This is a genomic window from Natronoflexus pectinivorans, assembly GCF_004345615.1.
GTDB classification, from domain to species: Bacteria; Bacteroidota; Bacteroidia; order Bacteroidales; family Marinilabiliaceae; genus Natronoflexus; species Natronoflexus pectinivorans.
The window spans coordinates 57,672-115,342 of the sequence record NZ_SLWK01000002.1; the positions used below are offsets into that span (position 1 = coordinate 57,672).

The 57,671-nt window shown below is 40.3% G+C and carries 53 protein-coding genes and 4 tRNA genes (1 of these 57 only partly in view); 28 read left to right on the forward strand and 29 right to left on the reverse strand.

Annotation, left to right across the window (positions count from 1 at the left end; translation table 11 throughout):
• A protein-coding gene (locus tag EV194_RS03735; RefSeq protein ID WP_132432291.1) for a type IX secretion system plug protein crosses the window boundary here: on the reverse strand, positions 1–517 show its start. The gene continues 857 nt to the left of window position 1, outside the view; only the first 517 of its 1,374 coding nucleotides appear in the window; its start codon is at positions 515–517; the stop codon falls past the left edge of the window.
• A gap of 90 nt (positions 518–607) precedes the next feature.
• On the opposite strand from EV194_RS03735, the gene EV194_RS03740 reads away from it, so the two are divergent.
• The 7 genes from EV194_RS03740 (at position 608) to EV194_RS03770 (ending at position 7,648) form a co-directional block, all read left to right on the forward strand.
• The gene (locus EV194_RS03740) at positions 608–1,957 is read left to right on the forward strand and encodes a Na(+)-translocating NADH-quinone reductase subunit A (RefSeq protein WP_132432293.1); all 1,350 of its coding nucleotides are present in this window, start codon (positions 608–610) and stop codon (positions 1,955–1,957) included.
• A 49-nt stretch (positions 1,958–2,006) separates the two neighbouring features.
• Positions 2,007–3,164, forward strand: a complete 1,158-nt coding sequence (locus EV194_RS03745) for an NADH:ubiquinone reductase (Na(+)-transporting) subunit B (protein ID WP_132432295.1) — start codon at positions 2,007–2,009, stop codon at positions 3,162–3,164.
• A gap of 13 nt (positions 3,165–3,177) precedes the next feature.
• On the forward strand, positions 3,178–3,897 hold the full coding sequence (gene nqrC / locus EV194_RS03750) for an NADH:ubiquinone reductase (Na(+)-transporting) subunit C (protein ID WP_132432297.1): 720 nt from the start codon (positions 3,178–3,180) through the stop codon (positions 3,895–3,897).
• Positions 3,890–4,552: an NADH:ubiquinone reductase (Na(+)-transporting) subunit D gene (locus tag EV194_RS03755; RefSeq protein WP_079556373.1), complete on the forward strand. Its 663-nt coding sequence runs from the start codon at positions 3,890–3,892 to the stop codon at positions 4,550–4,552. The genes nqrC and EV194_RS03755 overlap by 8 nt, the downstream gene beginning before the upstream one ends.
• 26 nt (positions 4,553–4,578) lie before the next feature.
• Positions 4,579–5,193: an NADH:ubiquinone reductase (Na(+)-transporting) subunit E gene (gene nqrE / locus EV194_RS03760; protein WP_132432299.1), complete on the forward strand. Its 615-nt coding sequence runs from the start codon at positions 4,579–4,581 to the stop codon at positions 5,191–5,193.
• A 26-nt stretch (positions 5,194–5,219) separates the two neighbouring features.
• A complete protein-coding gene (nqrF, locus tag EV194_RS03765; protein ID WP_132432301.1) occupies positions 5,220–6,482 on the forward strand; it encodes an NADH:ubiquinone reductase (Na(+)-transporting) subunit F in 1,263 nt (420 codons plus the stop codon).
• A gap of 182 nt (positions 6,483–6,664) precedes the next feature.
• Positions 6,665–7,648, forward strand: coding sequence for an FAD:protein FMN transferase (locus EV194_RS03770; protein ID WP_132432303.1), 984 nt, complete (start codon positions 6,665–6,667; stop codon positions 7,646–7,648).
• A gap of 99 nt (positions 7,649–7,747) precedes the next feature.
• Here the strand turns inward: EV194_RS03770 and EV194_RS03775 are convergent, their stop codons facing one another.
• Positions 7,748–7,927: a hypothetical protein gene (locus EV194_RS03775; protein WP_132432305.1), complete on the reverse strand. Its 180-nt coding sequence runs from the start codon at positions 7,925–7,927 to the stop codon at positions 7,748–7,750.
• A 137-nt stretch (positions 7,928–8,064) separates the two neighbouring features.
• Positions 8,065–10,698, reverse strand: a complete 2,634-nt coding sequence (gene alaS, locus EV194_RS03780) for an alanine--tRNA ligase (RefSeq protein WP_132432307.1) — start codon at positions 10,696–10,698, stop codon at positions 8,065–8,067.
• A gap of 367 nt (positions 10,699–11,065) precedes the next feature.
• Here alaS and EV194_RS03785 point away from each other — a divergent pair, with 367 nt between their 5' ends.
• Positions 11,066–12,037 carry a M23 family metallopeptidase gene (locus tag EV194_RS03785; RefSeq protein WP_132432309.1) on the forward strand — a complete coding sequence of 324 codons (972 nt, stop codon included), beginning with the start codon at positions 11,066–11,068 and terminating at the stop codon, positions 12,035–12,037.
• Between the two features lie 55 nt (positions 12,038–12,092).
• Here EV194_RS03785 and EV194_RS03790 read toward each other — a convergent pair whose 3' ends face one another.
• On the reverse strand, positions 12,093–13,550 hold the full coding sequence (locus EV194_RS03790) for a sodium:solute symporter (protein ID WP_132432311.1): 1,458 nt from the start codon (positions 13,548–13,550) through the stop codon (positions 12,093–12,095).
• Between the two features lie 122 nt (positions 13,551–13,672).
• On the opposite strand from EV194_RS03790, the gene recR reads away from it, so the two are divergent.
• The 6 genes from recR (at position 13,673) to EV194_RS03820 (ending at position 17,446) form a co-directional block, all read left to right on the forward strand.
• Entirely contained in the window at positions 13,673–14,293 is a 621-nt protein-coding gene (gene recR / locus EV194_RS03795; RefSeq protein WP_132432313.1) for a recombination mediator RecR, read from the forward strand.
• A 239-nt stretch (positions 14,294–14,532) separates the two neighbouring features.
• On the forward strand, positions 14,533–14,991 hold the full coding sequence (locus tag EV194_RS03800) for a hypothetical protein (protein ID WP_132432315.1): 459 nt from the start codon (positions 14,533–14,535) through the stop codon (positions 14,989–14,991).
• Complete coding sequence (locus EV194_RS03805) at positions 14,988–15,422, forward strand: BT0820 family HAD-type phosphatase (RefSeq protein ID WP_132432317.1); 435 nt, start codon at positions 14,988–14,990, stop codon at positions 15,420–15,422. Before EV194_RS03800 ends, EV194_RS03805 begins: the two co-directional genes overlap by 4 nt.
• A 176-nt stretch (positions 15,423–15,598) precedes the next feature.
• Positions 15,599–16,177: a LemA family protein gene (locus tag EV194_RS03810; protein WP_132432319.1), complete on the forward strand. Its 579-nt coding sequence runs from the start codon at positions 15,599–15,601 to the stop codon at positions 16,175–16,177.
• Positions 16,178–16,186: 9 nt separating this feature from the next.
• Positions 16,187–16,621 (forward strand): TPM domain-containing protein, encoded by a 435-nt coding sequence (locus tag EV194_RS03815; RefSeq protein ID WP_079556362.1) that lies wholly within the window; start codon positions 16,187–16,189, stop codon positions 16,619–16,621.
• Positions 16,622–16,633: 12 nt separating this feature from the next.
• Positions 16,634–17,446 carry a TPM domain-containing protein gene (locus EV194_RS03820; RefSeq protein WP_132432321.1) on the forward strand — a complete coding sequence of 271 codons (813 nt, stop codon included), beginning with the start codon at positions 16,634–16,636 and terminating at the stop codon, positions 17,444–17,446.
• Between the two features lie 81 nt (positions 17,447–17,527).
• On the opposite strand, the gene EV194_RS03825 is transcribed toward EV194_RS03820, so the two are convergent.
• The 4 genes from EV194_RS03825 to EV194_RS03840 all read right to left on the reverse strand — a co-directional run bounded on the left by EV194_RS03825 (position 17,528) and on the right by EV194_RS03840 (position 20,929).
• Positions 17,528–18,280 carry a zinc ribbon domain-containing protein gene (locus EV194_RS03825; RefSeq protein WP_132432323.1) on the reverse strand — a complete coding sequence of 251 codons (753 nt, stop codon included), beginning with the start codon at positions 18,278–18,280 and terminating at the stop codon, positions 17,528–17,530.
• A 4-nt stretch (positions 18,281–18,284) separates the two neighbouring features.
• Positions 18,285–19,379, reverse strand: a complete 1,095-nt coding sequence (locus EV194_RS03830; RefSeq protein ID WP_132432325.1) for a Nif3-like dinuclear metal center hexameric protein — start codon at positions 19,377–19,379, stop codon at positions 18,285–18,287.
• Positions 19,380–19,421: 42 nt separating this feature from the next.
• The gene (locus EV194_RS03835) at positions 19,422–19,757 is read right to left on the reverse strand and encodes a MerR family transcriptional regulator (RefSeq protein ID WP_132432327.1); all 336 of its coding nucleotides are present in this window, start codon (positions 19,755–19,757) and stop codon (positions 19,422–19,424) included.
• Positions 19,758–19,834: 77 nt separating this feature from the next.
• The gene (locus EV194_RS03840) at positions 19,835–20,929 is read right to left on the reverse strand and encodes a CapA family protein (RefSeq protein ID WP_132432329.1); all 1,095 of its coding nucleotides are present in this window, start codon (positions 20,927–20,929) and stop codon (positions 19,835–19,837) included.
• A 105-nt stretch (positions 20,930–21,034) separates the two neighbouring features.
• Between EV194_RS03840 and EV194_RS03845 the strand changes: the two genes are divergently transcribed.
• Complete coding sequence (locus EV194_RS03845; protein ID WP_132432331.1) at positions 21,035–21,535, forward strand: flavodoxin; 501 nt, start codon at positions 21,035–21,037, stop codon at positions 21,533–21,535.
• Here the strand turns inward: EV194_RS03845 and EV194_RS03850 are convergent.
• From EV194_RS03850 to EV194_RS03870, 5 genes are all read right to left on the reverse strand, one after another.
• A complete protein-coding gene (locus EV194_RS03850; RefSeq protein WP_132432333.1) occupies positions 21,530–21,814 on the reverse strand; it encodes a hypothetical protein in 285 nt (94 codons plus the stop codon). The genes EV194_RS03845 and EV194_RS03850 overlap by 6 nt on opposite strands.
• A gap of 168 nt (positions 21,815–21,982) precedes the next feature.
• Positions 21,983–22,714, reverse strand: a complete 732-nt coding sequence (locus EV194_RS03855) for a porin family protein (protein WP_132432335.1) — start codon at positions 22,712–22,714, stop codon at positions 21,983–21,985.
• Between the two features lie 171 nt (positions 22,715–22,885).
• Positions 22,886–23,524, reverse strand: a complete 639-nt coding sequence (locus EV194_RS03860; RefSeq protein WP_132432337.1) for a hypothetical protein — start codon at positions 23,522–23,524, stop codon at positions 22,886–22,888.
• A gap of 290 nt (positions 23,525–23,814) precedes the next feature.
• Positions 23,815–23,899, reverse strand: a tRNA-Leu gene (locus EV194_RS03865).
• 51 nt (positions 23,900–23,950) lie between these two features.
• Positions 23,951–24,023: transfer RNA gene (locus EV194_RS03870), tRNA-Gly, on the reverse strand.
• Between the two features lie 217 nt (positions 24,024–24,240).
• Between EV194_RS03870 and EV194_RS03875 the strand changes: the two genes are divergently transcribed.
• The gene (locus EV194_RS03875) at positions 24,241–24,453 is read left to right on the forward strand and encodes a hypothetical protein (RefSeq protein ID WP_132432339.1); all 213 of its coding nucleotides are present in this window, start codon (positions 24,241–24,243) and stop codon (positions 24,451–24,453) included.
• A 53-nt stretch (positions 24,454–24,506) separates the two neighbouring features.
• Positions 24,507–24,653: a lmo0937 family membrane protein gene (locus tag EV194_RS03880; protein ID WP_132432341.1), complete on the forward strand. Its 147-nt coding sequence runs from the start codon at positions 24,507–24,509 to the stop codon at positions 24,651–24,653.
• A gap of 81 nt (positions 24,654–24,734) precedes the next feature.
• On the opposite strand, the gene mutS is transcribed toward EV194_RS03880, so the two are convergent.
• Positions 24,735–27,347 (reverse strand): DNA mismatch repair protein MutS, encoded by a 2,613-nt coding sequence (gene mutS, locus EV194_RS03885; RefSeq protein WP_132432343.1) that lies wholly within the window; start codon positions 27,345–27,347, stop codon positions 24,735–24,737.
• A 503-nt stretch (positions 27,348–27,850) separates the two neighbouring features.
• Between mutS and EV194_RS16860 the strand changes: the two genes are divergently transcribed.
• A complete protein-coding gene (locus tag EV194_RS16860; RefSeq protein ID WP_165921796.1) occupies positions 27,851–28,021 on the forward strand; it encodes a hypothetical protein in 171 nt (56 codons plus the stop codon).
• A gap of 83 nt (positions 28,022–28,104) precedes the next feature.
• Here the strand turns inward: EV194_RS16860 and EV194_RS03890 are convergent, their stop codons facing one another.
• The 8 genes from EV194_RS03890 to EV194_RS03925 all read right to left on the reverse strand — a co-directional run bounded on the left by EV194_RS03890 (position 28,105) and on the right by EV194_RS03925 (position 38,504).
• A complete protein-coding gene (locus tag EV194_RS03890) occupies positions 28,105–28,815 on the reverse strand; it encodes a tRNA1(Val) (adenine(37)-N6)-methyltransferase (protein WP_132432345.1) in 711 nt (236 codons plus the stop codon).
• 9 nt (positions 28,816–28,824) lie between these two features.
• On the reverse strand, positions 28,825–29,601 hold the full coding sequence (locus tag EV194_RS03895; RefSeq protein WP_132432347.1) for a TIGR02757 family protein: 777 nt from the start codon (positions 29,599–29,601) through the stop codon (positions 28,825–28,827).
• On the reverse strand, positions 29,585–30,235 hold the full coding sequence (locus EV194_RS03900) for an ABC transporter ATP-binding protein (RefSeq protein WP_132432349.1): 651 nt from the start codon (positions 30,233–30,235) through the stop codon (positions 29,585–29,587). The genes EV194_RS03895 and EV194_RS03900 overlap by 17 nt, the downstream gene beginning before the upstream one ends.
• 110 nt (positions 30,236–30,345) lie before the next feature.
• A complete protein-coding gene (locus EV194_RS03905; RefSeq protein ID WP_132432351.1) occupies positions 30,346–31,278 on the reverse strand; it encodes a calcium/sodium antiporter in 933 nt (310 codons plus the stop codon).
• A 146-nt stretch (positions 31,279–31,424) separates the two neighbouring features.
• Positions 31,425–31,901: a twin-arginine translocase TatA/TatE family subunit gene (locus EV194_RS03910; RefSeq protein ID WP_132432353.1), complete on the reverse strand. Its 477-nt coding sequence runs from the start codon at positions 31,899–31,901 to the stop codon at positions 31,425–31,427.
• 90 nt (positions 31,902–31,991) lie between these two features.
• Positions 31,992–35,030 (reverse strand): protein translocase subunit SecDF, encoded by a 3,039-nt coding sequence (gene secDF, locus EV194_RS03915; RefSeq protein WP_132432355.1) that lies wholly within the window; start codon positions 35,028–35,030, stop codon positions 31,992–31,994.
• Between the two features lie 343 nt (positions 35,031–35,373).
• Positions 35,374–37,809, reverse strand: coding sequence for an ABC transporter permease (locus EV194_RS03920; RefSeq protein ID WP_132432357.1), 2,436 nt, complete (start codon positions 37,807–37,809; stop codon positions 35,374–35,376).
• An 11-nt stretch (positions 37,810–37,820) separates the two neighbouring features.
• Positions 37,821–38,504, reverse strand: a complete 684-nt coding sequence (locus EV194_RS03925) for an ABC transporter ATP-binding protein (protein ID WP_132432359.1) — start codon at positions 38,502–38,504, stop codon at positions 37,821–37,823.
• Positions 38,505–38,849: 345 nt separating this feature from the next.
• Here EV194_RS03925 and EV194_RS03930 point away from each other — a divergent pair, with 345 nt between their 5' ends.
• On the forward strand, positions 38,850–40,226 hold the full coding sequence (locus EV194_RS03930; RefSeq protein WP_132432361.1) for a sigma-54-dependent transcriptional regulator: 1,377 nt from the start codon (positions 38,850–38,852) through the stop codon (positions 40,224–40,226).
• Positions 40,216–41,577 (forward strand): sensor histidine kinase, encoded by a 1,362-nt coding sequence (locus EV194_RS03935; RefSeq protein WP_132432363.1) that lies wholly within the window; start codon positions 40,216–40,218, stop codon positions 41,575–41,577. The genes EV194_RS03930 and EV194_RS03935 overlap by 11 nt, the downstream gene beginning before the upstream one ends.
• A 12-nt stretch (positions 41,578–41,589) precedes the next feature.
• Here the strand turns inward: EV194_RS03935 and EV194_RS03940 are convergent, their stop codons facing one another.
• From EV194_RS03940 to EV194_RS03955, 4 genes are all read right to left on the reverse strand, one after another.
• The gene (locus EV194_RS03940) at positions 41,590–42,240 is read right to left on the reverse strand and encodes a redox-sensing transcriptional repressor Rex (RefSeq protein ID WP_132432365.1); all 651 of its coding nucleotides are present in this window, start codon (positions 42,238–42,240) and stop codon (positions 41,590–41,592) included.
• Positions 42,241–42,388: 148 nt separating this feature from the next.
• A tRNA-Val gene (locus tag EV194_RS03945) sits at positions 42,389–42,463 on the reverse strand.
• A 17-nt stretch (positions 42,464–42,480) separates the two neighbouring features.
• Positions 42,481–42,555 (reverse strand) — tRNA-Val (locus EV194_RS03950).
• Positions 42,556–42,625: 70 nt separating this feature from the next.
• The gene (locus tag EV194_RS03955) at positions 42,626–43,912 is read right to left on the reverse strand and encodes a bifunctional folylpolyglutamate synthase/dihydrofolate synthase (protein ID WP_132432367.1); all 1,287 of its coding nucleotides are present in this window, start codon (positions 43,910–43,912) and stop codon (positions 42,626–42,628) included.
• Between the two features lie 99 nt (positions 43,913–44,011).
• On the opposite strand from EV194_RS03955, the gene EV194_RS03960 reads away from it, so the two are divergent.
• The 4 genes from EV194_RS03960 to EV194_RS03975 are packed head-to-tail and all read left to right on the forward strand — an operon-like array spanning position 44,012 to position 48,096.
• A complete protein-coding gene (locus EV194_RS03960) occupies positions 44,012–45,352 on the forward strand; it encodes a PhoH family protein (RefSeq protein WP_132432369.1) in 1,341 nt (446 codons plus the stop codon).
• Complete coding sequence (locus tag EV194_RS03965; RefSeq protein WP_243699321.1) at positions 45,352–46,140, forward strand: inositol monophosphatase family protein; 789 nt, start codon at positions 45,352–45,354, stop codon at positions 46,138–46,140. Before EV194_RS03960 ends, EV194_RS03965 begins: the two co-directional genes overlap by 1 nt.
• A gap of 4 nt (positions 46,141–46,144) precedes the next feature.
• The gene (locus tag EV194_RS03970) at positions 46,145–47,035 is read left to right on the forward strand and encodes a lysophospholipid acyltransferase family protein (RefSeq protein ID WP_243699322.1); all 891 of its coding nucleotides are present in this window, start codon (positions 46,145–46,147) and stop codon (positions 47,033–47,035) included.
• Positions 47,036–47,058: 23 nt separating this feature from the next.
• Positions 47,059–48,096 (forward strand): glycosyltransferase family 2 protein, encoded by a 1,038-nt coding sequence (locus tag EV194_RS03975; RefSeq protein WP_132432373.1) that lies wholly within the window; start codon positions 47,059–47,061, stop codon positions 48,094–48,096.
• Here EV194_RS03975 and EV194_RS03980 read toward each other — a convergent pair.
• A complete protein-coding gene (locus tag EV194_RS03980) occupies positions 48,093–49,394 on the reverse strand; it encodes a UDP-N-acetylmuramoyl-tripeptide--D-alanyl-D-alanine ligase (protein ID WP_132432375.1) in 1,302 nt (433 codons plus the stop codon). The genes EV194_RS03975 and EV194_RS03980 overlap by 4 nt on opposite strands.
• A gap of 80 nt (positions 49,395–49,474) precedes the next feature.
• Positions 49,475–50,968 (reverse strand): gliding motility lipoprotein GldJ, encoded by a 1,494-nt coding sequence (gldJ, locus tag EV194_RS03985; RefSeq protein WP_132432376.1) that lies wholly within the window; start codon positions 50,966–50,968, stop codon positions 49,475–49,477.
• A gap of 562 nt (positions 50,969–51,530) precedes the next feature.
• On the opposite strand from gldJ, the gene porU reads away from it, so the two are divergent.
• From porU to EV194_RS04005, 4 genes are all read left to right on the forward strand, one after another.
• The gene (gene porU, locus EV194_RS03990) at positions 51,531–55,316 is read left to right on the forward strand and encodes a type IX secretion system sortase PorU (protein WP_132432377.1); all 3,786 of its coding nucleotides are present in this window, start codon (positions 51,531–51,533) and stop codon (positions 55,314–55,316) included.
• A 63-nt stretch (positions 55,317–55,379) separates the two neighbouring features.
• A complete protein-coding gene (porV, locus tag EV194_RS03995) occupies positions 55,380–56,552 on the forward strand; it encodes a type IX secretion system outer membrane channel protein PorV (protein ID WP_132432378.1) in 1,173 nt (390 codons plus the stop codon).
• 8 nt (positions 56,553–56,560) lie between these two features.
• The gene (ispF, locus tag EV194_RS04000; RefSeq protein WP_317128696.1) at positions 56,561–57,046 is read left to right on the forward strand and encodes a 2-C-methyl-D-erythritol 2,4-cyclodiphosphate synthase; all 486 of its coding nucleotides are present in this window, start codon (positions 56,561–56,563) and stop codon (positions 57,044–57,046) included.
• A 13-nt stretch (positions 57,047–57,059) separates the two neighbouring features.
• On the forward strand, positions 57,060–57,377 hold the full coding sequence (locus EV194_RS04005; RefSeq protein ID WP_132432379.1) for a thioredoxin family protein: 318 nt from the start codon (positions 57,060–57,062) through the stop codon (positions 57,375–57,377).
• Between the two features lie 61 nt (positions 57,378–57,438).
• Here EV194_RS04005 and EV194_RS04010 read toward each other — a convergent pair whose 3' ends face one another.
• Positions 57,439–57,630 carry a cold-shock protein gene (locus EV194_RS04010; protein ID WP_079556320.1) on the reverse strand — a complete coding sequence of 64 codons (192 nt, stop codon included), beginning with the start codon at positions 57,628–57,630 and terminating at the stop codon, positions 57,439–57,441.
• Positions 57,631–57,671: the final 41 nt, after the last annotated feature.

The window sequence follows — 57,671 nt, forward strand, 5'->3', positions numbered from 1 at the left end:
GATCGTAGTCCTCAAAAACCATCAGCATGTAATTACCCGATCGAAGTGGCCGTATGTCTTCATTGGGAAATTTTAATCGGTAATGTATGTAATCAATGGTGGTATTAAACGAGAATGAATAATCGATGATGGGATTTATGGGCGATCCTGAAATGTATTCTGTAACCATCAGGTCAGAAATATTCCAATCGGCATCGCATAAAACAATGGTGTACTGAAAGTTTTTTGTGCTGCTCCCTAATTCATCGAAAGATAGTAACAGTTGTTGTTCACTGTTTAGCCTGATGATTGGGTAGGATAGAGGCCATTCGTTTCGATGAAATTGTACTGTTTTTATTGAAGAGGAAATGTATTCTTTAAGGGGTTCAGAGCAGATGTTTGACAGGATGAAAATGTTAAAAATACCAAAAAGAAAAATCGTTTTTCGATTTTTCTTTAAAGAAAAAAATCTGTAATAGTTCAGCCTGAAACAATTATAGCGATTTAGGACTTTTTTGTATGTTTTTTTTGTGCTCATAATGAAATGGTTTCTATGTTGCAATATACTATGTATTACTTATTATTTTATGTAATTTTGCCATCAAATTAAAAAAAATACATTTCAAATATGTCTGAGGTGATAAAAATAAAAAAAGGGCTTGATATTCCTTTAAAAGGGAAATCCGAAAAGGTTTTCGGACAAGCACAATTGCCCGGTTTATTTGCTGTAAAGCCCACCGACTTTCACGGGATAGTTCCCAAAATGGTAGTAAAGGAGGGAGATGCGGTAAAAATTGGTTCAGTTCTTTTTTACGATAAGTATCATCCTGAAGTTAAGTTCGTTTCTCCCGTTAGCGGGCGTTTAAAAAGCGTCAACAGGGGAGAGCGCAGGAGGATTCTCGAAGTTATTGTAGAGAATGACGGGCAGGATGACTTTATTGATTTTGGTGCAGCCGATCCATCAAAATCCGAACGAGCGTCCATCGTTGAAAAGCTTCTTGAGAGCGGAGCCTGGCCGTATCTGCGTCAGCGTCCTTACGATGTGATTGCCAATCCGGCAGATACTCCAAAAGCCATTTTTGTATCAGGCTTTGATTCAGCTCCATTAGCTCCCGATATGGATTTTGTTCTTACCGGGCAGGAAGATGAATTGACCACTGGTTTTGAAGTTCTGAAAAAGCTGGCGCCTGAAGTCCATGTAGGAATCAGCAGCTCATCGGCATCAAAAGTATTTACTAACTTAAAGGGTGTTCAGATACACAGTTTTGACGGGCCACATCCGGCAGGTAATGTTGGTGTTCAGATACACCATACAATTCCTATTAATAAAGGAGAAAAAGTATGGGTGATTCAACCACAAGCCATTGTCTCCATTGGACGCCTGTTTCTTAAAGGCAAGCATGATTTTTCCAGAGTAATAGCACTTACCGGATCAGAGGTTGTAAAACCTTCTTATTACCGCTATCGCATGGGGGCATCAGTTTCCGGACTCATCAAGGATAATTTGATAAATGATGAGAAGTTGAGAATTATCAGCGGAAACGTTCTTACCGGCGATCACATTGAAGAAGATGGTTATATAGGTTTTAATCATTCCCAGGTTACTGTCATTCCTGAAGGCGATAAGCATGAATTTTTGGGATGGATTCTTCCCGGTTTAGAAAAGTTTAGTACTTCTCGTACATTTTTCAGCTGGTTGCGTCCTAACAAAGAGTATCGAATTGACGCCAATACGAAGGGTGGAGAGCGTGCCATTGTTATTTCAGGACAATATGATTCGGTTTTGCCTATGGACATTCTCGCAGAGTTCCTTATTAAGGCCATCATGATTGAAGACATTGATAAAATGGAGCAATTGGGGATTTATGAGGTGGTAGAAGAAGATTTAGCTCTTAGCGAATTTGTTGATACCTCTAAAATTGAGATTCAGTCCATATTGCGCAAAGGCATTGATCTAATGATAAAGGAACTTGGTTGATATTTTCAATGATTATGTTACAGGACAAAGAAAATCAAAATAATTTCTAATGAAGGCATTAAGAAAACTATTAGATAATATCAAACCCCATGTTTCGAAGGGGGGACGATTTGAAATGCTTCATTCAACTTATGACGCATTTGAGACATTGCTTTTTGTCCCCGATAGGACCAATAAAAACGGGGTTCATGTACGTGATGCCATAGATCTTAAACGCACCATGATGATGGTGGTTTTCGCTATGGTTCCGGCTTTGGTATTTGGGATTTGGAATACAGGCTATCAGCATCATCTTGCATTGGGTGAATCAGCATCATTTTTAGATAACATCCTTCATGGAGTGTTACGAGTGGTACCAATTTTGGTGGTTTCGTATGCAACAGCCTTAGGACTTGAGTTTGGCTTTGCTCAGATGCGCAAACACGAAGTGAATGAAGGTGTTTTGGTGTCGGGGATGTTAATTCCGCTGATTATTCCAATTGACACACCGCTTTGGATGGTAGCCATCGCTACTGCCTTTGCCATTATTATTGGAAAGGAAGTTTTTGGAGGTACCGGAATGAACATCTGGAACCCTGCTTTGCTGGCTCGGGCATTCTTGTTTTTTGCCTATCCGGCACAAATGTCGGGCGATATTGTATGGATATCAGGATTGGGCAGCATGGAAAACCTTCCTGATGGATTTTCAGGAGCTACTGCTTTGGCAGCAGCCGTTGAGGGGAATATCTCTAATTTCTCCTTTATGGACAGTTTCCTCGGCTTTATTCCAGGTTCTATCGGAGAAACATCTACACTTGCCATTCTTTTAGGAGCGATGTTTCTAATTATAACGGGAGTGGGAAGCTGGAAGGTGATGTTGTCGGTTTTTGTCGGTGGTTACCTGATGGCTTTGGTTTTTAACCTGATTGGATTAAATCCTTTAATGCAGGTTGAAGCTCATCACCACCTTGTATTGGGAGGTTTTGCATTTGGTGCAGTATTTATGGCCACCGACCCAGTTTCTGCAACACGTACCGAACAAGGCAAATGGATTTACGGATTTTTGATTGGTGTATTTGCGATAATGATCAGAGTGTTCAACCCTGCATACCCTGAAGGTATGATGCTGGCCATTCTGCTGATGAATACATTTGCTCCGTTAATTGACCACTTTGTTGTTCAGGCCAATATCAAACGGAGATTAAAAAGGGCAGTAGTTAAAGCATAAAAATAGAGAGAAAATGGATAAACAGGGAAATACATATACATTTTTGTATGCTGCTGCAATGGTAATCATTGTAGCAACCATTCTGGCTCTTGTTTCCCAGGGGCTCAGACCCCGGCAGGTTAGAAATGAGCTGGTGGCAAAGAAAATAGATATTCTCCAGTCTGTGAATATTTCAAGCACCAATCGCGATGCAGTGGACGTTTTCAATCGTTACATCGGTGAAAACACATATGTTGTCGATTTTCAGGGAAATCGTGTTTCCGGAGAAGAAGCCATAGATATAGATATGGCAAGGGAGATGCGCAAGCCATTGGAAGAGAGATTTTTTCCGGTGTATGAAGTTCGTCTGGACAACGGAGAATTGAAATATGTCCTTCAGATGAGGGGCAACGGTTTATGGGGTCCAATTTGGGGCTATGTTTCCATTGAGGATGACGGAACGACCATTTTTGGAGCCACTTTCAGTCACCAATCTGAAACACCGGGATTGGGTGCAGAAATAGACAGTGATTCTTTTCAAAATCAGTTTAGGGGAAAGAGAGTTTTTAATGAGGCCGGAGAACTTGTGAGTGTAGATGTGGTAAAAGGTGGGGCTCGTCCTGGTGATCCCCATGCTGTTGATGCAGTTTCAGGTGGTACCATTACAAGTGATGGGCTGGCAAATATGTTGAGAAATTACTTTTCTGGATACGAGCAATTCTTAAAAAATATAGAAAGGGAGAGTTATGAGTAGCGATAAAGAACCTTTATTCTCAGCTAAAAATCTTAAGCTGATTACGACCCCAATCGGACCACAAAACCCTATCACCATTCAGGTATTAGGGATATGTTCAGCACTGGCTGTAACGGCCAAGCTGGAACCATCCATAGTGATGTCTCTTTCGGTTGTCTTTGTAATGGTATTTGCCAATTTGATTATTTCGTTGTTGAGAAATACCATTCCTTCCAGAATCCGGATCATTGTTCAGCTGGTAGTTGTGGCCTCCCTGGTAATTCTGGTTGATCAGATTCTTAAAGCATATGCTTACGATGTGAGTCGTCAGCTCTCTGTTTTTGTTGGACTGATTATTACCAACTGTATCATCATGGGACGGCTCGAAGCATTTGCCCTTGGTAATAAAGCATGGCCGTCCATTCTTGATGGTGCAGGAAATGCCGCCGGATACGGAATCATATTGATCATTGTTGGTTTTGTACGCGAACTGTTTGGATCGGGAACGTTATCGTTCCCCGGGTTTGGAACTTTTCAGGTAATTCCCCAGGCATTTTATGATCTTGGCTATGTAAACAACGGATTTATGATACTTCCTCCAATGGCATTGGTGGTAGTGGGAATCATTATCTGGATTCAGCGCAGCCGTGATAAATCATTGATTGAGTCGCATTAATCTGGTAACATTTTAAGTCTAAAAAAATGGAATTACTGAATATATTTGTCAAAGCTATTTTTATTGAGAACATGGTTTTTGCCTACTTCCTTGGCATGTGTTCTTATCTGGCGGTGTCAAAAACCGTAAAAACCTCCTTCGGCTTAGGTGTTGCCGTGATATTTGTTCTGGGAATAACTGTTCCTGTGAACTACCTGTTGGAAAACTATGTTTTGCAAGAAGGCGCATTGAGCTGGCTCGGTTCAGGTTTTGAAACCGTTGATCTGCGATTCCTCAGTTTTATCATGTTTATTGCTGTCATTGCATCCATGGTTCAACTTGTGGAAATGATCATCGAAAAGTTTTCACCAACTCTTTATACATCTTTGGGGATTTTTCTTCCCTTGATCGCGGTTAACTGTGCCATTCTGGGAGGTTCACTATTCATGCAAGAGCGCGCTTATGCAAATATTGGAGAAGCCACAGTCTTTGGGTTGGGCTCTGGTGTAGGCTGGTTGTTGGCCATTGTTGGTATCGCCGCTATACGTGAAAAGATTCGTTACTCGAATGTTCCCGCACCTTTAAGGGGCCTTGGTATTACTTTTATTGTGACCGGGTTAATGGGCATCGCGTTTATGAGTTTCATGGGAATTAAACTGTAACAAGTATCAGATAAAAATTTAAAATAATGAGCGTTTTACTTGCTATTCAAGGATCAGTCATTATAGCCAGTGTGGTTATTTTCCTTCTGCTGGTGTTGCTTCTGGTTTCAGTACTGCTGTATGCCAAAAAGAAGTTGACGCCCTCAGGAACAGTAACCATTGATATCAATGACGGGGAAAAAGCCCTCACTGTAGAGCCGGGGCAAACGTTGCTTACCGCCTTAGGAAACAATAAAATCTTTTTGCCTTCAGCATGTGGTGGTGGCGGAACATGTGCCATGTGCCGTTGCCAGGTTGGTGATGGAGCAGGAGGTATTTTGCCTACCGAGACGGGTTTCTTTACCCGTAAAGAGCAGATGAACAACTGGAGATTGGCGTGTCAGATTAAGGTTCGGGAAGATATAAAGATGGAGATTCCTCATGAAATTCTTGGGATTAAGAAGTGGGATTGTGAAGTGGTGTCCAACGACAGTGTTGCAACATACATCAAGGAGTTTGTAGTAAAACTTCCTGAAGGAGAAAATCTCGATTTTAAATCGGGTGGATACATTCAGATTGATGTACCTAAGATTGAGGTCGATTTTAAGGATATTGAAGTTGGTGAGAAATTTAGGGAAGAGTGGGAGAAGTTTAAAATGTTTGACCTTAAAATGAAAAATCCGGAACCAACGTTCCGTGCTTATTCAATGGCTAATCATCCGGCCGAGGGCAACATTGTAATGCTCAATATTCGGATTGCAACTCCTCCATTCGACCGTGTAAATGGTGGATTTATGAAAGTAAATCCTGGTATATGTTCATCTTACATATTCTCCCGAAAACCAGGTGATAAAGTAACTATTTCCGGCCCTTACGGAGAGTTTTTTATAAAAGAGACTGACAGGGAAATGATGTTTATTGGTGGTGGAGCCGGAATGGCTCCCATGCGATCGCATATTTTCCACCTGTTCCATACTCTGAAATCAGGTCGTAAAGTAACGTTTTGGTATGGAGCCCGTTCCAAAAAGGAGATTTTCTACGAGGAACATTTCAGAGCAATCGAAAAGGAGTTTCCAAATTTCAAATTTACCATAGCTCTTTCAGAGCCAATGCCTGAAGATAATTGGGAAGGATCAGTAGGGTTTATTCATCAGGTAATACAGGATAATTATTTGATGAACCATGAAGAACCCGAAGATATAGAATTTTATATTTGCGGACCCCCGATGATGAATGCGGCGGTTACAAAAATGTTATATGATCTTGGTGTTCCCGATGAAATGGTTGCATTTGACGATTTCGGATCGTAACCAAAATATTAAAATGCAGATGTGAAAACATCTGCATTTTTTATCAGACTAAAATCTGTTTTTTAATTGATTCTGAAGTTTCGTGCTTGAGACAATCCTTTCAATGCTTGTCTTGCATCTCGCATTCTATGATCTTATGTCTAAAAGTCTATTATTTAAATTATATCATCTATCAATTGAATATGAGAATACTCTTCTTTGTTATCACCTCTGTTCTCTTTTTCGCTTGTGAGCCTGAGAAAGAATATCATGTTAACGGAGGTCGTATTTTTGGAACTTCTTATCGGATCGTATACGAAAGTTCCGAAGATCATCATAATGAAATCCGTTCTTTGCTGGATTCATTTAACCGTTCTCTATCAACTTATGACAGTACTTCCATTATTAGCCGCATCAATCGATGTGAAGAAGGAGTTGTTCCCGATCCTTTCTTTAAAAAGGTATTTAGAACAGCCCAAATGGTCACTGACCAAACCAACGGAGCATTTGATATGACTGTTGCCCCGCTTGTAAATGCCTGGGGTTTCGGGTTTCAGAAAATGGCCGATGTAACCTCTGAATTGATCGATTCCCTTTTGCAATTTGTTGGCATGCATCATATAGACATCATAGATGGAAAAGTGGTTAAAAAGATTCCCGGGGTTATGCTAGACGGGGGAGCCATTGCCAAAGGATATGGAGTAGATGTAGTAGCTTCTCATCTGACTTCGCTGGGAGTAAAAAATTATATGGTTGAGATAGGAGGGGAGGTTGCCACAAGAGGCCATAATCCTCAGGGAAACTTTTGGCGGATAGGTATAGATAGACCAATCGACGATCCGTTAGTTTTGGAGCGTAAAACCGAGCTGATTGTGCATCTTTCTGGAGAGGCTCTTGCTACAAGTGGGAATTATCGGAATTTCTATATTCGCGATGGCAAAAAGTACGCACACACCATTGATCCCAGAACCGGTTATCCAGTATCACATAATTTGTTGAGCGCAACCATCATTGCTCCAAGTAGCATGCTGGCAGATGCTTACGCTACGGCCTGTATGGTCATTGGTTTGGAGGAGAGCATAGAGCTTGTAGAGGGAATTACTGATGTTGAAGCTTGTTTTATCATCGATTCGGATGGAGAATATGAGGTGATATACAGCTCAGGGTTTCATCAGTTTCTTAGATAATTAAGATTTAAAGCAGGAGAATCTGCCACAGGGACGTAAATTAAAAAAGGTTGTTTCGATTCATCGAAACAACCTTTTTTAATTCATAGCGGATTTTCTTCAGGCCTCACTAACGCAGGAGTTTTGTGTTCCACAACCACAGGAATTTCCTGCGCCTGATCCGCTACAGGTTGACAATTGGTGTTCGCCTTTTTTCAAAAGCGTTTTTAGTGCCAACCCTGCTAGCGCCAGACATATGAAAAAGATGGATAAAGCGAGAATAACTAAAAACTGTGTCATAACGCGAATTTTCGTGAGTATCAACAAACAATCAAATCACCTTGATGACACAAATGTAAGAAAGGTTTATTTCGGATACAATAGTCCGAAATAAATTTATGCTTTTTTCACATTTGAAATAGGGAGAGGTTGCAGGGTTACTGCAACTTCTCTTTTATTAGTTTGATGGCTTTTGCAAGTGCAGAGTCTATTCCATCAGGATTTTTGCCGCCTGCGGTGGCAAAGAATGGTTGTCCGCCACCGCCGCCTTTTATCTCCTGAGAGACACTTTTAATGATTTCAACGGCATTGAGACTTTTTTCTTTTGATAATTCCTCTGACATGATAACAGTGAGTTGAGCCTTATCTTCAGCAGCTACTCCTAAAACTGCAATCATGTTTCCATCGCATGCTGTTCTAAGACTAAAAGCGATGTCTTTCAGGTTTCCTGCCAGCATGGGCTTAACTCTGGCTCCAATCAATTTTACCTCTCCAATGGTTTCAGCATGGCTGATGAATTGGGATATCTCATTTTGAATGATGCTCTGTTTTAAGGCATTTAATTCTTTGTTAAGCGCAGCATTCTCACTGATCAGGTTTTCCACATTTTTTTGAATGTGGAATTGATTCTTAAACAGCGATCCCAGATCTTTGAGTGTGTCTGCCTGTTGATTGATCAACTCCTCAGCTTTGTCGGCTACCACTGCTTCAATACGTCGTATTCCTGCTGCAATGGAAGACTCACTAATGATGCGAAAAAATCCAATACGACCTGTGGCATCAACGTGGGTGCCGCCGCAAAGTTCAAGAGAATCGCCAAAGCCAATGGTTCGCACCACATCACCATATTTTTCTCCAAAAAGTGCCATGGCACCCATCTCTTTGGCCTTGGAAACCGGAAGTTCCCTGTGCTCTTCAAGGGGGAGGTTTTTTCTGATTTCGCGATTGACAAACTTTTCAATGGCATTGATCTCTTCATCGCTCAATTTCTGAAAATGAGAAAAGTCAAATCGCAGATAGTCGGGATTTACCAACGATCCTTTTTGCTCAACATGCGCGCCCAGGATCTCTCTGAGTGCTTTGTGCAGAAGGTGAGTTGCGGAGTGATGACTGGCAGTCATACGCCGTTTATCCAAATCAACCTGCGCTTTAAATGTGGCATTTAAATCTTTTGGGAGTTTGGGCGCGATGTGGATAATCAGATTGTTTTCACGTTTTGTATCAATAATGGGAATGCGTTCTTCACTGTTTTCAATAAATCCGCAGTCGCCAACCTGACCGCCACTTTCAGCATAAAAAGGCGTGATGTTGAATACAAGTTGGTATAGTTCCTTGTTTTTTGATTTAACTTTGCGGTACTTTACCAGTTGGATGTCCGATTCAAGAAAATCGTAACCAATGAACTCTTCCTTATCGTCGTCGGTTAAAACAACCCAATCGTCAGTTTCCACAGCTGCTGCATTTCTGGCTCTGGTTTTTTGCGCCTCCATTTCAGTTTCAAACTCTTTCCTGTTCACCACGAGCCCATTTTCCTTAAGAATAAGCTCCGTTAGGTCAAGGGGGAATCCGAAGGTATCATAAAGTTCAAAAGCCACTTTGCCATCCACCACTTTATATTCATTGTTCAGGGTGTCCTTAATAATTTTATCCAACAGTGTGATTCCGGTTGAAAGTGTTCTGAGAAATGAGTCTTCCTCTTCTTTAATCACTTTTTGAATCAGATCTTTCCGGTTTTCCAATTCGGGGTAAGCTGTTCCCATGGTTGCGATCAACTCCGGCAGCAACTCTCCCATAAAAGGTTTTTTCAAATCCAGGAAAGTATATGCATACCGTACAGCTCTTCTTAAAATCCTGCGGATCACATATCCGGCTTTGTTGTTCGATGGTAGTTGTCCATCGGTGATCGCAAAAGTGATGGTACGAATGTGATCGGCAATTACGCGCATGGCGATATCCGATTCCGGAGAACTGCCATATTTAATGCCTGAGATGGATGATATCTTTTGAATGACAGGCTGAAAAACGTCGGTATCATAGTTTGACATTTTCCCTTGTATCACACGGCACAGTCTTTCAAATCCCATGCCTGTATCCACATGCTTTTGTGGTAGTGCAACCAGAGAACCATCGGCTTTGCGGTTATACTGAATAAATACAAGGTTCCATACTTCAATCACTTCAGGATGATCTTTATTCACCAGATTTTCTCCCGGCACCTGCTCTTTTGCATCGCTGCTTCTTAGGTCCACATGGATTTCCGAGCATGGTCCGCAAGGACCAGTATCGCCCATTTCCCAAAAGTTATCCTTTTTATTTCCATTGATGATCCGGTTCTCAGGCACATGTTTCTTCCAGTACTCCAATGCTTCCTCATCTCTCTCTATGCCATCTTTTGCATCTCCTTCAAAAATAGAAACATATAAACAGTTTTTATCAATTTTGAGTACTTCTGTCAGGTACTCCCATGCCCAGTCAATGGCCTCTTTTTTAAAATAGTCTCCAAACGACCAGTTGCCCAACATTTCAAACATGGTATGATGATAGGTGTCGTGACCTACCTCTTCCAGATCGTTATGTTTACCCGATACACGCAGACACTTTTGCGAATTGGCAACTCTGGGGAATTTGGCAGGCGCATTTCCCAGAAAAATATCTTTGAACTGGTTCATGCCTGCGTTGGTAAACATAAGAGTCGGGTCATCTTTCACCACCATAGGTGCTGAATCAACGATTTTATGCTGTTTTGTTTCAAAGAAAGTTAGAAAGCTACTCCTGATTTCCGATGCTGTCATAGGATTATTGTAATGTTTTTTAAATTTTGTTTATCAAAAAAAAGCAACCTTTTTTTTTTGTGTGTGTATAAACCAGAGATGCCGATGGTTTTTTGTTTTGTGAGATTGCGGTTATGTAAAGCAAGTGGGTGCAGAATTAATGAAAACTATAATAAACCTCAGTTCTGCTTCGTCAGAAGCCAAACAGCAAAAACAAATCAATTGATTTTAGCTAAACACCTCACACTCTTCCATCACCGCAAAATTGCAAAAAAGTAATCGGAAAACATTCTGTTTTTTAAAAAGTAATGCACAAAAATAGATTATTCAACCAATTTTGGTTGAATATTAACAAATTTTTCTATTTTAGCAGCAAAATAATCTACGTATGTCAAAAGTTAAGTACAGATATAATCCGGAAACATTAAGTTACGATAAGATTGAAACCGGATTCAGATATTATCTTTCCAGAGTATTTACATTTTCGTTCTTTGGTGCCCTGATGGGTCTGGTTTATTTCTTTGCCTATGTCTATCTGATTGATAGTCCCAGAGAAATAAGGCTCGAGAGGGAGAACTCCAGAATGTTGGCTCAGTACGAAATCATGAGGGATAAGTTGTCGCAGGTTCAGGTGGTGCTTGACGACATACAACAGCGTGATGAAAATGTTTACCGGGTGATTTTTCAGGCCGATTCCATACCAAATTCAGTACGGAGAGCAGGATTTGGTGGTGTAAATCGTTATCGCTACCTGGAAGATCTTGACAATGCCAGTCTGGTTGTGAATACTGCTCAGAAACTGGATGTTATCATGAAGCAATTATACGTACAATCCAAATCTTTTGACGAAATAATCGACCTTACGGAGAGAAAAGAGGAGATGTTGCGATGTATCCCAGCTATCCAACCAGTTTCTAACCGGGATTTACGTCGTACAGCGTCAGGTTTTGGATGGAGGATTGACCCCATTTATAAAACACGTCGTTTTCATGAAGGGATTGACTTCTCAGCGCCTACCGGAACTGAGATTTATGCAACGGGTGATGGCGTAATCACTATGGTAAGAAACTCTGCTATTGGCTACGGAAAGCATATTGAAATCGACCATGGATTTGGTTATTCTACACTTTATGCCCACCTCGATGAATTCAACGTGAGGGTAGGACAAAGGGTTAACCGCGGAGATGTGATTGGTTTTGTTGGGAATACAGGGAAATCAACAGCGCCACACCTTCACTATGAAGTAAGGATTAAAGGACGTGCAGTAGATCCTACTCATTACTTCTTTCAGGATTTAACGCCAGAACAATATGAAGAGATGATCCGAATTGCATCTAACAGTAACAGAACTTTTGACTAGAAAGTAAATGAATAGATTCTCTATCAAACCATCTTGCGGATGCAAGATGGTTTTTTTATGCGTTGGTTTTTCCTGTTTCAACAATTCTGATCAACCATAAAATAACGAAGGTCAGAAAACCATTCAAAATCAATTTTTCATACCCCAGTGAAAAGCCAAACCACTTTTCAGCATTAAAATCGATTATTCCGGTGATTACCGGAGGCAATATTGCAGCAAATACTACAAGTTTGTCTTTTATTCGGTATTTTGTAAATAGGCCGAAAGCATATAATCCAAGCAATGGGCCATAAGTGTATCCGGCCAGCACGTAAACCAGATTGATGATGCTGTCTTGATTGAGAGCACGGAAAATCAGGATGATGAGCGCTGTTATAATCGTAAAACCAAAATGAACCAAAACCCGGTAAGTTTTGGCTTTTTTTGGCTGCATCGCATCAATTTTCAGGATGTCGAGGGAGAATACAGTGGTTAAAGATGCCAGTGCCGAATCGGCACTGGAGTATGCTGCAGCCACTAAGCCTAATATAAAGAATAATCCGGCAGCCATTGGCAAATATCCACCCATGGCAAGCATGGGATATAGATCATCGGCTCTGTCTGGTAAAGGAATTCCCGCTTCGTTGATATAGATGTACAGCAAAGCTCCCAGGCTTAAAAAAAGTAGGTTTACAGGCAAAAATGCAATGCCATACCAATACATGTTTTTCTTGGCATCTCTGATGTTTTTACATGAAAGGTTCTTCTGCATCATATCCTGATCCAACCCGGTCATCACAATGGTGATAAATGCACCTGAGAAAAATTGTTTAAGAAAATGACGTGATGAGGCCCAATCTGTATTCAGAATAGTAGAGTATTCACTTTTGGAAATGGTATAAACCATTTCCCGAAAACCGAGCCCAAGCTCACTGCCAATATAATAAATGGTTATGCCTACAGCAGATAGCATTAACAGAGTTTGCAAGGCATCAGTCCAAATAATGGTTTTTATGCCCCCTTTAAATGTATAAAGCCAGATTAATCCAATGGTAACCATCACCGTTTGGTAAAACGGGATGTTCAAAGGGTCTGAGATGGCCAGTTGAAGTACTCCGGCCATAAGGTATAACCTGGCAGAGGCGCCTGTGAGCTTTGAAATTATAAAAAGAATGGAGCCCGATTTGTACGAATGAGTCCCAAACCTGTTGTTCAGATAGGTGTAAATGGATGTGAGGTTCAACCGGTAATAAAGTGGTAGCAGTATGTTGGCTATAAAAATATAACCTGCAACAAATCCGGTAACCATTTGAAGATAGTTGAACTGCTGTGTGGCTACCCATCCCGGAACAGAGACAAATGTAACACCTGAAAGAGACGCTCCAACCATCCCAATGGCCACAATAAACCATGGCGACTGCCGGTTTCCGAGAAAAAAAGTGGCATTGTCGGCTTTTCTGCCCGTAATCCACGAAACAAAAAGGAGAATGAGAAGATATCCTCCAATAAGCGAGCCTGTAAGTATCGGGTTCATTTTTTTATAGCAAAGAAAAGCTTTTTGCCGGTTCCGGCAAAAAACTTCAGCATGTTACCTCTAATTTTTATTACCTTTGGACTTCGAAAAATTGATGTGAGAACAATTTAATATTATCTTTAATGAACAACTCCCGATATCCGTCAAGGTTGCTGGAGAGTGCTGTTAATGAGTTTGCCCGTTTACCGGGAATAGGAAGAAAAACAGCGCTCAGATTGGCGCTGTTTGTGCTTAAGCAGGAGGTTGATGATGTAACTCGTTTCACCTCAGCCATCAGGGAGCTCAGGGAAGAGATTCAGCATTGTAAGGTTTGTTACAATATATCAGATTCCGAAATTTGTGAAATATGTGCTTCTCCCAAACGCGACCGTTCGTTGGTTTGTGTGGTGGAAAGTATTCGTGATGTAATGGCCATTGAAAATACCCAGCAGTATACCGGTATTTATCACGTGTTGGGTGGGGTTATCTCGCCTATGGATGGCATTGGTCCGGATGATTTGACCATTGAGCCGCTTGTGGAGAAAGTTAAATCAGGTGAAGTAAAGGAGGTTATTTTTGCTCTGAGCACCACCATGGAGGGAGATACAACAAACTTTTTTATTTATAGAAAGCTGGCTCCCCACAGTATTGAGATGACCACCATTGCACGTGGCGTTTCTATTGGGGATGAGCTGGAATATGCAGACGAGGTAACTCTGGGACGATCCTTGATTAATCGAATGCCATTTGAAAAAACTCTTTAGCCTGCTTTATTCATGAATTGTCGTAATGAGATGATCAAATACCAATAAATATGGACAACCGCAAAGAAAATTGATGAAGGGAATAATATATTATTTTCAAAGCAATTTTATTGAGGACGTCCAGATTTAGCAGGTAGTTGAGCATCGTAATGGATAATTTGTGAATAATGCAGGTTAGGTAGGTCAAAATAAAATTCTTTAAAGTCATCTAATATAGATTATTATTAAAAGCACAAAGCATGGAAAAACCAAATTACCTTAAACAGATATTATTATTCTATTGGTTTGTTTTTGTAGCACTTTTGGTGTTTGCATTTATTGCCGTATCGGTTGGTTCCATGGTTAGCGGAGCTTTGGACTGGTCGTTACAGGATGTGGAAACTCTTAAGTCGTTGATTATTATTCTGGCATTGGGTGGAATTCCTGCCGGTTTTATATTTCACAATAAAAAGATAAAGAAGTTGCCGGCAGATATGGCTATGAACGATCGTATAAAGCAATATAGAAACAGCTTTTTTATTAAAATAGTGACTTTCGAAGCATTAGGTATTATCTCATTAATTGGATATTTGGTGTCGGGCGATTTTGCATTTATTATGATCTTCGCGTTGCTTTTTGTGGCTTTTTTGCTTAATATTCCTATTAAAGAGCGTATTATTAACGAATTGGAAGTAAAAAACGAAGAGGACTCTTTATGATAATCGCTGTAGATTTTGATGGAACCATTGTCGATCACCGCTATCCCGAAATTGGTAAAAAGAAGTTTTTTGCCTTTGAAACGCTCAAGGCTCTTCAAAGAGATGGACATCATTTAATTCTCTGGACATATCGGGGTGGTAAATTACTGGAAGAAGCAGTAGAGTATTGCAGGAAACACGGGGTTGAGTTTTATGCGGTGAATTGTAGCTATCCGGGAGAGGTCATCGAAGAAGATCAGAGCCGTAAAGTTCATGCCGACTTGTTTATCGACGACAGAAATATTGGGGGGTTCCCGGGTTGGGGGGAGATATATCAGATGATAAACCCAAATGTGAGCACCGATGAACATGCTGAATTCAGGCAGAACTATGAAAAGGCTCGCCGGCGTACTCTGGGTGGGTTTATCCGCTACATTCTGGGGCGAGAATAATTGAGATGAGCATGTGTATAATCGCATCAGGCTGATGCCAAGTCAATTATAAAGTTGGCGAATTTGGTTAGCGTGTGAGCGTGAGATAATTAAGATTTAGTTTGACACTGGTAATTGAAAATATAAAAAGCCAATTCATAACAGAAACTTAATAAGTGAGAATTAAAAACAAGACAATGAAGAATATAAGATTGATTATTGCTGCCATCATTATGATTCCCATATTGAGCAGTTGTGGCTATAATAAGATGGTTGATTACAGCGAAGCTGTGGATGCTCAATGGGCACAAGTGGAGAATGTTTACCAGCGACGTGCCGATTTAATCCCTAATTTGGTTGCTACCGTAAGAGGATACGCTAGTCATGAGCGCGAAACCCTTGAAGCAGTCATCGACGCCAGAAGCAGAGCAACTGGTGTTCATTTATCACCTGAAATGATGAACGATGCTTCAATGCGTCAGTTTCAGGAAGCTCAGGAAAATCTCTCATCGGCTCTGTCGAGGTTGATGGTGGTTGTAGAGCGATATCCTGATCTGAAAGCCAATGAGAATTTCAGAGATTTGCAGGCTCAGCTAGAGGGTACAGAGAACCGTATCGCTGTGGAGAGAAACAGATTCAATGAAGCTACCAGGCAATATAATGCATACATCAGGCGTTTTCCGCAACGGATGGTTGCATCGATTTTTTCATTCGAGCGCAAACCCTATTTTGAGGCCGACAGAGGTGCACATCAGGCTCCACAAGTGGAATTTTAGAGTTTAGATATGGCAGAGAAACTATTTAGTAGTGAGGATAAAGAGAGGATTGTTGCTGCTGTTAAGCAGGCTGAATTAAATACCTCGGGAGAAATTCGTGTACATATTGAGAATCATTGTCCGGAAGAGTTGATGGACAGGGCAGCTTACCTTTTCGAAAAGCTCAAAATGCATAAGACCGAACTTCGCAACGGAGTGTTGTTTTATTTAGCTGTTAAGGATCACCAATTTGCTATTTTGGGTGATGCGGGTATAAATGCCGTTGTGGAGGATGATTTTTGGGAGTGCATCAAAGAAAAGATGACAGAGTATTTTAAACAAAGTGACTTTGCCGGGGGATTGGAGTGCGGTATTCTTAGGGCAGGTGAGAAGCTAAAGTCGCATTTTCCATACCAGAGCGATGATGTGAACGAACTTCCTGATGAAATTTCTTTTGGTAAATGATATTTGATGAATATGAATAAAAGTTTAAGGTGTATTTTAATTGTTCTGTGTTTTATTGGATTTACTGATCTTTTGGCGAATCCCATACCGGAAAGGCCGGTTCCAGCCCGTTTGGTGAATGATTTTGCAGGTGTTTTGCCGGAAGGTTCCAGAAATAATCTGGAAAATAGTTTGGTTCAGTTTGCCAGAGAGACCAGTACCCAGGTAGCTGTTGTAATCGTATCTGATCTGGGTGGTTATGATGCAGGAGATTATGCCTTTCGGGTGGCAGATCAATGGGGGATAGGGCAGGCAGGTTCAGATAATGGTCTTTTGATATTGGTAAAGCCTCGCATCGGAAATGAGAGAGGCCGTGCCTATATCGCCGTTGGTTATGGTTTGGAAGGAGTCATTCCTGATGCAGTGGCTCGAAGGGTGGTTGATAATGAAATGATTCCTCATTTTAGAAACGAAGACTATTACACCGGGTTAATTGCCGGATTGAATGTAATCATGGATTTAACCAGAGATGAATACACTGCCGATGCCTACATGTCCAGAACCGGAAGCCGAGAAGAGGCTGTTGGTGGCGTGGTTGGGTTGGTTATAATTATTGTGATGTTCATGGTCATATCAAGAGCAAGACGAACAAGACAGTCTTCTTTGGGGCATGATGTGCCATTTTGGGTAATCATGTCGATGCTGGGCTCCGGTTCGCGAAGACACAGCGGGCAGTGGGGCAATTTTAGCTCAGGCCGGGGTAGTTTTAGCCCCGGATCCGGAGGTGGTTTTGGAGGGTTCGGAGGAGGCCGCTTTGGCGGCGGAGGTGCCGGGGGAAGCTGGTGATGTGAAATAATTCTTTTGATATAAAACAAAGAGGTGTAAATCTTAGATTTACACCTCTCTTATTTTTAAGTAATGTATGGATTACAATTGGTCGTCCACAAGGATGCGTCCGCAATATTCACATACAATGATTTTCTTTCTAATCTGAATGTCCAACTGACGCTGAGGTGGAATTTTGTTGAAACAACCACCACAAGCATCCCTCGCTACGGTAACAACGGCCAACCCGTTGCGTGCATTTTTACGAATACGTTTAAATGCAGTTAATAGGCGGTCGTCAATTCGGGTCTCAATTTCTTTCGATTTTGTTCTCAGGCGCTCCTCTTCGTTTTGAGTCTCTGAAACAATCTCATCCAATTCTGCTTTTTTAGCAGTCAAGTCAGATTGGCGCTCTTCCATCTGCTTTTTTGAAGCATCTACCAACTCCGATTTGGCTTTCATTTCAACAGTGAACTCTTTAATGCGCTTTTCGCAAAGCTCAATTTCCAGAGTTTGGAATTCTATCTCTTTAGTAAGAGAATCATATTCGCGGTTATTGCGAACATTTGATTGTTGCGCCTCATATTTTTTAATGAGTAAACCTGCATCCTTAATTTCATTCTTTTTGGTCAGAATACCATCATTAAGGCTCTTTACTTCAGCTTCCAGGTTCTTTATGCGGGTCTCTAAACCCTCTATTTCATCTTCTAAATCCTGAACTTCCAAAGGAAGTTCTCCCCTCAGGGTTCTGATTTTATCAATTTCTGAAACGACTTTTTGTAAATCGTGTAGTGCGCGAAGTCTTTCTTCTACAGGGACTTCATTTGCACTGGTTTTTGAATCCATTGTTGCCATTCTGCTAAAAATATTTTATAGGATTGCTATTTACTTCTGATAAACGGACTGCAAAATTAGGGATTTTTTTTGTAAGTATCTCAAAAAAAAGTTCTTTAGTGAACTGTTCACTTTCATAATGTCCCACATCTGCAATCATAATGCGGTTTTCTGCATCAAAAAACTGATGGTACTTAAAATCGCCGGTTACAAACGCCTGGGCACCCAAGGCAATGGCATTTCTTAAAAAAGAACTGCCGCTTCCTCCGCAAACAGCCACTTTTTGAACCTTTTCATGCATGCATTCGGTGTAACGAATGCATGAGGCATTCGTCACTTCTTTTAGTTTTGAAAGAAATTCTGTTTTGCTCAGCGGTTGTTGATATTCTCCAACAATTCCTAGCCCTGCTTCCGTCCAACTGTTGTTCAGAGGATAAAAATCAAATGCAGGTTCTTCATACGGGTGTGCTTTTATCAAAGCATTTAAAACCCTGGATTGCAAAGTGGCCGGGAGAATGGTTTCTACCCTGATTTCAGACTCGGTATGCAATTCTCCTTTTTTCCCAACATATGGATTGGTTGATTCATCGCCCCGAAATGTACCATCGCCAGCCATGTTGAAACTGCATGAGTTGTAATTGCCGATTTGACCTGCTCCGGCCTCAAATATGGCATTTCGAACTTCACCGGCAGCTTCTTTGGGCACAAATACCACCAGTTTTACCAGGGCATTTTGCTTAGGCGACAGAATTTTGTGATTGATGAGCCCCAGTTTGTTAGCCAAAATGCCGCTGACACCGTTTTTTACATTGTCAATGTTGGTGTGTGCGGTATAGATGGCAATGCTGTTTTTGATGGCTTTGATAAAAACCTGTTCTGACAGGTTTTTTCCGGTAAGGCTTTTTACCCCTGAAATGGTGACCGGATGGTGACTGATGATGAGGTTGCAGTTTTTCTTTATCGATTCATTAACAACCTCCGGTGTAACATCAAGTGTGATGAGAGCTCCGGTAGCATTTTGGTTTACATCGCCGGTTTGCATTCCGCTGTTGTCAAACCCTTCCTGAAGCGATTGCGGAGCAAAGTCTTCAAGATGGCTGATGATCTCTTTTATGGTCATTTTTTCGAAACTAATTCAATTTGTAAAATGGCAGGCTCAAACCTACATTCCTTCTTTGATATCGATTAGCATCTCTTTGATATCTTTCAGCCGTTTTACTACTTCGAAGTTTTCTATGGTGTCTTCTTTGTTCTCTTTCAGTTTTTTTTCGGCACCTTTCAGTGTCATCCCTTTTTCTTTTACCAAATGGTAGATCAGGTGGAAGTTCTCAACGTCCTGAGGCGTAAAAAGGCGATTGCCTTTTTTGTTTTTATGGGGTTTGATGATGTCGAATTCTTTTTCCCAGAAACGAATTAAGGAGGTGTTGACGTTAAACATTTTAGCTACTTCACCTATGGTGTAGTAGAGTTTTTCAATTACAGGCTCTTTATATGGCATGGTACAACTAAATTTAGGAATATCTATCTTACAATTTTACTCTTTTTTTTTAATGATTACAAGTAATTTTGATGCCATTATTTTAATGGCCACTCTTCGGTTGCTTCTCGTATATAGGTGTTTAGTTGCATCACTTCCCTTGCGCTTTTCAGATATTGCTTCATGCCTTCCCATCCCGGGGCGATATGGTCAGGAACACCCTGCCTGTCCCACACAGAAGCCGGGTATATATAGTACCTACGGCGATTGTCGATGATTGGTGTGTGAACCCAGGTAAGCAGATGCTGAGCATCTTTAATGTAGGTGTCGCCTTTGTGCTTTGCCAATGTAATTCGAACCATTGCCCCACCGTCAGTCAGTTCCCATCTTTGATTGGATATGAAATTTCCCAGAGAGTAAACAACCAATTGTTCGCGGTCGTTTTGGTAAGTGAGGTGCATGGGTTGAATGACGTGCGGATGGGCTCCAATGATGATGTCTGCTCCATGTTCAAAAAGAAATTCTGCCAATTCTGTTTGATCATTTGATGGTGAGGTGGCGTATTCGTTACCCCAATGCAGAAACATGATGATTTTGTCAGGATGCATGGATTTTGTCAGTTTTAGATCCTGTTTCATTGTTTCTTTGTCGATGAGGTTGACAATGTTTGGTTGCGTAACAGGAATGCCGTTGGTGCCGTATGTGTAGTTTAACAGAGCCAGTTTGATACCATTGATGTGAATGATACGGGGATGGTGTTTTGCCATATCCGTGCTATCCAGAAAAGTTCCTGTTCTCACAAAGTGATGTTGATCCAGAACTTTGATTGTTCTTTCCAGTCCTGCTCTACCACGATCGCACGAGTGATTGTTGGCTGTAACCAGAACATTTACCCCTGACTCTTTGAGAGCCGTTGCGAGCTCGTCCGGAGAGCTGAAAAGCGGGTATCCTTTATAAGGTTTTCCGGCCAGTGTTACTTCAAGATTACCTACAACAACATCTGCCGATCGGAAGTAGGGCTCAATATATTTAAAGTTTTCTGAATAGTCGTAGTATCTGCCTTCATCGCGTTCTGCACTCTCAATTTGTGCTCCATGTCCCATTATGTCCCCAAAAAAGAGCAGAGTGGCTTCCTGACATGCAGCCCTGAATGATATTACGATTAAAATGAATAAAAATATTTGTCTCTTCATGATTTGCTGCTCTCAATATTTAAAAATGGGTTTGCTGAACTTTTAATTCTGCGCCTTTGTTCTTTAATTAAATTATGATGATATTTAAAACAAAATTGAAACAAAATGAATTCTAACATATTGATTGTTTATGGGTCATCCTTAGGTAATACCCGTTTTGTGGCCGAAAAGTTACAATCACTTATTCAAAAAGCTGATTTAAAAGGAGCTAATGATGTTTCTCCGGAAACCATCAAGGCATATTCTACTATTATTCTTGGAACCTCAACATGGGGTGTGGGTATGTTGCAGGATGATTTTGAAACATTTGTGGAGATGTTGGTTCAGCAGGATTTGTCCGGCAAAACCATTGCGCTGTTTGGTCTTGGTGATCAGCAGAATTACCCTGATACTTTTTGCGATGGTATGGGGAAACTCTACGAGCTTTTGCAGAATAAAGGTGTGAAGTTTATAGGTGAATGGCCGGCAGATGAGTACGATTTTGCATCATCAAAAGCCTATAGAGAAGGCATGTTTGTTGGTCTTGCTCTCGACGAGGATAACGAACCTGATTTGTCCGATTACCGAATTGAGAAATGGGCTGAAAGCATCAGAGAATTATTATAATCTGTTTTCCGGTTCAGCAACATGCCTTACCACCAGACTGTCCAACTCCTGTTTTGCAAACAGAGTTGGATAATCTTCCAGGAATTGGGTCATAACATTTCTAAGTGCGGATTCCCGAATAAAACCTGCTTTTGATTTAACCTTGTATTTTTTACAATACATATCAATCGCTTCCAGTTCCTTATCGTTTAATAGGATGGTTACTTTATGTTGCCGCTTTAACGCCTGATGTCGTTGTACAGAAGCGTTGTCACTTTTCTTGTTTGCCTTTTTTGCCATGAAGACCCTTATTTTAAGCCGTAAAAATAAGTAAAAATGTGAAACTGTACAATTTGCAGAAACGGATATGAGTTCTTCTGTTAGCGTATTTATAATACTTGGTTTTCTGGGTTTTTCTTTTGATGGATAATAGATGTCTCAAAGAAATATCCATTGCCATACAATTCTTTATAGTTTTACTCCAAATCCAATCATGAAATTGTAGTTTTTCCAATCGTTGGCTGAACTATTATTTACTAAATCATTTGTTAGCACATTTTTGAGTCCATAATTAAATCGAGTCAGCACTACTCCATTTAATCTTTGTGATAATTTAATATCATAATCAAGTTGAAGAGATATGCCATAATCAATCGCGGAATAATTCTTTTTTACATCCGTGTTGTATTTTTGTATTGGTTCTATGGATTCTAATAAAGGGTCTGGATCATCAAAAATAAATCCCGCGGTATCAATATAGGTAGTGCCTTTTTCATTGGCACTAATTAACAAACTAAGGTAAGGCCCTGTAGAAATTGAAATTGGTAATTTATTGGATAAACGACATTTTATCAAAACTGGAAAGGTTAAGTATGAGTTTGTCAAATTACCTTTATTTTCAAATAGCCCAATCTTATCGCTTATTCCAAGTGCAGTGTAATTGTAATTCAATCCAGTGTTAATCGAATATTTCCTGTTTAGGTTATATGAAATCATGACTTCAAGAAAATATCCGAAATTTGGACTATAATCAGTATGTGGATGTTTATCTATCTCAGGCCATATTTCGATTGTGCTTTTATATGGAATTGTCAATGTAGTTCCAAAATCTAATTGATAATTAATCCTTTTAAAATCTTGTGCGGAAATTTCTCCTATTGTGAATAGTCCTAATATTAGAATCATTAAAATCTGTCTCATATTATCTAAATGTTCGCTTTTAATTACCTGAATCAATCAATTTTACAATCTATGTATTACCACCTCAGCCATTTACTGCAAGTTTTTGTATTCAGGCAGTCTCCCGTAATTATTATTCTCGTAATTGAAAATGGGTCGTGAGGAGCATCTTGATATTCTTTGGTCATACAATTACATTTTGGTCAAATCTATTATTTCATCAATCTCAATCACTTTACCAATCATGCAATAACTACCTAAATCAGTCCTTTGGTGATATTTAAATATTATTTCTTTATTTTCTGCTAATTGCAAATCGAAGAGATCTAAATTAATAGGTTCTAACCTGGATTCATCAGCTAATTCGATAATCCAACCACAACCATCAAGTCCTGTATAATTTTTTAATTTCCCTATGTCATAATTGTATTCCACTTTTATTTTATTAACAACCAGTTTATTGTCTCCTACATCAATTATTTTCCATTGATATCTTGCTATGCCGCCCCAATAGTCAACTAAAATAATTACTAAAGAATCATTCTTTACCCATGAACCTTTAAAATTTGAATATGAAATCGGGGGTGTTGCGCACCATCCCGAATTATTCCTCTCAATGAATGAACCATCAGAATGAAATGCAATACCATAATTAGCGTCAACCAATTTACTTGATTTACTAAAAGTAACTAATGAATCGACAATTTGAGGATTTATCCAGTATCCAATTAATAATTCTGAATTATGCTCTGTTTCAATCTTCTCTTCACACCCATTGAAAAGGAAAATCAATAAAAAACAGAAGATGTTTTGAACCCTAAGGTTTTTCATAATCTAAAGTTTTTATTTTAGTCTTTCAATTAAGATGCTTAATACAATGAAAAAGTTGCGTCACACTTGCTGCCAACTTATTCATAAAACAATTACGGTTATAAATACATTATCACAACCCCTTATAAAACTAAACAAAAAAGCAGAAAAGCAGAAAAAGATTTGACCAATTACGCAATGTGGTCGAAATGCTCCGGAATATCTATATGGCGCAATAAAGGCTCGGAGAGACTTTGTCATCTATAACCTACAAAGCCTCCTGAAAATCAAGAGGCTTTGTTGTAAAAGTGTACCCGGAGCGGGACTTGAACCCGCACGGCCGCAATGGCCACTGGATTTTAAGTCCAGCGTGTCTACCAATTCCACCATCCGGGCAGACCATAGTTTTTATGTAAAAAATCCCCGCGTTACGGGGATTAAACTGAGAGCGAAAAACGGGACTCGAACCCGCGACCCCGACCTTGGCAAGGTCGTGCTCTACCAACTGAGCTATTTTCGCGTTTGCAGTTGCAAAGATAGAACTTTTTTCTTTTGTGCAAACATCAGTCGCAATTTTTTCATCCCTTTTTTTAGAAAAATTTCGTGAGTTTCTTTTCGTTTTCTACAGATAATTAGAATTCAAATATTTCTGTTTTCGGAGTATGTTGTCTTCTTTTTTGACATTTTGGATTATTATTACGAAATTGAATAGATGTTTGAATATAAACGTATGTTTTATGAAGAAAATAGGAGTTATTCTTATCGTTATTGGATTATTGATTACAATTTTTACCGGCATTTCATTTAAAACTGAAGAGGACGTTGTTGAAATAGGTGAATTTGCCATTACTCAGGAAAAAGAGCATGAAGTCAACTGGCCACAATGGGTTGGAGGAGCTGTTGCTCTGGGAGGTATTATAATATTATTGCTCAGCCGGAAAAAGCAATAATTAGTTTCTTCTGTATCTAATTTAATATGAAGTTTAACTTTTAATTAATTAATATGGGTGGTTTACTATATTTAATTGCCGTTATATTGGTTATTCTTTGGGCTATCGGTTATGTCGGGTATAGTGTTGGTGGATTAATTCATATTTTGTTGGTTATTGCCATCATCGCAGTTTTGTTGAGGATAATTAGGGGAAGGTAATTTCACTACTGTTGGGTTGTGTGCTCTTCTGGTGATTAGCTTAGGCGAATCTCATGATTTACCTAAACAGTTTTATAACAGTTATAACCCAGCAATTTTCTTTATCTCGTTTAGTTGGTTGAGTGCATCCATGGGAGTCAGATTGTTGATGTCCAAACTGGCAATTCTGTCTCTAATTTGCTTTAGAACGGGGTCATCCAATTGAAAAAAGCTCAGCTGGAAACCCTCTCTTTGTTTTGCCAAATCACCCACGGGCTTGGAAAGTTGTCCCTTGCGATGGGTGTCTTCAAGTTCTTTCAGTATGTCGTCGGCACGTTTCACAACGCTTTTCGGCATTCCGGCCATACGTGCCACGTGAATCCCAAAACTGTGATTGCTACCGCCAGGAACCAGCTTTCTTAAAAAAATCACTTTGTTGTCCACCTCTTTTACTGAAACGTTGTAGTTTTTACAACGTTTGTAAGTGTTGGCCATCTCGTTTAGCTCATGGTAGTGCGTGGCGAATAATGTTTTGGCCAGCGCTCTTTTATTTTCATGGATGTACTCAACAATGCTCCATGCAATAGAAATTCCATCGTAAGTACTGGTTCCGCGTCCCAGTTCATCAAACAAAACCAGGCTACGATTCGAAATGTTATTCAGAATGCTTGCGGCTTCGTTCATTTCAACCATAAAGGTGGACTCTCCCTGCGATATATTATCCGATGCACCTACGCGGGTGAAAATTTTATCAACCACGCCGATTTGTGCTGCTTCAGCGGGCACAAAACTGCCTGTTTGTGCAAGCAGCACGATGAGGGCTGTTTGTCGCAAAAGGGCTGATTTACCTGCCATATTTGGGCCGGTAATAATGATGATTTGTTGCTTTTCGTTGTTCAGACATACATCGTTGGGGATGTATGCCTCTCCCGGTGGGAGTTGCTTCTCAATTACAGGATGACGACCAGCCGATATTTTGATTTCATCGGTGTCGTTGATATCGGGGCGAATGTACTTGTTTTCAGCCGCCAATACTGAAAAACCGATGAGGCAATCCAGTCGGGCCAATAAAGTTGCATTTACCTGTATGGCAGGAATAAATTCTGCTGTAGCTGATAAAAGTTGAGCATAGAGCCGAGTTTCGAGGGCAAGGATTTTCTCTTCCGCCCCCAGAATTTTTGATTCGTACTCTTTGAGTTCTTCTGTGATATAGCGTTCAGCATTTACCAGAGTTTGTTTGCGTATCCAGTTTTCAGGAACCTTGTCTTTATGGGTATTTCTTACCTCAATATAATAGCCGAATACGTTGTTGAAAGCAATCTTCAGGCTTGGAATTCCTGTCAGTTCGCTTTCTCTTTTCTGCAAATTATTAAGATAGTCTTTGCCGGAGTATGCGATGCTACGCAGTTCATCCAGCTCTTCAGAAACTCCTTCGGCAATTACTCCGCCTTTATTGAGCTGAGCCGGCGGGTCGCTTGTTACTTCCTTGTGTATGCGCTCATACAACGATCGGCATGGGTTGAGTTGTTCCCCAATATGCTGAAGAACCTCGTTTTCCGATTGTTGGCAAAGTTCTTTGGCAGGAGCGACATTCCCCAGGGCATTTTTTAGTTGCACCATCTCACGCGGGGTTAGTCTTCCGGCAGCTACTTTCGAAACCAGGCGTTCCAGATCCCCAATGGGGCGAAGGTAGGTTTCCAGACTGCTGCGCAATTCCGGCTCGCGAAAGAAATATTCCACAACGGCCTGCCTGTCTTTAATGGGTTGTACATCTTTGAGAGGAAGTGCAACCCATCTTTTCAGCATACGGCTCCCCATGGGGGTGATGGTTTTATCTATGATGTCAATGAGGGTTTTTCCGCCTTCATTTACCGGCTGAAATATCTCCAGGTTACGTATGGTGAATTTATCCAGCCACACATAGCGTTCTTCTTCTATGCGCGACAATGATGTAATGTGTGATATTTGATGATGCTGTGTCAGATCAAGGTAGTGAAGGATGGCACCGGCAGCAATGGTTCCATATTTCAGGCTCTGAACACCAAATCCTTTAAGGGATTTGGTTTCGAAATGTTTTAGCAGCCGATCATCGGCTGCATCGGCTGTGAAAATCCAGTCCTCCAGAGGATATACATAGTATTTTGATCCGAACACTTCAGTGAATTGAGCCTTCTTTGCCTTCTCATAAAGAACCTCCTTTGGCTTGAATCCGGAAAGAAGCTTTTCAACATGTTCATGGGTGCCTTCAGCGGTTAAAAACTCTCCTGTAGAGAGATCCAGAAAGGCGATTCCTCCATATTTGGAATCAAGGTGAACAGCAGCCAGAAAATTATTCTCCCTGTGTTCAAGTATGTTGTCGTTGATGGCCACTCCAGGTGTAACCAGTTCAGTAACACCTCTTTTAACGATGGTCTTGGTCATTTTTGGATCTTCCAGCTGGTCGCATACAGCTACCCGCTGACCAGCACGTACTAATTTTGGCAAATAGGTATCCAAAGCATGATGAGGAAACCCGGCCAGCTCAACATACTGGGCAGCGCCGTTGGCTCTCCGTGTAAGAGTTATCCCTAGAATTTCCGAAACTTTAATGGCATCTTCAGAAAAGGTCTCATAAAAATCGCCCACTCTAAACAGCAAAATGGCATCGGGATATTTGTCCTTTATTCCATAATATTGTTTCATCAGAGGTGTTTGAACTGCCTTCTCCTTTGCCATTATTTCTGTTTTTGATGTAAAAAGCTTGTTGTAAAATGTTGAAATCTTTTTTTGTAACACACAAAGATAAGTGCAAATGAATAAAATGAAACATCCATGTTAAGAAAATTAGGCATATAGGCAGATGATTATTCATGGATGTTCCATCTGGTAACTTAAAAAACAAATTATAAACAGATGAAACGAGCCATGAGAAAAAGTTCTCACACAGGTGAAGTACTGAGCCTAGTCGAAGTAAGGATGATTATTGGCGAGTTCCATCTATCCTATAAAAAACAAATTATAAACAGATGAAAATTTTCAAAAAAGAATATGATGAGATATTCAGTCACCGATTCTTTTAATTCAAAAAAGTTTGAAAAATCGGTTTCTGTTTGTACTTTTATGAAACGGGCTTAATTTATAAAATACAAGCACGGATGAACCTGTCTCATTCGAGTTCTGTCTGGCCATGTTGATAAGTAATTTTATTCATGTTAAAACCATAAAAAAACAAAGCACTTATGAATGATTTGATTAAATACGCCGGTATCATATTAATAGTATTAGGAGCAATACTTTTAAGCGTATATGTAATTCAGCACATGGTAAGTAATGCCGTTTTGGTGTCAGGTGGACTTTTGATTGTAGGAGGAACAGCAGCATACGTCATTCTTAACCGCATATTTGATTAAGTAAAAATATTTAAGATCCCTCCCTGCAGGTTGCTGTCAAATCGATCAAGCTAATCCCTTCTCTTTTGATGGCACCTGCTTTTTTATGCCATTTTTTGATAAAACTCCCTGGTGAGGGCAATGTATTCATCTGAATATTTGTGGCGACCATATTCCTCTATAATGATTTCTTCTTTGAAGGTTTCTGATGTTTTTTGGAGTCCCCATATTCCCATAATTCTTACAGCCGCATTTTTTGGGGTGGGAAAGATGGTCATGTTTTGGTTTTCGTAGAAACCAAAATTTTCAGCTTTCCTTGAGAATAATTGGTATTCAGTTACCGGTAATATCAATGCCAGTTTTCCATTCGCTGTCATCAAATTCTTTCCATCAATTAATAGGTCTTCGTGGGGCAGGAGATGGGTATGCCTGGCTGTGGATCTTGCTTTATTCTGAGCATGAAGGGAATTATTAAAAAATGGCGGATTGGTTACGATGAGGTCAAATTTTACCGGATGGTTTTTGCTGAACTTTTGCAGTGATTCATGAATCACTGTTATTCTATCGTGCCAGGGACTGTCCAAGACGTTTTCCATTGCCTGTGAAAACGCATCTTCATCAATATCGATGGCTGTAATAATGGCGTTTGGATTTCTTTGCGCCAGCATGAGGGTTATCAATCCAGTACCGGTGCCAATATCCAGAATTTTGCAGCTGTTTTCAACCGGAACCCAGGCGCCAAGAAGCACCCCATCGGTGCCAACTTTCATGGCAGTTTTGTCCTGTTTTACCGAGAATTGTTTGAAATGAAACATCGGTTTTCGCTATTTTTCGTAAACACCTGAGCCAAAAAGAGCATAATCGTAAAAGACCGGATCGTGGGGGCGGATTTTTTTCAGTTCTTGAGTTAGTTCTACAACTGCTTTCCAGTCGTTCTGTTTGCGTTGTAAAATACCAAGATTTCTTGCCACCCGGGCAACATGAACGTCCAGCGGGATCATGAGGTGTGCCGGATCTATTTTTTTCCAGATTCCAAAGTCAACACCTTCATCAGGTCTTACCATCCATCTTAGGAACATGTTGAACCGTTTCGCTGCTGATCCTTTTTCAACGTTTGCCAAATGCTTCCCGGTGCGCGGCATGGGACTGAAAGAGGTGAAGAATTGACGAAAGTAAACCAATGCATCAAATATGCATTGGTTGGTTTTGTAGCCTATTAAAAACAGTTCTTCCAAGCCTCCATGATGTCTGTAGATATTTCTAAGAGTACTTAGAAAATAGATGCAATCAACGTGATTAAATGTTCGGTAAACAAATGAGTTGAATTTTTGAAATTCTTGATGTCCGGCGTTTATCAAAAAGTCATGCGGGTTGTTTTCCATCAACTCCATTAATAGGGAAGCTTTTTGAAGAATCATTTTTCTTTGTCCCCAGGTAATGATAGCAGTCAGAAAAGCGCTGATTTCGATGTCTTCTTTTCTTGAAAAACGATGAGGGATGGATATGGGATCCTCCTTGATAAACCAGGGAGCATGATAGAATGCTGCTTTGGTGTTCAGGAATTCAATGGTTTGTTGTGGGATGCTATTCAATGAACCCATCTTTCATATGAATGGTGCGGTCTGATTTCTCGGCCAGATGTTCATCGTGGGTAACAATGATGAAGGTTTGCTTAAACTGTTGGCGGAGATTTATAAACAGATCCATCAGCTCATCCTGATTCTTGGAGTCGAGATTTCCTGACGGTTCGTCGGCAAAAATTACCGCCGGATCGTTGATTAATGCTCTGGCAACCGCTACTCGCTGTTTTTCACCACCACTGAGCTGTCCTGGTTTATGTTCCAGTCGTTGTTCCAATCCCAGGAAAGAGAGAAGTTCTTTGGCCTTTTTTTCTGCTTCTTTTTGTGGGATTCCGCCGATGAGAGCGGGAAGCATGCAGTTCTCGGCTGCTGTAAATTCCGGTAGCAACTGGTGAAACTGAAAAACAAAACCGATGTTCTGATTTCTGAACCGGGCAAGTTGCTTCTCACCCAGTTTATGAACTGCTGTGTTGTTTATGAATACCTCTCCGTGCGTAGGATTGTCAAGAGAACTTAAAATTTGAAGCAGCGTTGTTTTTCCTGCTCCGCTGGCTCCTAGAATGGCAACAATTTCCGCCGGGGCAATTGATATATCAATGCCCTTAAGTACTTCCAGGTCTCCAAAAGATTTTCTGATACCTTTGCCTTCAACCATATATTAAAAATCGTTAGATTTTTTGATGTGAAAATGAATCAACTGCTTTTACAAACACGTTGTTACGTGTTTGGACGTTGTCTTTTAACAGAAAAGCGGCTCTATTCTTATCAAAACAATATGTAAATATAGTATATATAAACCAGAAACAATAAAACCCCTTTCCAGCGTGAAATGATTCCGTTTTTTAATGGCATCATAAAGATGAGGAGCATAACTGATAGAAGTATGGTCCATAACAGGTCAATTCTCAGCATGGCCACATTTGCAATTCCAAGAGGTTTAATTACTGCAGTCGCTCCCAATACGGCCCAAATATTAAAGATGTTGGAGCCAATGATGTTTCCAACGGAAATGTCGTTCTCTTTTTTAGCGATGGCTGCTAATGAGGTGGCCAGTTCCGGCACGCTGGTTCCAAATGCTACAATAGATATGCCTATGACCCTGTCACTGACACCCCATGTTCTGGCAAGTTCTGTGGCTCCTTTTACCAGCCATTCGGCCCCAAAATAGAGTCCGACAAATGATACCAGTACAATGAAGATAGAAGTTGGGAGTTTAATTTCCGGTGTAGGGTAGGTTAGGGCTTCTTTTCTACTTTTTCGTCTGGATTGCCATACCGACCAAATCAGATAAAAGATAAGTGCTGAAAGAAAAGCGAATCCTTCCCAGGAACCAATTATTCCATTTGCTGAAAAGAGAATCAGCATGAGGGTTGCAATGATCATGATGACCCAGTCGAACAATATGGCCTTTGATTTTATAGCGATGGGCATAACCATAGCAACCAGTCCGAGTACCAGCCCAATATTGGCGATGTTTGATCCCACAATGTTACCTATGGCAATATCAGGCACGCCGCTGAATGCCGCTTTTACGCTGACAAACAGCTCGGGTGCTGATGTCCCAAATGCAACAACGGTAAGTCCTATAACCAGAGAGCTGATTTTAAAATGAGCCGAAAGCTGTGTGCTTCCTTTCACCAACCAATTGCCACTATAGAAGAGGAGAGTGAACCCCAAAATTAGCCAAATGTATGCCATTGTGTAGTGTTAAAAAACAACCGGCCATGGCCGGTCTTTATAACCTGTTTTATTAATTAATTGTGAAAATAGATGATTTATGAAACGAAGGTCGGCGTATGTCAATAATACAGATTAAATAGCAGTTTGTTAATTACGAGCAACATTTACTCCTTTTCAGGTTTTTCTTCTTCGTTTTCGGAATCCGTATTCTTCTCCTCCAATTGATCTTCTATTTCCAAATCGTTACAATTTGCAGTAATTTCATTGTTTTTGAGAGACTCCTCGCTATCTTTTACTTCATCTTCGTAGGATTGCTCAGGTTTATCCAGCCCGTATATGTCTTTTACAGCAGAATCGTCATGAGTTCCGTAATCGTCTCTGTATACATCGTCTGCCAGGTCGCGTATCTCTTTGCTGTTCTGACGTATGTTTTCTTCAATTTCGTCAAGTTCTTCTTTGATTTCAGTCGTACTTTCCTCAAACTCTTTTTTGATATCGTCAGCAGCCCTCCTGAACTCATTCATTCCCTTGCCCAGTGAGCGAGCCAGATCAGGTATCTTTTTAGACCCGAATAACATCAGTACAACCAGAAAGAGAAGTACAACTTCTCCCATTGATATGCCAAAAAGAAAAATAGTCATATTTGTAATTATTTACTGCAAAGATATAAAAAAAGGACTGCTCGTGGCAGTCCTTTTTAGTTTTGAGTAAAAGTTTATTGAACTTTAAACTTATGCTTTTTTTGCTTCAGCTTTCTCTTTCTGTTTAATGAAGTTGTAAGCAATTGGAGAGGCCACGAAAATAGATGAATATGTACCTACCAATACTCCTACTATCAGAGCAAATACGAAACCTCTGATGACTTCACTTCCAAATACAAAAATCACCAACAATACCACAAGTGTTGTCATAGATGTATTTATGGTTCTGCTGATGGTTGAGTTAATTGCCAGGTTAAACACCTCCCTTAAATTGCGTTTTGGATATAGCAATCGGTATTCCCGGATACGGTCAAACACAACCACGGTATCGTTAATGGAGTAACCGATTACAGTCAGGATGGCCGCAATAAATGCCTGGTCAATTTCCAAAGCAAAAGGCGCAATGGTGTAGAACAGGGAGAATATTCCAAGAACAAACATCACATCATGAATAACTGCGGCCAATGCTCCTACTCCTAACTGCCATGTGCGGAAACGCAATAGAATGTATAAGAATATTACAATAAGAGAAAACACAACGGCATAAGCAGCTCTGCTTTTAATGTCGGCAGCAATGGTTGGGCCAACTTTTTGGGAGCTCATCACATAGTCGCTCATAAAAGTATCCTGTGTGGTGCCTGATGGCAAAAATGGTTGAACACCTGCAAAAAGACGATCCTCAACTCGAGAGTCAGCAACTTCATCAGTTTCGAATACCAGGTAGTTGGTTGCAATTCGCACCTGATTTGCGGTTCCAAAAGTTTTTACCTCGGTATTGGCGCCTTCAAAAGCTTCGGAGACAGAAGAAAATACTTCAACAGAATTGACGTTTTCAGCGAAACGTACCAGATAAGTACGACCCCCGGTGAAGTCAATCCCCTGTTGAAGTCCTCGTACCGAAAGGGAACCAACTGCTATCAGAAAGAATGCTCCGGATAGAATGAATGCTACTTTACGTTTTTCAAGGAATGCAATTTTTGTGTTCTTAAACAGGTTTGATGTAAATTTGGATCCAAATTTAATGTCAACCTTGCTATCAAGTAACCATTCGTAAACCAGTCTTGTGATAAACACAGCTGAGAAGAACGAGGTGGCGATACCAATCATCAGCGTTGTTGCAAAACCTTTAACCGGTCCGGTTCCAAACATAAACAGAATTAAACCAGTCAGGAATGTTGTTACGTTGGCATCAATGATGGCTGAGAATGCGTTTTTATAACCATCGGAGATGGCAAGTCTCAGTCCTTTACCGGCTTTTAGTTCTTCACGTATTCGTTCGTATATCAGAACGTTTGCATCTACCGACATACCAATCGTAAGAACGATACCTGCAATACCGGGTAGTGTCAGTACGGCATTAAATGCCGCCAGAACTCCCATTACGAAGAACATGTTCGAAACCAAAGCAATATCGGCTACAACCCCAGCTTTAAAACCGTAGTATATCATCATGTAAATGAGCACAACAATAAATGCCCAAATGAATGATTTTAATCCTGCGCTAACGGCCTCTGCTCCTAGAGATGGTCCAACTACGTGGTCTTCTACAATATGAGCCGGAGCCGGAAGGGATCCTGATCTGAGGATGTTTGCAAGGTCTTTTGCCTCTTCCGGACTGAAGTTTCCGGTAATGGAACTTTGCCCTCCTCTGATCTCATTTTGAACTGTGGGGAAACTATAAACATACCCATCAAGAACAATGGCAATGGATTTACCAATGTTTGCGTTTGTTAATCGAGCCCATGTTCTGGCTCCTTCGCTATTCATTGACATGGCAACCTCGAATGCTCCCGTTTGGGTCACACGGTCACTGGCATTAGTAATGACATCTCCTTCAAGAGGAGCTCTTCCATCCATGGTGTTGGCACGAATGGCCACCAGTTGGAAAAACTGTTCACGGGTATCACCAGCGTTGGGAACCCAGAACTGAAGATCATTTCTTGGAATCGGTTTAACAGTCCACAGTAATTTTAGGTCGCGAGGTAGTGCTGAACGAACTTCTTCTAATTGCAGCCACTCATCTATTTGAGCCATGTGACGTGAAGCGGCCACACCTACTACAGGACCCGAAGCTCTTCCAACCGGCTGCAATATGGTGAACAGTGTTCTTAAATCCTGATCTGTGGTGTCAATATCCTCCAGATCAAGATCTCTTAACAGCGAAGTTTCATCGTCTTCACCTTCTAATTGGTCTGCAATCACATCAACATCATCAGTTGTTTCGGTCTCAACCGCACTATCCATGCGTTGAGCCATAACACGACGGGTGATGATTTCGTTGGCTTGTATCAGGTATGGTTGAATGGTCTGATTATCGAAAGTTTCCCAGAACTCAAGGTTGGCAGTTCCACGCAACAGGTTACGAACCCTTTCAGGCTCGGTTACACCAGGTAGCTCAATCAAAACACGACCTGGGCTTTGTGGAAGGCGTTGTACGTTTGGCTGAACAACACCAAAACGGTCAATACGTGTACGCAGGATGTTGAAAGCATTACTGATGGCAGCTTCTGATTCTCTTCTTAAAACTCTGATAACCTCGTCATTTGAGGAGTCGTATCTTACACGATCTCTTAATTCCACAGTGTTAAAGATAGCAGCCAGACTGGCATCCGGTGCCACTTCTTCGAAAGCTTCCCCAAACAAGGTGATGAAATCACGGGTTGAAGTCATCTCTCTCTCTCTTGCCAATTGCAGAGCGCTTCTGAAATTGTCGTCCTGATTGTAGTTTGACAAAGCATCTACGATGTCGGCAACCTGAACTTCAAGTATCAGGTTCATACCTCCTCTCAGGTCAAGACCAAAGTTGATTTCTCTGGCTTTGGTTTCCAGATATGTGTATTGTCTCAGGCCAAAAAGGAAGTTGTAAACAACTTCGTGTGCCATTGAGTCCAGAAATTGAACTTCATAACCACGGAGGGTTTCCTGATCGGCATCTGGGCCGGCCATTTTAATGGCAAATTCAGTAGCATCCCTTTCAACCTTGCGGGCATGGTACGTGAAAATTAGCTGGTATAAACTCACCAATGCCAATAAAATGGCAAAAAGTCTTATTGCTCCTTTGTTCTGCATTTGATTTCCCTTTTATCTTTTCAATTACTTTACTTCTTTTATTATAATATGCTTAATACATGTAAATGTGCTGTGCTGTTTGGCTTTCATGCATATGTTTAATATGCTTTTTAAGTCAAATTTGTTGACTTCACCTTTTTTATGAGGTTCTTATAATCGCGCAAATATATTCATTTTTTTTCTAAAACCCATTGTTATCTTTTGATTTGATTTTTGTTTTCAGAACAGTTTTTAACCTATATCAAAACTTACTATGCAATAAACCAATTCAGATTCAAAGTCGGCAGCCGGTTTTGTTTGTTTTCAAAACAGGAACTCTATGCTGGGAAAGAAATTTCCGCAACTATTTAAATGTTTTATTAAGTTCCCGTTTCCCGGCTACATAAGTTATTAATATGTATGTAGAAGCGATAAGAACAACCGGTATCAGAAAGTAACACCAGGAAGGATTAAAGGATTTATAAAAACCGGAAAGCCATATGTTTGAAGTATGTACGCTTAAAGGGATTGAAATGAGTAAACTGAGTGCTACAAATATGCCAAAAGATGAAAAAGTCTCCATCATTATCCGTTTATATGGGGCGGTGAATATGGTTTTTAGTCGTATATTTTTATGATGGTAGTATAACAGAAAAGCAGCAAAACCAATTTGACTCATTACTGACAAAAGATAAGCCAGCAGGGAGAACATAAATGCGATTCCTGCAAATCGTTTTTCTTCTGAATAGAAATTGTCAATCACTTTTTGTAATGTATGATGTTGCATGGTGCTGCCTTCAAATTTTGTCTCCCATATAGCGTTGAGCTTTTTTATTAATTCCTCTTTGGGAGATACGGTTGAGAGCTGAGCAATAATATGACCCGGAGCCTGATTCCTATGGTTTTGAATAAAAACCATAGGACGTGAAGGGTTCTTCATATTTTCGAAGTATATATCATGAACAACACCTATGATGTTATACACATGAGTTTCATCATCGGATCTTCCTCCAACAAGTTCTATTTGATGATTGCTTTCGGGGCAGAATTGAATCATTCGTGCGGCTGATTCATTGATGATGATTTTTGTAACATCACTGGTGTCAGAGACTTCAAATAGCCGACCAAGAGCAGTTTTCGCTCCAATTGCTTTGAAAAATCCGTCATCAACATAGTTTGTAGCCATCAACATCACTCTTTCTTCTTCGTCGGTGCTTCTGAATGAGATGATGTTACCATCCTCTCCCGGACTGAAATGTGCAATTCCTGCCTGCTGAACTATACCGGTACGTATTATTTCCTTTTTAAAATCGCGAAGTTCCTGTGGTGTTGATACACCTCGTTCTATTACAATTGTGTTTTTAGTGCTGAATCCATGGTCTGCGTTTTTTAGAAAACTGAGTTGTCCATACATTACAAGGGTCAGAGAGATCAGTAATATTGATAATGCGACCTGTGCTGTTACCAGAAATCCGCGCACCAAGATCCCGGCTTTTTTTATTTTGCTTGATCCTTTGATAATGGAAATTGGGTTTAAGCCGCTATAAAATAGTGCCGGATAGCTTCCGGCCATCATACCTGTAATAAGTGTTATGATTATAAGCCAGAGTAAATCAGGTCGCTGAATAAAGCCTCTGGTGCTCATGTTTATGTTGAAAAGGGTGTTGAAGGCGGGGAGAAATAATTCAACCAAAACCAAAGCCAAAAAGAGTGCCATGAATGAGTATACTATGGCTTCAGTCAGAAATTGAACAATAACATCCTTGCGACGGGCAAAAAACACCTTTCGCACAGCAACCTCCTTAAACCTTCTGGATGAACGGGCAGTGGTAAGGTTCATGAAATTGATGGCCGTAACAATGAGGATAAAAAATGCTATCCCGGTAAAGGCTTTAATATAAATTGGATTTGAACCGTCCTTCAGTTCATTATTAACATCCGAATAGAGGTTTATATCATGTATGGAGATGGATCCGAAATTTAACTGAACGCTTCCTGAACCCGGTGGATCACTTCCAAAGGCTTCTTCTATCTGGATGTTCACTTTTTTCATGGCCTGATACGCCAGCCTAGCGAAAACATCCTCGTTGGTAAATCCATCTTCCAGAAGGTAATAGGAATAACTGTTAAGGTAGAGCCAATTTCTGTCCATCGTTCTTTGTTGACTCAATGTGTCCTGCCTTATGGTTCTTTCAACCGCAGCCCAGTTTCCTAGTATGTCAAAACGAAGATGTGAATTGACAGGGATGTCTTCTACGACCGCTTTTATGGTATAATCAATTTCGTTGTCCAGTTTAAGTCTTTCACCTATTGGGTTTCGATATCCAAATAATCGTTGTGAAGCTGAAACCGTAATGATTGCAGCATTTGCATCGTTCCTGAAATCCTCTTTGCTCCCCATTAAAAATGGCAGATCAAAAACCTCGAAAAAATTGGAGTCTGCATAGAAAAAATTGGACTCAAGTGATCTGAAATGCTTACTTTCGATTACCCTGCTCAGCCCGGGCATCAGTCTGGTAGCGCTTCTAACTCCTTCTGTCCTTTTGGATTCCAAAGCAAGAGGGATGGGTGTTAAAGCACTGTGGATGGTGTCTTCTCCAATTTTGCCGTAACTGTTTAGCCTGTATATGCTTTCGGAATGGGGGATGAATCTGTCGTAGTTTGACTCAAAATAGACATAGATAAGAACCAGCAGCCCCATTGCTATACCAAGCGAAAGCCCCAGAAGTGTGAGGAGCGAAAGCCCACGGTGTAGGAGTATATTCCTAAAAAGGGTTTTTATGAAGTTGCTGATTTGCATAATGTCTTTTCCTATATCTCTTTTTGTATGGCTTCGGTTACAATATGTCCATCAAAAAGTCTGATGATGCGACTAGCTCTTTGCGCTTCGGATATTGAATTGGTGAAAAATATTACTGTGGTTCCTGCTTCGTTGACTGAAGAAATAAGTTCAAAGATCATTCCTCCACCAGTTGAGTCCAGACTTCCTGCGGGCTCATCAGCCAGTATGAGCTTGGGGTTGTACACTGTTGCCCTGGCTAAACCGACGGTTTGTTGCTGCAGTCTGGTTAGTTCTTCAGGGTAATTATTTCGTTTATGATCTAGTTTAAATTTGTAAAGTATCTCACTAACCATCTTCTGACGCTCTTTTCGGGAATATGGCAAGTAAAGCAATGGTAGTTCAATGTTATTATATACTGATAGTTCGTCAACCAAATTGAAATCCTTAAACATGTAACCAATGTTGCCACGTCTTAAGCTGATTCGTTTATTTTGGCTTATTCTGCTGCACTCTTTGCCCATAAAAAAAACTTCACCACTATCGGGTGTGTCGAGAAGTCCCAATATATTGAATAGTGAAGATTTTCCACTCCCGGCCGGGCCGGCCACAGCAACAAACTCCCCTTCATCTATATCAATGTTGACATTGATGAGTGCCATGGTTTCCACTTCTCTGGACTTGTACAGTTTTTTTAGGTTTCTTGTATAAATCATTTTTCTGAGTGTTCGTTTTAGTACACTACATGTCCGTTATCGCACGCTTTTTTGTGCGAATTGAGTTATGGGCTAAAAATCAAAGTATCGTAATGTGTTGTGGGTCAGATTCAATAAGTTGGTGCTTTACAGATTATTAATATTATATTAAACTCTAATGTATTCAAAACAGAAACCGTGCCACCTGCCTTATTAGCCTATTAATCTTAGTGTTGAGGGTTGGGATTCTTGAGCTGTTTAAAATTTGGCTTATATAATTGTTCGTTTTCGTACGTTCTGATTTCAAAGATGAACATTTTTTTGTAGTTTTGAGAATCATCAGACTTATTTTAAAGCGAAATCTCTATGACCTCAAAAAAAGGGAAAATCCTTGCAGTGGACGATAATGCAGATATATTATTTGCGTTAAAGATGTTGCTAAAGCCTCATTGTGAGTTGATTCAAACAGAAATTAATCCCGAGAGGATTCCCCAGCATATGGCAGAAGACGATTATGATGTCATATTACTTGATATGAATTTCAATAAGGATGCCATCAGTGGTCACGAAGGGTTTTCCTGGTTAAAACGTATTCTGGAAATAGACCCAGGAGCCGTGGTGTTGTTTATTACTGCTTACGGAGATGTAGAGAAATCCGTTAAGGCCATAAAATCGGGAGCCACCGATTTTATTATCAAACCATGGCAAAATGAAAAATTACTCGGAACCATTTGGTCGGCCATAAAGTTAAGAGAATCTCGTAAAGAAGTAAGCAGTCTGAGGGAACGACAGAAGGAGATCAATACCATAATGGATCAGCCTTTTGCAGATTTTATTGGTGTATCACCAGGTATGCAACAAGTATTTAACACCATTAAAAAGGTTGCGGGTACCGATGCCAATGTGCTGATTTTGGGAGAGAATGGTACTGGTAAGGAGTTGGTGGCCAGGGCGCTTCACCGACAATCCAAACGTGCTGACGAACCATTTATAAGTGTGGATTTGGGTGCGTTGAGTGACACCTTGTTTGAAAGTGAACTTTTTGGACATGTAAAAGGTGCTTTTACTGATGCCAAGTCTGATAGACCGGGAAGGTTTGAACTGGCAGCTGGCGGGACGATCTTTCTTGATGAAATTGGGAACCTCTCTCTACCGCTGCAGGCCAAATTGTTGACTGTTCTTGAACGCAGAGAGGTCACCCGAGTGGGTGCCAACAAGCCAATTCCAATAAATATACGCTTGATTTGTGCCACCAACATGGGAATTAAACAGATGGCTGTTGAAGGTGGTTTCAGACAGGATCTTTTATATAGGATTAATACGGTGGAGGTTGACTTGCCTCCACTCAGAGAAAGACATGAAGATTTCCCTCTTTTGGCTGATCATTTCATTAAAATTTACAATAAGAAATACAACAGAAAAATATCCCGGCCAAGCCAGCAAGTTTTGCGAAAACTAACAGATTATCCGTGGCCCGGGAATGTGAGGGAATTTCAACATGTGATTGAACGCACCATCATCATGAGTGAATCGGATACTCTTACTGTTGATGATTTTCAGTTAAGTCATCATTCCGGAGCAAAAGATGGAGTTGAGTTGGAAAATTACAATCTTGATGAGGTTGAAAAGATGATTATAGAGAAGGTTTTGAAAAACAACCGGGGCAACATTTCCAAAGCCGCTTCTGATCTGGGATTAACCCGCACTTCTCTTTACCGAAGAATGGAAAAACATGGGCTTTAATCGTTTCAGGCTGATTCTTGGTGTCAGAATCTTTCTTTTATCGGTATCACTTTTTGGAGTTATGTATCTGTTTTTAAATACACAACTAACCATTACTGTGGTAATGGTTGCTTTGTTGGTTATTATTCAGATAGTCTCTCTGTTCATTTTTGTAGATAAAACCAACCGTTTGCTAAATAGTTTTCTGCAATCAATCCGGTATTCTGATTTTACCAGAACTTTTCAAGTGGAAAATAATGATTCATCGTTGGATCAGTTAAAAAAAACCTTTAATGAGGTTATTTCAGATTTTCAATCTGTAAGAGCTGAAAAGGAGGAGAGTTATCATTATTTACAAACGGTCATTCAACATATTGGAATTGCACTGATTGCTTTTCAGAAAGATGGTTCTGTGGAATTGATAAACAATGCGACCAAAAAGCTGTTTCAGGTTCGAAGCCTGAGAAATATTCAGGCTCTCCGGGACTATAGTCCCGATTTGGTTCAAAACCTGCTAACCATTAAACATGGAGAAAACATTCTTGTTAAAATACGGGAAAAGGACGACATTTTGCAATTGTCGATTTATGGGACTGAATTCAAAATTCACAACCGCAACATCATTCTGGTATCCATAAAAAATATTCAGCACGAATTGGAAGAGAAAGAGATGGATTCATGGCAGAAACTGATAAGGGTTTTGACTCATGAAATCATGAATTCAATAACACCCATCTCATCACTCTCCTCTACTGTTCATCTTTTGATGAACGATATCATTGAAACCATTGACAGTAAAAATGAATGCACTGAAGAGGTTGAAAATCTTCGTGAGATTCAAAGCGCATTGGCTACCATCCAAAAAAGAACCGAGGGGCTTATCCATTTTGTGAATACTTATCGAAACTTAACAAAGATTCCGAATCCCAGTTTTTCTATTTTCCCGGTGGAACAGCTGTTGCAAAATGTATATGAACTGCATCGCCAGGAGATGACAGAGAAAGGAATCATCTGTAATATATCTGTTTTGCCTCCATCTCTTGAATTGTCGGCAGATGAAAAGTTAATTGAGCAGGTTTTGATTAATTTAATGACCAACTCGATACAAGCTTTAACAGGGAAGCCGGACGGACGTATTAACTTAAAAGCTTTTCTGAATAAACGCGGAAGAATCACCATTCAGGTGATTGACAATGGCCCCGGAATTTTACCTGAGGTGCTTGATAAAATCTTTATTCCGTTTTTTTCAACCAAAACAAATGGCTCGGGTATCGGTCTGAGTTTGTCACGACAGATTTTACGACTGCATTCAGGTAGTATCAATGCATTTTCCGTTCCAGATACTGAAACCAATTTTACATTAACGTTCTAGTTTGAAAGACTTTTATTCGGGAGCGCTGTTTAGCCGGTTAAACATCACGGCTAAATGAGCGTAAAGCGAGGTGTTTTGTACTACGATATGTTCAGGCACAACAATTCTAACAGGCGTAAAATTCCAAATGGCCTGAATGCCATTTTCAATCATCATTTGGGCTGCTTCCTGTGCATTTTGAGCCGGAACGGTAAGTATGCCAATTCGTACTCCATGACCTTTTCGTTGAATAAATTCATCGATGTGATGGATTTGAACTTCTCCAATTTTTTTCCCAATTACATTGGGATCCACATCAAATGCTGTGGATATTTTCAATCCATACTGCACCAGTCCGTGGTCGTGAAGCAATGCTGTACCAAGGCTTCCTGCGCCAAACAGATAGGCTTCATCCATTTCTCTGAATCCCAGGAAATCCTCCAGCGCATCAATAAGGGGTTCAACTTCATAACCAACGCGGGTTTTGCCGGATATTCCTGTATATGAGAGGTCTTTTGTTACCTGGGTGGGATCAACACCATTATCACGCGCAATTAATGTAGAGGAAACATACTGGCTACCTTTTCTGTGCTCAAGCTTTAAGTAGGCCAGATAACAGGGCATTCTGCGAAGTGCCGGTTCGGGCACTGCGTAGTTCTTCTTTTTAATACTGCCTGTTTCCATTACAGTTTGAATTTAGGTGTCGCAAATACAAATTTAAGGAAGATTTTCAATTCAGAAACTTTTATATTATTAGACTGTGTCTAAATTAAAATCGTTTAATATCTGTTAGATGGAAAAAAAAAGACCACCTTTGGTGGTCTTTTTTTTGTGGGCACTAACGGATTCGAACCGCTGACCCTCTGGGTGTAAACCAGATGCTCTGAACCAACTGAGCTAAGTGCCCGATAATTTATTGGGATGTGGGCGCTAACGGATTCGAACCGCTGACCCTCTGGGTGTAAACCAGATGCTCTGAACCAACTGAGCTAAGCGCCCCAATTACTGTTTTGCCAAAAGCGATGCAAATATAGAAGAGTTTTACTCAACAGCCAAACTTTTTTTGAAATTAAACCACCTCTGCCACAATAAAAGTGCTTCCGCCAATGAAAATCAGATCGTTATCGGAAGCATTTTTTTTAGCTTCATTCAATGCTTTTTGTACGCTATCATAACAATTCCCCAACAAACCATGTTTTATCGCTTTTTCTTTTAGCTGTTCTGAAGGTAAACTCCTCGGTATTTCTGCCCGGGTAAAATAATATGAGGCATTTTTTGGTAGCATTCTCAGAATGCCATCAACATCTTTATCGTTAACCATGCCAATTACCATATGTAAATGGTTGTGTGGGGTCTCTGCAATCTGATGCAATATTTGTGAAATTCCATCAGCATTGTGACCGGTGTCGCAAATTGTTAGGGGAGAAGTGTTTAATGTTTGCCATCGTCCCATTAATCCGGTGTTCGTGATGGTTTTCTCAATTCCTCTTTTTACATCTTCTGAGCTTAGATGAAAACCATTCATCTTCATGGAATGAATGGTGGCAGCAACGGTGCGTAAATTTTCCAGTTGATAGTGACCCGCTAAAGGAAGTTTGATGTCCGACAGCCATTTCTGGTCTTGAAAAGTGATGTCCGTTAGCAGGTAGTTTGTTTCTTTTGATTTAAGGATTACTTCAAAAAGATCTTCTGCATAAATGGTCTTTGTATTTTTTTCTTCGGCTGTTTTGCAAAAAACAGCCGTTGTTTCAGTTTGCTTTCTTCCAATAACCACCGGAACCCCTTCTTTAATTATCCCTGCCTTTTCTTTTGCAATGGAAGGAATATCGTTTCCTAAGAACTGCATGTGATCCATCCCAATATTGGTAATTACCGAACATTGGGGAGTAATGATGTTGGTTGAATCAAGTCGACCTCCCATACCTGTCTCAACTATTGCCATCTCCACATTTTCAAGAGCAAAATATTGAAATGCCATGGCCACCGTCATTTCAAAAAATGATGGAGATATCTCTTCAATGATTTGTTTGTTTTTGATAACGAATTTAGTAACCATCTCTTCAGAAATCATATCTCCGTTTATCCTGATTCTTTCTCTGAAATCCTTTAAATGAGGAGAGGTGTATAAGCCGGTTTTATAACCGGCTTCCTGAAAAACAGATGCCAGCATGTGCGAAACTGACCCTTTGCCATTGGTGCCGGCTATGTGAATGCTCTTAAATTGTTTGTGAGGATGATTAAACCAGCGATCAAGGTAATGGGTGTTGTCAAGATTGTTTTTGTATGCAACGGCTCCACTTCTTTGAAACATTGGTAGTTGATCAAAAAGAAACTGTATGGCTTCAGAATAATTCATGGTTTTTGGTGATTATAGCAATGCAAAAGTGCGAAATAAGCACGGATTTTGATATATTTATGATATTCGAAATTATCGATAATCTTTAAAATACACTTTATGGCTGCTAAGAAAAAACAATCTTCGAAAATTTTCATTCTCGATACCAATGTGTTGCTGCATGATCATAAATGCCTTTATAATTTTGAGGACAATGATGTAATTCTTCCAATTGTGGTTTTGGAAGAGTTGGATAAATTCAAAAAAGGGAATGATCAAATCAATTTTCAGGCACGGGAGTTTGTGAGAATCATGGATAAATTATCGGGAGAAAAGTTGTTCAGCGACGGAGTCTCCTTAGGTGTTGATAAAGGAAGATTGTTTATCGCAACAGGCAAGCCTTTTCCTCAAATTCTGGAGGACTCATTTTCGGATAGAACACCCGATCATCGCATATTGGCTATAGCCTTACACGTGGCCGAGAAATTTGAAAAACGTACCGTGATTCTAATTTCAAAAGATATCAATTTGCGAATGAAGGCTAAATCTCTCGGCCTTAAAGCTGAGGATTACGAGACCGATAAAGTAAAGAACATCGAAATTCTTCACAAAGGGGTAGAGACCCATGATAATTTTGATGCATCTATCATTGATCAGTTGTATCAAAAGGGAACCGTTCCCCGTGAGTCTTTTCCCATGGATGAAGAGGCTACGCCGGCAAATCAATATTTTGTTCTTAGAAACAGCAGCCAAAGTGTGTTGGCCTGGTTTGATCCATTCAGTAACTCAATTAGGAGGGTAGAAAAGCATGGAGCATATGGTATCGAACCCAGAAACGCAGAGCAGGCATTTTCACTCAATGCTTTGCTGAACCCCGAAATCCGTCTGGTTTCTTTAACCGGGAAAGCCGGAACGGGGAAAACACTTCTGGCATTGGCCGCAGCGTTGCAGCAACATAAAATGTATAAGCAGATTCTTCTTGCTCGGCCAATTGTTCCGCTGTCCAATCGTGACCTGGGGTTCCTTCCGGGTGATGTCAATGAAAAAATTGGACCTTATATGCTGCCGCTTTTTGATAACCTGTCAGTGATAAAAAACCGGTTCAGCGGACAAAGCCGCGAACTTGCGGCCATTGAAGAGATGCAAAAGAGGGAGGAGTTGATTATTACGCCACTGGCTTACATTAGGGGACGGAGTTTGTCGGACGTCTATTTTATTGTGGATGAAGCACAAAACCTTACTCCGCATGAGGTTAAAACCATTATTACACGTGCAGGAGAAGGAACTAAAATGATTTTTACGGGTGATATACATCAGATTGACTCTCCATATCTGGATATGCAATCCAATGGGCTTGCCTATCTCACCGACAAGATGAAAGGACAGGATCTTTTTGCCCATGTTAATTTGATTAAAGGAGAGAGAAGTTATCTTGCAGAATTGGCATCAGATTTATTATAATGGATTATCAAGGGATTTGCATACAGGTGGTTAATTTGGCTCGTCAAACCGGCAGCTATTTAAAAGAGGAAAGAGCCCGCTCGGCGCCTGATTTGGAGCGTAAAGGAAAAAATGATTTTGTAACCCGATTCGATAAAGAGGCTGAAGTACGAATTGTAGATGCTTTGTCGGAAATATTACCTGATTCAGGCTTTATTGCTGAGGAAGGAACCGGAAAAGGCACTTCTGGCAGATTTAATTGGGTCATTGATCCCATTGACGGAACAACCAATTTTATTCACGGATTATCCCCTTTTAGTGTAAGTATTGCGCTTATGGAGGGAGAGGAATTGGTCATTGGTGTTGTTTATGAGCCTGGTCTTGACGAGTGTTTTTATGCCTGGAAAAATGGTTCCGCCATGCTTAACGGGCAAGTGATTTCCGTTTCAAAAACAGAAATGGTTTCAGATGCTCTTGTGGCAACAGGGTTTCCATACACTAATTTTTCCCGCATGGATAATTACATGGACTCGTTGCGTTTTTTGATGAACAATTGCCGAGGCGTAAGGCGCATGGGATCGGCTGCCGTTGATTTGGTATATGTTGCTTGTGGTAGGTTTGACGGATTTTATGAATATGGCCTTAAACCGTGGGATGTGGCAGCGGGTTCATTCATTCTTGATAGAGCCGGTGGAAAAGTTTCTGACTTTTCTGGTGGGAATGACTATCTTTATGGCCGTGAAATTATAGCCACCAACAAATCTATTTTTGAAGAGTTCTTAAAGGTTGTTTCGGGCTATTTAATCTGAGTTGATGATGTTAAACTACATAGGATTTTATCTCTCTTATCCGTTTTTATGGCTGGCAGGGAATATGCCATTCTGGATTTTATACAGGTTCTCTGACTTTTTTTACATCGTTGTTTTATTGGTGGGTTATCGCAAAAAGGTGATTGAAACCAATCTGAGGAATTCGTTTCCTGAGAAAAGCAACAGTGAAATCAGGAAAATCAGATATTCCTTTTACCGGCATTTCTGCGATATTTTTGTTGAAACAATTGCTATGCAGAAATCAAATGTTTCCAGAATCCGTAAAAGGGTGCGGGTGGTAAATCCTGAAGATGTTAATGCTGTACTTGAAAAAGGACAGGATGTGATAGCGGTAACTGGTCACTACGGCAACTGGGAGTGGGTTCCTTCTGTCTCCGACAGGCTGAACGCTTTAGGCGTTTCAGTATATCGCCCGCTAAAAAATCCGATGATGGATAAGTATATGCTGATGTTGCGAAGCCGTTTCGGATCTGTTAATATTCCGAAGAAAAACACCAGCAGGGAAATTGTTCGATATAAAAGAAGTAACCAACGTTTTATTTTGGGGCTAATTTCTGATCAAAGCCCCGGAAAGAGGGAGTTGCAATATTGGACTCGTTTTTTAAATCAAAACACACCTGTAATACTTGGACCCGAAAAATTGGCTAAGTTGACCGATTCTCAACTCTTTTTCTGGCAGATGGAGAAAGAGAAAAGAGGGCAATATAAAATCACTTTTATTCCATACGAGGGGAATGTTAAGGATTCAGCCGATTATGATATTACCGAATGGCATCTGAGGTTACTGGAAAAGTTGATAGTATCCAAACCTGAGCACTGGCTTTGGTCACATAAACGATGGAAATATCAGCATCTGTTTCCTGGAAAGGAATAACCATTGCCTGAAAATAATAAGAAATGCATAAACCGGAACTCTCTGTTGTTATACTAAATTGGAATACGCGTTCGTTGCTGGAGGAGTTTATTCCCAAAGTAATTATGAACAGTGCACCCTGCGATGCTGTTGAAATAGTGTTGGCCGATAATGGATCTGCAGATGATTCGGTTGCCTGGGTCAGGCAACATCATCCGGAAGTGAAGGTTCTGGAATTGGGAGATAATCTTGGATTTGCAGGTGGTTACAATGAGGCATTGTCACGTTTAGAAAGTGAATTTGCGGTGTTGCTCAATTCTGACGTGGCACCTGGAAAAGGTTGGCTGCCACCTTTGCTTAAAACCATGAATGAAAATACAGATGTTGCAGCTTGTGTGCCTGCCATCAAGGATGTTCGTAGCCCTGATTATTTTGAGTATGCAGGCGCGGCCGGTGGATTTATAGATGTGTTGGGGTATACTTTCTGTAGGGGACGGCTTTTTGATGTAGCTGAAAAGGATTCCGGTCAATACAAAAAACCGGGTACGGTTTTTTGGGGAAGTGGTGCAGCATTGATGGTTAATCGAAAGCTTTTTTTGGAAACAGGTGGTTTAGACGAAGCATTTTTTGCACACATGGAGGAAGTGGACTGGTGTTGGAGGGTGAAAAATATGGGTTACCATATTTTTTATGTGCCGGAAAGCGAGGTGTTTCACCTGGGAGGAGGAACTTTAAGCTATCAAAATCCAAATAAAACTTACCTGAATTTTCGCAACAATCTTTATATGATGCGGAAAAACCTCCACAGGCGTTCATTATTGACTATTTCTTTTCGAATTTTAATGGATGGCCTGGCATTTATTCATTTTTTGGTAAAAGGAGAGACAAGAAATGCATCAGCTGTTTTTCGGGCTCATCAGGATTTTTTGAAAAACTATGGCAAATTTAAAACCGTTAACTCCAAATTAAAGCAAGGGGTAAAAAAGATTGATCATCCGGAAATCTATCATGGTTCGATTGTGTGGGATTTTTTCCTTCGCAGGAAAAAATATTTTCACAGCCTTAATTTTCGTAATTTTTAGAGAAGGTCCAGCAGTTCTTCCAATTTGTTTGCCCGACTACCTTTAAGCAAAATGGTTGCGTTTACTATCCGGTTACTAACCAGATGTTCTCTTAAATCTTCGCTTTTTTCAAAATAATTGATGCTTTCAGCCCCGGTTGAGGTATTCTGAAACTCGGCTCCAACCAAAAAGCATGTTTTTGGTTGGACTTTTAATGCCTTTTCTACCAGTTCTTGGTGTTCTTTTTGGCACTCCTTTCCAAGTTCTTTCATTCCGCCAAGTATAAGGATCTTATTGTCTCCTTTCATGTCGGCAAAGTTACTTAGTGCGGCTTCCATACTTGAAGGATTGGCATTGTATGCATCAAGAATAACGGTGTTGTGTTCTGTTTTTATAATTTGTGAACGGTGGTTAACCGGTTGATAATTGTTTATGGCTTTATTTATTTCTTTAGCACTAATCCCAAAATGAAGTCCTATGGTAATGGCAACTAAAACATTTTCATAATTATAGGCACCAGTTAATTGTGTTGACACTTTTTCCCATTCCTGATTTTCTGATTTCCATTCAAAACTTAAGAAGGGATCGGTTTTAACGTTGCGACCGGTTACTTTATAATTATCATCGTTCCCATACCTGAATATCGTTCCGTTATAATCTCCGATCATCTCTTTTAGGTGGTGATTATCCCCATTTATGAATATTTCATTTCCCTGTGTCTTAAGATGGTTATAGAGTTCTCCTTTGGCTTTTTTGACGCCTTCAAAGGATCCAAATCCTTCGATGTGGGCTTTCCCTACATTGGTGATCAGTCCCATGTCGGGTTGGGCAATGTCACAAAGTTGGGCAATTTCTCCTATGTGGTTGGCTCCCATTTCCACTACTGCTATTTGGGTTCCGGGTGGCATGGAAAGTAATGTTAGAGGCACTCCTATGTGATTATTTAAATTGCCTTGAGTAAACCAAGTTGAAAAACTGGTTTTAAGAACCTCGGCAATGAGTTCTTTAGTGGTAGTTTTTCCATTGGAACCGGTTATTCCTATCACTTTTACCTGTGTCTGATGCCGATGATGAGTTGCCAGTTGTTGCAGCGTCTTAAGTGCGTCCGGCACCCAAATACAATGGGGCTCATTTTTCAAACTGACGTCGTCTACAACTGCCAGGGAACAACCTTTTTTTAAAGCTTCCAGGGCGTAGTTATTTCCGTCAAAGCGTTCTCCTTTTAGTGCAAAATAAATTGCTCCGGCAAAACAGGTTCTGCTGTCAGTTGTGACGATTCCTGACTTGAGATATGAGTCGTAAATTTGATTAAGTTCCATGGCATTAATTTTATACAAAAATGCATAAAAAAAGGCTGGTTTTACAACCAGCCTTTAAAAATCTTTGTAGCTACTGTTAATTACCTTCTTCTGCCTGATGCTTCTGGAGCACCCACGCGTGTCATGGCGCAGCGGAAGCCTAAGTCGTCACGAGCTTCGCGTTCGTCAAGGAAACGACGGGTGCCGGGGCTTAGCCAGTATGCACGGTCACGCCATCCACCACCTTTGTATACTCTTGAACGGTCGCTGATTCCAATACTTAAAGCAGTACCAGGAGTTCCGTCGTACATGGTAGATGAGTTGTGCTCTGATTCAGTCCATCCTTCACCGGGAGCAATGTTTGAAATAGGATCCCCGTCAGCAAAGTTTCTGTTATCAGAAATTCTGTAATTATGTCTGTCAAGAATGTCTTCGTCTGATTCTTCGCGATAACGAATACGCCCGAATTCATCTTTATCTACCACCATACCTTCTTCATCCAGAACTTTTGTTTGGAAGATGTTACCACGGAATGGGCTGAATTCCTCAACATCCTGATGTGATAATGGGCGATATACATCCGCAACCCATTCGTTAACATTACCAGCCATGTTGTAGAGACCATAGTCGTTTGGCCAATATGATCTTACTGGAACAGTAATGTCACCACCATCATTAAGTGATCCGGCCATACCCATGTAGTCACCTCTTCCACGTACGAAGTTAGCCATCATTTGTCCGCGATCTCTTCTGTCTGGATTTCTTACAATGTGTCCATCCCATGGATAAATGCGACGATGTGTTAATCTTTCCTGGTAAGAGTTACCTACAAGTCCTAATGCTGCGTATTCCCACTCAGCTTCTGTCGGAAGACGGTAGCGTGGTAATAAAATCCCATCATCAGACCTTACTCTTCTGGTATCGCGATTAGGATCCAGATCCCGCATTGGGCGGCGTCCTTCTATACCATCATATTGCCCAAGAAGGTAAGCTTCGGTATTGAAGTTGTTTTCATTCTGCTGGTTTACATCCAGTTCAAGGATGCCTCTGTCAATAAGTATCTTTTCGTTTACACGATCGGTACGCCAAGCGCAGTAATCATTTGCCTGTAACCAGTTTACACCTACAACGGGATACTCGCTGTACGCCGGGTGACGGAAATAGTTCTCCACCAAAGGTTCGTTATAAGCCAAAGGTCTTCTCCAAACCAAAGTGTCAGGAAGAGCTCTGCGATATACTTCGGGATAATCAGTGAACACTCGCTGAACCCAATACAGGTATTCTCTGTAGTCTACGTTTCTTACCTCTGTCTCATCCATGTAGAAAGATGGTACTGTAACTCTTCTTGGAACGTTGTTCCATTCACGCATTACATCTTCATCAACTTGTCCCATTATAAAGGTTCCACCTTCTATAAAAACAAGTCCTGGTCCGGTTTCCTGTTCATAACCTGAACGATACTCGAACCCACCATAATCGGGATTGTTGTATGCCCAACCTGTGGTTGAAGAAACGTCTCGGCCTCCTCTTCCGCATGATGCAAGGATCAGAATTGAGGCGAAAACGGCTAGTAAAGAACTGGCTCTAAATCTCATAGCTTATTTTATTGAGTTCTGATTTTTATTTTATTAATCTACAAATATGGTGAAAATTTAGGGTTGTTGCCATATTTATCTTTTGCTTTATACTGCAAAAGTAAAAAAAGGTTATACCTAATCGGATACTAATTTTATTTTTTTTCTTAATTCTGTTCAAAGTTAATGAATGACTTCAATAATTCAATGGTTTGAGATGTCGTTCTATCTTTGGTTTGAATTTAATAATGTATGATTTAAAAAAACTCTAAAAAAAAGAAATTGTAAATATTAGAACGATGTATTTTTAAAATTGTTATATAAGTTATCCTTTTTTATTTTTTTGAGGAGATGGACTTTATTTATTTGAATGTTCAATACTGTCATTATAGTACAATTAATTTAAAAAAGAGCCGTTATAGTTTTACATTTTATTAGTTTTACTTCGGTTTATTCGCGGTTTATTGATCGAAGATGCGAGGTGGTATCGATTTATTATTGAGATCCTTTATAGAAACAACTTTTGATTTTTTACGTTTAACCTGATATCAGGTTTTTTATTAAGTATATCTTATATTATTAGATGCAAAGGATAGGTTTTTTTTCAGTATTGTTTTTATTTGCAATATCTTCATTATATGCCCATAAGCATAGTTTAGAAGTTAGTAAGCAAATAATTTGGGGAGAATATACTATAAATGAGATATTGCCTTTTGAAGATGACGGTCATTGGGAAGATGGTGGTGTTCCTGTTTACAGATTTCGGGTTCCTCTGCCAAATGAAACAGATCCCTCATCTATCAATGTTCAAATACAAGATTTGCAACTGTTGCCGGGAGATTCCGGGTTTTCACATTTAGCGGAGTATCGAAACGCTTTACCAGAGCTTCGAAGTATGGTCGTTTCTATCCGCATGAATACATATCTCGAAATTGAAATAATTCCTTTCCACCTCGCGGATAACGAGATCTCACTTGTATCAGGTTTTACTGCGTTAATTGAGTTTCAAACGTCTTCTGTTGAGGCTCTACAAAGTGTAGATTTAAAAGCTTCTACTTCTTTATTTAAGTCTAATTCGGTGTTGTCTTCTGGGTTTTGGCAAAAAATTTCTGTTTCAGAAACAGGAATTTACCGCATTCCTTATTCAACCTTAACGTCGTGGGGCTTTAGTAATCCACAAAATGTTGCGGTATATGGTTATGGGGGACAGATGGTTCCGCGTATCAATGCCAATGCACGACCTGATGATTTACCTGAAGTTGGGATTCTTCATCATAACAATGCAATATATTTTTATGCACATGGTCCGGTTTCCTGGAGGTGGGATTATAACAAGCAGATGTTTACTCAACAATTGCATTATTGGTCAAATTTTGCTTTTTATTTTTTAACTGAAAAAGACTCTCCTCCCAAGTCAATCCCTATGATGGAGGTTGAAACCCGTACACCAACGCATACAATCACAACATTCGATGAACGGAAATACCATGAACTAGAAAATCATAATATATTGAAATCTGGTCGTAAATGGTTTGGTGAGAAATTTGAAGGTACCGGTGTTCGAAGCAGGACTGTTTCATTCGATTTCCATGGGCGGGATGTCTCTGCTCCGGTGAAAATGGATATCAATGTTGTTGGACGATCACCAAATATGCATTCATTTCGTGTATCTGTAAATAATTCATCCGCTTTGCTGAATTTCTCGATTCCTCCTGTTTCAATCTTCTCAAATGACGGGCCATTCGCACATGAGGCTTCCGGAGTGGTTGAGTTTCAAGATGATCAGGAGAAGTTAGATGTGAAAATTGAGTTTAATGAAACCCATAATCGTGCAGAGGGTTACCTGGATTATATAACGATTAATGCACGTAGTGCATTAAGTATGCAGGGAGGCCAATTGCATTTTAGGGACAAGAAATCATCTGGATCTGACCGGGTATTGCGCTTCAGAATTCAAAATGGTAATTCCAATCATGTTGTTTGGGATGTAACCGATATCATTTCCCCACAGAAAATGCAAACTCAATTGGCGGGAGGAAACCTTGAATTTGTCGCAGATGCTGAAATTAATCGTGAATATGTTGCTTTCGACCCATCAGGTCAGTTTCCTGTTCCGAATAGAGTTGGGCAAGTCCCAAATCAAAATTTACATGCACTTCAACAAGCTGATTATGTCATTGTAGTAGCAGACGAGTTTGAAACTTATGCACATCAGTTAGCAGCGTTACATCAACAGCACAATGATTTGGCACCAGTGGTTGTTCCGGTAAGTCAGGTTTATAATGAGTTTTCCTGGGGACATCAGGACCCAACAGCTATAAGATCACTGATGAGGATGCTTTTTTACCGAGCCAATGGTGACCAAAAGATTGCTCCAAAGTATTTGTTGTTATTTGGTAATGGTTCATACGATAACCGTTCAAAGACTGCCGGTTTAGAGCGGGGGATAGTTACTTATCAGTCAGCAAATTCTACCCATCAGACTAATACTTATGTAACTGATGATTACTTTGGTTTTTTGGGGCAAAATGAAGGATCTGATGACCGATTTGACCGTTTGGATATAGGGATTGGACGTTTCCCCGTAAATAATGAAGTAGATGCGCAAGTGGCAGTAACCAAGGTTCGTCGTTATTTTGAAGAACAAGATCCAGGTGAATGGCGTAAATTGGTAACCTTTTTAGCCGATGATGGCGATTTTAACATCCATCAGAGAGATGCCGACTTTCTTGCTGAACGGGTTTTGAGAAATCACGCTGAATTTGATGTTCGTAAAATCTACCTTGACAATTATCCTCATACATCATCATCTGCAGGTCGAAGAGTGCCAGAGGCAGAGGACTTGGTAAACCGTACAATTTCGGAAGGTACGATTTTATTTAATTTTGTTGGTCATGGAGGGCCGGGTGGTCTTACTGAAGAAAGGGTGATCACAACCGCAAGCATCAATAACTGGACAAATATTCGTCGCTTGCCATTATTTGTAACAGCTACCTGTGAATTTGGCCGATTTGACGATCATAGCAGTGTGTCAGCAGGAGAGCGGGTGTTTTTAAACTCCTCGGGAGGAGGCATAGGATTATTAACGACAACCCGGGTGGTTTTTTCAAGTCTTAACTTCCAGCTTAATAATTCGTTCTTTAATTATGTTTTTTATAGAAACAATGATGGTTCAAAGCCGGCTTTCGGGGACATTATCAGAAATACAAAGAACGGAGCCGGAAGCAGTGTAAATAAGCTTAACTTTACATTATTGGGCGATCCTGCGCTGAAATTGATTTATCCGGAACATTCAGTTAATACTATTGCAATCAATGGTAGGTCCATTGATGCCATCGCAGACACCATCCAAGCACTTTCAAAAGTGCATCTTGAAGGAAGGATTACAGATAAGCAAGGTAATTTTATGGAGAACTTTAACGGGGAGGTGGATGTTGTGGTTTTTGATAAGCCATTGGAGGTTAAGACGCTAGGAAACGCTGGTGCAACTCCATTCGAGTTCAAGAGTTTTTCAAGTATTCTGTTTAGGGGGAAAGCGACTGTAGAAACTGGTTCTTTTGATATAGAATTTGTAGTTCCATTTGATATCAGATACAATTACGGTTTTGGGAAGATTAGCTATTATGCACGCTCGGAACAGTATGGCACAGCATTTGGTGCTTACGAAAATATTGTCGTTGGGGGATTTAATGTAGATGCACCCGAAGATAATGACGGGCCTCAGGTGAATATGTATCTTAATCATGCAGGATTCAGATCAGGAGATGTTACTAATTCCCGACCTATGCTTTATGCAGATATATTTGATGAATCTGGAATTAATACATCCGGGGCGGGAATCGGGCATGATATTGTTTTAATAATAAATGGAAACCGGAATGAGCCAATTGTATTGAACAGTTACTTTCAGGCTAAACCCGATACTTATCAGGAAGGTACTATTGTATATCAATTACCAGAACTGGAACCTGGGAAACATGAAATATCGCTAAGAGTTTGGGACACCTATAACAACTCCACAACAGAGGTGTTGGAATTTACTGTTGGTCGTGGAAAGGACTTAACGATAAGAGATTTTAAATGGTATCCAAATCCGGCATCGGGCAATACCACTGGTTATTTTAGTTTTGGTTTGGATGAACCCAACTCCAGATTGAATGTCAATTTGGATGTCATCTCTTCCGATGGCAGAACTGTTGGGAAGTATCGGGTAGATGTTGTTGCCGAAGGTAATTATGTGAGTCCTGTGCCAGTCGCTTTGGGCTCCCTTGGTATAAGAAGACCCGGACTCTATTATATCAGATTCCATATCAGCACCAGTGGTGGTAAGGAATCTCAGATTGTCGAGAAAATTTTGGTGAAGCCATAATAAATCCAGAATATTGCAGTTTAATAGACAGATACTAGTTAAAAAGTAAAATCAATAAAAATAATGACAACACAAATTAAATTTTTTCTTCGAAGGGTTGGTATCATGGTGTTTATTTCGTGTGTGTTAGCAACAGCAGGTGTGGCACAACGAGAAATAGACTTAAATGAGTTGGGAGGTCAGGTAAACATTATCAGCACTGCAGTTCCTTTTTTGGGTATTACACCAGATTCACGAGCGGGAGCCATGGGAAATGCCGGTGTGGCCTCAACTCCCAGTGTTCATGCTCAGCATGTCAATCCGGCGCAATTTGCTTTTATCAGTGGTAACCAGGGAGCGGCCATGTCTTATACTCCATGGTTGAGAAAATTGGTCAGTGATATTAATATGTATTATCTGACCGGATATACACGCATTGATGAGCTACAAGTGGTGAGTGCATCGCTCAGATATTTTACCCTTGGGGAGATTTTTATTACCGATACAGGACAGGATGGTTACCATGTAAAACCAAACGAATTTGCCATTGATGTTGCGTATAGTCGTCTGTTGTCAGAAAGATTCTCAGGTGCGGTAGCCTTCCGTTACATACGTTCGGATCTTTACGGAGGCATGGTTGAAAATATGGAGGCAGGAAACTCTTTTGCTGCCGATTTGGCATTTTATTTTCAAACACCAACAGAGCTAATAGGAAATAACTCTGTTTTTACCTCAGGCATCAACATCTCAAACATTGGTAATAAAATATCCTATGATGGTGGAGATACACGGCAGTTTATCCCGACTAATTTGAGGTTGGGGGTTGGTTTATCTACCGATCTGGACGCATTTAACAGTTTAAATGTCTCTTTTGATGCCATGAAGTTGTTGGTTCCAACACCTGGCGTTGCTGGTGATATGACGCGAGAAGAGTATTTCCGAATTAACGATATGTCGGTTACCAGTGCCATGTTTCGGTCTTTTACTGATGCTCCGGGTGGTTTCAAGGAGGAGATGCAGGAGATTGCCTATGCCATTGGTTTAGAGTATTGGTATGATCAGCAATTTGCCATACGTGCCGGTTATTTTCATGAGCATGAAAATAAAGGTAACCGTAAACACTTTACTGCCGGTATTGGCTTGAAGTTTAACATGCTTTCGCTGGATGCTTCATACATTATTCCGGTTGTTCAGAACAATCCATTGGCCAATACAGTTAGGTTCTCATTGGGAATTGATATTGATCAATTAAGATAAACAATAAGATGCAACAGATGAAATGGCGGGTTGGAATGGGCTTTGATGTCCACCAGCTCGCTTCTGGTTTTAAATTATGGCTTGGAGGAATTCATGTTCCTTTCGATAAAGGATCGGTGGGGCATTCAGACGGTGATGTTTTGATACATGCCATTTGTGACGCACTTTTTGGTGCTGCTAACCTGCGTGACATCGGTTACCATTTTCCTGATTCAGATCCCATGTTAAAGGGTGTGGACAGTAAGATTTTACTTCGAAAAACCATGGAAATTATCCGTAAAGCCGGGTACGAGGTAGGTAATGTTGATTCTACAATCTGCCTTCAGCAGCCAAAAATCAACCCATTTATTCCCGAGATGCAGGAAGTTTTAAGCAGTGTGATGCAAATAAGTGTAGAGGATATCTCCATTAAGGCAACTACTACTGAAAAAATGGGCTTTGAAGGCAGGGGAGAGGGTGTTTCGGCTTATGCCGTGGTGATGCTGTATAAGTAAAGCTGACGTTGAGGTGGATGTTTCTGTCGAAAATATTATTGCTGATCATCAGGCGGTATTAATATACTTCTCTCACGAGGGTTGTAGTGTCTGCAAAGTGCTACAGCCAAAAATCAAGGAGCTGCTGGACAAAAAATTTCCTCTTATAAAAATGTCGTATTGTGATGTTACAGAAGCTCCGGAAGTGGCTGCACGATATTCTGTATTTGCCGTTCCAACGGTTATAATCTTCTTTGAAGGGAATGAGTTATTGCGTTTTGCGCGAAATATGGGAATAGGACAATTAGAAGAGGCTTTAATAAGACCATACAATATTCTTTTTGGTCATTAAAAAAGGGTTTCGCATTGCGATACCCTTTTTAAATCGGAAGTTATAGTGTATTACTCTACAACTAAGCCAGCTTAACATTTACAGCGTTAAGACCTTTTCTTCCTTCTTGAAGGTCATACGTTACTTCATCGTTTTCTCTGATCTTGTCAACAAGACCTGTTACATGTACGAAGTATTCTTCGCCTGATTCTTCATCTTTAATGAAACCGAATCCTTTGGTGTCATTAAAAAATTTTACAATTCCTTTGTTCATAATAGTGTAAAAAAAATATTAGTTACACCAAAGGTAAAATT

Bases quoted from the DNA above. Each gene is read 5' to 3' on its own strand.
- EV194_RS03905 (WP_132432351.1), bottom strand. From the start codon at position 31,278: ATGGCATACATTTGGCTAATTTTGGGGTTCACTCTCCTCTTCTATAGT.
- EV194_RS03810 (WP_132432319.1), top strand. From the start codon at position 15,599: ATGAAGAATATAAGATTGATTATTGCTGCCATCATTATGATTCCCATA.
- EV194_RS03880 (WP_132432341.1), top strand. From the start codon at position 24,507: ATGGGTGGTTTACTATATTTAATTGCCGTTATATTGGTTATTCTTTGG.
- mutS (WP_132432343.1), bottom strand. From the start codon at position 27,347: ATGGCAAAGGAGAAGGCAGTTCAAACACCTCTGATGAAACAATATTAT.
- EV194_RS03965 (WP_243699321.1), top strand. From the start codon at position 45,352: ATGGATTATCAAGGGATTTGCATACAGGTGGTTAATTTGGCTCGTCAA.
- EV194_RS03835 (WP_132432327.1), bottom strand. From the start codon at position 19,757: ATGCCATATAAAGAGCCTGTAATTGAAAAACTCTACTACACCATAGGT.
- EV194_RS03900 (WP_132432349.1), bottom strand. From the start codon at position 30,235: ATGGTTGAAGGCAAAGGTATCAGAAAATCTTTTGGAGACCTGGAAGTA.
- EV194_RS03800 (WP_132432315.1), top strand. From the start codon at position 14,533: ATGGAAAAACCAAATTACCTTAAACAGATATTATTATTCTATTGGTTT.
- secDF (WP_132432355.1), bottom strand. From the start codon at position 35,030: ATGCAGAACAAAGGAGCAATAAGACTTTTTGCCATTTTATTGGCATTG.
- porV (WP_132432378.1), top strand. From the start codon at position 55,380: ATGACAACACAAATTAAATTTTTTCTTCGAAGGGTTGGTATCATGGTG.
- EV194_RS03855 (WP_132432335.1), bottom strand. From the start codon at position 22,714: ATGAGACAGATTTTAATGATTCTAATATTAGGACTATTCACAATAGGA.
- EV194_RS03970 (WP_243699322.1), top strand. From the start codon at position 46,145: ATGATGTTAAACTACATAGGATTTTATCTCTCTTATCCGTTTTTATGG.
- EV194_RS03910 (WP_132432353.1), bottom strand. From the start codon at position 31,901: ATGACTATTTTTCTTTTTGGCATATCAATGGGAGAAGTTGTACTTCTC.
- nqrC (WP_132432297.1), top strand. From the start codon at position 3,178: ATGGATAAACAGGGAAATACATATACATTTTTGTATGCTGCTGCAATG.
- EV194_RS03895 (WP_132432347.1), bottom strand. From the start codon at position 29,601: ATGGGTTCATTGAATAGCATCCCACAACAAACCATTGAATTCCTGAAC.
- EV194_RS03875 (WP_132432339.1), top strand. From the start codon at position 24,241: ATGAAGAAAATAGGAGTTATTCTTATCGTTATTGGATTATTGATTACA.
- EV194_RS03920 (WP_132432357.1), bottom strand. From the start codon at position 37,809: ATGCAAATCAGCAACTTCATAAAAACCCTTTTTAGGAATATACTCCTA.
- porU (WP_132432377.1), top strand. From the start codon at position 51,531: ATGCAAAGGATAGGTTTTTTTTCAGTATTGTTTTTATTTGCAATATCT.
- EV194_RS03740 (WP_132432293.1), top strand. From the start codon at position 608: ATGTCTGAGGTGATAAAAATAAAAAAAGGGCTTGATATTCCTTTAAAA.
- EV194_RS03770 (WP_132432303.1), top strand. From the start codon at position 6,665: ATGAGAATACTCTTCTTTGTTATCACCTCTGTTCTCTTTTTCGCTTGT.
- EV194_RS04010 (WP_079556320.1), bottom strand. From the start codon at position 57,630: ATGAACAAAGGAATTGTAAAATTTTTTAATGACACCAAAGGATTCGGT.
- EV194_RS03940 (WP_132432365.1), bottom strand. From the start codon at position 42,240: ATGGAAACAGGCAGTATTAAAAAGAAGAACTACGCAGTGCCCGAACCG.
- EV194_RS03830 (WP_132432325.1), bottom strand. From the start codon at position 19,379: ATGACCATAAAAGAGATCATCAGCCATCTTGAAGACTTTGCTCCGCAA.
- EV194_RS03975 (WP_132432373.1), top strand. From the start codon at position 47,059: ATGCATAAACCGGAACTCTCTGTTGTTATACTAAATTGGAATACGCGT.
- EV194_RS03845 (WP_132432331.1), top strand. From the start codon at position 21,035: ATGAATTCTAACATATTGATTGTTTATGGGTCATCCTTAGGTAATACC.
- EV194_RS03955 (WP_132432367.1), bottom strand. From the start codon at position 43,912: ATGAATTATTCTGAAGCCATACAGTTTCTTTTTGATCAACTACCAATG.
- recR (WP_132432313.1), top strand. From the start codon at position 13,673: ATGAACAACTCCCGATATCCGTCAAGGTTGCTGGAGAGTGCTGTTAAT.
- EV194_RS03825 (WP_132432323.1), bottom strand. From the start codon at position 18,280: ATGGCAACAATGGATTCAAAAACCAGTGCAAATGAAGTCCCTGTAGAA.
- EV194_RS03745 (WP_132432295.1), top strand. From the start codon at position 2,007: ATGAAGGCATTAAGAAAACTATTAGATAATATCAAACCCCATGTTTCG.
- nqrE (WP_132432299.1), top strand. From the start codon at position 4,579: ATGGAATTACTGAATATATTTGTCAAAGCTATTTTTATTGAGAACATG.
- EV194_RS03790 (WP_132432311.1), bottom strand. From the start codon at position 13,550: ATGAACCCGATACTTACAGGCTCGCTTATTGGAGGATATCTTCTCATT.
- ispF (WP_317128696.1), top strand. From the start codon at position 56,561: ATGCAACAGATGAAATGGCGGGTTGGAATGGGCTTTGATGTCCACCAG.
- EV194_RS03925 (WP_132432359.1), bottom strand. From the start codon at position 38,504: ATGATTTATACAAGAAACCTAAAAAAACTGTACAAGTCCAGAGAAGTG.
- alaS (WP_132432307.1), bottom strand. From the start codon at position 10,698: ATGACAGCATCGGAAATCAGGAGTAGCTTTCTAACTTTCTTTGAAACA.
- EV194_RS03960 (WP_132432369.1), top strand. From the start codon at position 44,012: ATGGCTGCTAAGAAAAAACAATCTTCGAAAATTTTCATTCTCGATACC.
- EV194_RS03815 (WP_079556362.1), top strand. From the start codon at position 16,187: ATGGCAGAGAAACTATTTAGTAGTGAGGATAAAGAGAGGATTGTTGCT.
- EV194_RS03890 (WP_132432345.1), bottom strand. From the start codon at position 28,815: ATGTTTCATTTCAAACAATTCTCGGTAAAACAGGACAAAACTGCCATG.
- nqrF (WP_132432301.1), top strand. From the start codon at position 5,220: ATGAGCGTTTTACTTGCTATTCAAGGATCAGTCATTATAGCCAGTGTG.
- EV194_RS03930 (WP_132432361.1), top strand. From the start codon at position 38,850: ATGACCTCAAAAAAAGGGAAAATCCTTGCAGTGGACGATAATGCAGAT.
- EV194_RS03860 (WP_132432337.1), bottom strand. From the start codon at position 23,524: ATGAAAAACCTTAGGGTTCAAAACATCTTCTGTTTTTTATTGATTTTC.
- EV194_RS03755 (WP_079556373.1), top strand. From the start codon at position 3,890: ATGAGTAGCGATAAAGAACCTTTATTCTCAGCTAAAAATCTTAAGCTG.
- gldJ (WP_132432376.1), bottom strand. From the start codon at position 50,968: ATGAGATTTAGAGCCAGTTCTTTACTAGCCGTTTTCGCCTCAATTCTG.
- EV194_RS03785 (WP_132432309.1), top strand. From the start codon at position 11,066: ATGTCAAAAGTTAAGTACAGATATAATCCGGAAACATTAAGTTACGAT.
- EV194_RS03935 (WP_132432363.1), top strand. From the start codon at position 40,216: ATGGGCTTTAATCGTTTCAGGCTGATTCTTGGTGTCAGAATCTTTCTT.
- EV194_RS03775 (WP_132432305.1), bottom strand. From the start codon at position 7,927: ATGACACAGTTTTTAGTTATTCTCGCTTTATCCATCTTTTTCATATGT.
- EV194_RS03850 (WP_132432333.1), bottom strand. From the start codon at position 21,814: ATGGCAAAAAAGGCAAACAAGAAAAGTGACAACGCTTCTGTACAACGA.
- EV194_RS03980 (WP_132432375.1), bottom strand. From the start codon at position 49,394: ATGGAACTTAATCAAATTTACGACTCATATCTCAAGTCAGGAATCGTC.
- EV194_RS03840 (WP_132432329.1), bottom strand. From the start codon at position 20,929: ATGAAGAGACAAATATTTTTATTCATTTTAATCGTAATATCATTCAGG.
- EV194_RS16860 (WP_165921796.1), top strand. From the start codon at position 27,851: ATGAATGATTTGATTAAATACGCCGGTATCATATTAATAGTATTAGGA.
- EV194_RS03805 (WP_132432317.1), top strand. From the start codon at position 14,988: ATGATAATCGCTGTAGATTTTGATGGAACCATTGTCGATCACCGCTAT.
- EV194_RS03820 (WP_132432321.1), top strand. From the start codon at position 16,634: ATGAATAAAAGTTTAAGGTGTATTTTAATTGTTCTGTGTTTTATTGGA.